A 55937-nucleotide genomic window follows, 5' to 3' on the forward strand; every position below is an offset into this window, starting at 1 on the left:
ATGTCACGACGGACGTTCGACCGACGTTTCCGCTCGCTGACGGGGTCCGCGCCGCTCCAGTGGCTGATCACCCAGCGGGTGCTGCAGGCCCAGCGCCTGCTGGAGACCTCCGACTACTCCGTCGACGAGGTCGCCGGCCGCTGCGGGTTCCGCTCCCCGGTCGCCCTGCGCGGGCACTTCCGGCGCCAGCTGGGCTCGTCCCCGGCGGCGTACCGGGCCGCCTACCGGGCCCGCCGCCCGCAGGGCGAACCGGCCGTGGCCGTGCTCAGCGAGCCGGTCATCCCGCCCCAGGTGTCGTCGATGGCGCGGCGTGCGCCGGCGGGCGCGGGAGCCCCGCTGGAGCTGGGCAAGCCGCACCCGGAGGCGTACGCCTCGGGACGGGCCGGGTTCCCCGGCCAGCGCGGCGCGCCCTAGCGAGCACCGGCACCAGTGATCCGACCGGCGATCGGGGCGACGCCCCCGGTCGCCGGTCGGCCTAAGGTAGGACGCATGAACGATCGCATGGTGTGGATCGACTGCGAGATGACCGGGCTCTCGCTGACGGACGACGCACTCATCGAGGTGGCCGCACTGGTCACCGACTCGGAACTGAACGTGCTCGGCGAAGGGGTGGACATCGTGATCCGCCCGCCCGAGCGAGCCCTGGAGACGATGCCCGACGTGGTGCGCCAGATGCACACCGCCTCCGGGCTCCTCGACGAGCTCGCGAACGGCACCACCCTCGCCGATGCCGAAGCCCAGGTGCTCGCGTACGTACGCGAGCACGTCAAGGAGCCCGGCCGGGCGCCGCTGTGCGGGAACTCGGTCTCCACCGACCGCGGCTTCCTCGCGCGTGACATGTCGGCCCTGGAGATGTACCTCCACTACCGGATCGTCGATGTCTCCTCGGTCAAGGAGCTGGCCCGCCGCTGGTACCCGAGGGCGTATTTCAACAGTCCGGAGAAGAACGGCAACCACCGGGCGCTCGCCGACATCCGCGAGTCCATCGCCGAGCTCCGCTACTACCGGGAGGCGATCTTCGTCCCCCAGCCCGGCCCGGACTCGGACACCGCGAAGGCCATCGCGGCCAAGCACGTCCTGGCCGCGGAGTGACCTCCACATGAGGCCCCGCTCGCGCCCGCGCAGGCCCCGCGCCAATGCGGGCGCGAGCACCCTCTCGGACCCTGTACACTTTTTCTCGGCCGGTCGGGAAAACCTTCGGGGAAACCGCCGGTCGTGGTGGGTATAGCTCAGCTGGTAGAGCACCTGGTTGTGGTCCAGGATGTCGCGGGTTCGAGTCCCGTTACTCACCCTAGATGATCAAGGGCTGACCTGCGGAAACGCGAGTCAGCCCTTGATCTGTTTCTGCTTGGCCAAACCACGGCCACCGGCGACCTGCCCCTCGCGTGGCAGCATTCAGCCATGGCGTGCACCAGCCACAGCCAAGACCCTGACGTTCAACAGCCTGGTCCGTAGGATCGCCGCATGATTCGAGCTGTGGTCTTCGACGTGGGTGAGTGCCTGGTAGACGAGACGCGCGAGTACGGCACCTAGGCCGACTGGCTGGGCGTCCCCCGCCACACCTTCGCCGCCATGTTCGGCGCTGTGATCACCCAGGGCCAGGCCCAGCTCGCGAACCAGGTCGGGCAGCGGGTCGTCCTGGTGGACGGAGACCAGCAGGACGCCGTCGACGCGGTGCGCGGCGAGGTACTGGCCGAACCGGCGGGGCTCCTTCTCCGAGCGGATCAGGGTGAGCAGCAACTGCTTGTCGGCGTCGGCCAGTTCCGCGGCGACGCCGCGGATGATGTCGAGGAAGTACGGCTCCGCGAAGAGCCGGGCCTCGGTCTCGGGGACGGCCAGCGCGATGGCGTCGGTGCGGCTGCCGGCCAGGGCGCGGGCCGCGCGGTCGGGGACGTACCCCAGCTCGGCGACGGCCCGCTCGACCGCGGCCCCGGCCCGCTCGCTCACTCGCGGGGAGCCGTTGACCACCCGCGACACCGTGCCGCGGCCCACGCCCGCCCGGGCCGCGACCTCCTCCCACGTGGGCCTGCCGGTCCGCCGACCGCTCGCCGCCATCCGTCAACGTAGAGGGTTGACACCGCCTTCCACCAACCTCCCGGCGACGTCACGGACATGGGCTGGGCCGTCGACCCGAGCGGGCTGCACGAGCTGCTGCTGCGCCACACCCGGGAGGCGCCGGGCCGGCCGCTGATGATCACCGAGAACGGCGCCGCGTACCCCGACAAGCCGGCCGCGGACGGCACATTCATGTCGACTACCCGACCCAGGCCCGCACCATCAAGTCCAGCGCGGGCTGGTACGCCCGGCTGGCCCGTACGGGGGTGCTGCCCGAGCCGCCCGCGAAGTGATCCGGCGGATCCGATCCCCGTTATTTCTGTAGTGGACGTTAGAGAATCTGGTACCGTCGTTCCGTAACGCCCACTACAGAATCTCGGGGGAATCCATGACCACCGCACCCGCCCTCCTGCTCGCCCACGGCGCGGGCGGCGGCATCGCCGCGAACTACGGACCGGTCCTCGACGCGCTCTCCGCCGGCCGCCGCGTCCTCGGCGTCGACTACCCAGGCGCCGGAGACACACCCCGCTCCGACTCGCCGCTCGAACTGGACGACCTGGCAGACCAGTTGGTCTCCGCCGCGGACGCGGCCGGCCTCGACCGGTTCGCGCTCAGCGGCTACTCCCTCGGCACCGCCGTCGCCGTCCGCGCCGCCACCCGCCACCCCGGACGGGTCACCGCGCTCGTCCTCACCGCGGGCTTCGCCCACGTCGACCACGCCACGCGTCAGAACGCCATCCTGTGGCGGGAGCTGCACGCCACCGGGCAGTACGAGCTCCTGGGCCGCCTGATGCTCCCGCTCTGCCTCAGCCCTGGCGCCCTGAACGCCCTGTCCGACGAGGAGCTGACGGCCGCCGCCCGGGCGACCGGCGAGACCGCGCCGCCCGGCAGCGCCGACCACGCCGACCTGGTGGCCCGGGCCGACATACGCGCGGACCTGGCCGGGCTCGACCTGCCCACGCTCGTGATCACCACGACCGAGGACCGGCTCATCCCGCCGCACCTCCAGCGTGACCTGACCGCCCGGCTCCCCCACGCGCGCGTGGCCGAACTGGCCACCGGCCACCTGCCCTTCGCCGAGACCCCGGACGCCTGGGCCGAGCTCATCACCACCTTCCTCGACGAGGTGGCGGCCTGACCTGGAGCCGACAGGAGCATGCCCCGGCCGGAGAGGGGAAGCCCGGCCGGGGCATGCGGGTGGGGGGCACTGCGGTTCAGGTGCCGGCCTCCTTGCCGGCGGCCCTCCTTGTAGACGGCCCTACTTGTAGGCGGCGAACGCCTTGGTGAAGGCCAGCGGCTGCTGGAGGATGGAACTGCACGTGGGGTCGGCGTGGTTCACCGCGCCCGCGGCGCACTGCTTGTCGCGGGTGGAGGACCACATCGACAGCCAGCCGAGCCCCTTCTGCCGGGCGAACTCCACCAGCTGGGTCGCGTCCTCGACCTTGAAGATCTCGGTCGTGACGTCGTTGACACCGATCATCGGGGTGACGGCCACGGCCTTCCAGGCGGCTGCGTCCGACAGCCCGAGCACGCCCTTGATCTGCGCCTGCGTGGCGGTCGCGGCCTGGATGGCGTACGTCCCCATGTCGCCGCTGTACGCCGGTCCGTAGTCCATCGCCATGATGTTGACGGCGTCGATCCGGACGCCGTTCTTCCTGGCGTCGGCGAGCAGGTCCACGCCCGGCTGGGTCAGGCCCTCGGGCATCACCGGCAGGGTGAAGGAGATGTTCAGCCCCGGGTGGGACTTCTGGAGCTGTGCGATCGCCTGGGCGCGGCGGGTGTTGGCGGCGGTGTCCGGCAGGGCCGCGCCCTCGATGTCGAAGTCCACCTTGGTGAGCTTGTACTCGTCGACGACCTTGCCGTACGCCTTGGCCAGCTCACCGGCGGACGCGCAGTTCAGCGCCAGCTCGTGCCCGGCCGCGCCGCCGAAGGAGACCCGTACGTCCCCGCCCTTGGCCCGCAGGGCGCCGATCTGCGCGGCAACCTTGTCGCTCGCGAGGTCGGTGACCCCGCCCCACAGCGGGGCACAGGCGCCGCCGGAGGTGATGAAGGCGAGGTTGAACTCCTTGACGCCCGTGGCGTCGGCGGTGGCGACCATGTCGTACGCGGGGTACAGCGAGGTGTCGATGTACGGGGCGTACCGCGCGGCGCCGGAGGACGGCGGGGGCGTGGTGGGTGTGACGGTGGCGGTCGGGGTCGGCTTGACCGTCGGCTTGACCGTCGGCGTGCCGGTGGGGGCCGAGGTCGGGGACGGCGACGGCGGCTGCGTGGGACGGCCGCTGGGCTGCGGCGTCGCGCCCGCGTCGGCCGAGCAGGTGGCCTTGTTGATGAGGCAGCCGGTCGGGTCGCCGGCCGCGCCGCTCGCGGAGGTCACGAACCCGACGGTGACCGAGGCGCCGGGCGCCAGTTGCTTGTTCCAGCTCGCGGGCTTGACCGTGACGTGCCGCCCGGAGACGGTGTGCTCGCCGTTCCACAGGGAGCCGATGGTCGTCCCGGCGGGCAGGTCGAACTCCAGCGTCCAGTCCGACTGGGCCTTGTCCGTCTTGTTCGTCACGACGTACTGGCCGGTGTAGCCGCCGGTCCACGAGCTGGTCTTGGTGTAGATGGCGCCGACCGCGGCGGCCTGCGCGGTGCCGCCGAACGCGAACGCCGCGCCGCCGATCACCGCGGCCGCCACGACCGCGCCGACCGCCTTCGTCCTGCCGCTCGCCTTGCGCCGGTGCGCACTGGTGCCCATTCGCGTGCCTGCCTCTGCTGCCTGTGCTGCGTTACGGGGGGTGGGGGTGCGGCAGCACGCTAGCGGGCCCGAAACGGACAAAGACACTGAACGGGGCGGGCGTTGGGAAGCTTAGGGTCCGCTTAAGGAAGCCATCGGGACGGCTAAAGGTTCAGACCTCCGAGGCCTCCGATTCCTCTGATTCCTCCGAGCCGGGGGCCGATCGGGGCCGATCGTCGGGTCCGAAGCCCTCAGCCCCGCTTACGCCGTCCCACCCGGTGCCCACGCCGCCCTTCCCCCATACCGGACCGCCGCCCGTCGAGCCCGATCCAGATCCGGACCTCCGTACCGCCGAGCACCGAGTGCCCGATCCGTACGTCCCCGCCGGTCGACTCCGCGACCCGGCGCACGATGTCCAGGCCGAGCCCCGTGGACCCGTCCCGCGCGCCGCTGTTGCCCCGGGCCAGCGCAGCCGCCGGGTCCGCGATGCCGGGCCCCGCGTCCGAGACGAGGACGATGACGGCGTCGTCGCCGTTGTGCACGTCGACGGAGAAGGCGGTGCCCTCGGGCGTATGGCGGAAGACGTTGCCGAGCAACGCGTCGAGAGCGGCGACCAGTTCGGGCCGGGCGACCGGGATGCGTACGGGCCGGTCGATGCCCGCGACCCGCACCTTCCGGCCCTCGTCCTCGGCCAGCGCCGACCAGAAGTCCATCCGTTCCCGTACGACCTCGGAGGCGTCACAGCCCGCCCCGGGCCCGGCCGCCTGGGTCTGCGGCTTCGCCTCCCGGGCCGTACGGATGATCGTGTCGACCTCGCGCTCCAGCTGCTCGACCGCCGCCCGGGTCTGGTCGGCGGCCGGCCCCTCACCGAGCGAGGCGGCGTTGAGGCGCAGCACGGTCAGCGGGGTGCGCAGCCGGTGCGAGAGGTCGGCGGCGAGCTCCCGCTCGTTGGCGAGGAGCTGGACGACCTGGTCGGCCATCGCGTTGAAGGCGACGGCGGCCGACCGCAGTTCGGGCGGGCCCTCCTCGGGCACCCGTGCGCCGAGCTTGCCCTCGCCCAGGTCATGGGCGGCCCGCGCGAGCCGCTGGGCGGGCCGCACCATCCGTACGCCAAGCCGGTCGGCGACCGCGACCGAGCCGACGATCAGGGCGGCGCCCACGCCGGAGAGGACCAGCCAGGCGGTGGCGACGCCGTTGGAGACCTCGCCCTCCGGTACGAAGACCTCGACGATGGCGATCTGGCCGCTGCTCAGCGCGATCGGCTGGAGCAGCGCGGAGCCGCCCTCGACATCGGTGATGGAGGCGCGGGGGGTGGCCCGTACGGTGTCCAGGTCCTTGGCCGCGGCCCGGCCGTTGCCGATCTCGAGCGCCCGGCCGCCTGCCCCTTCGGCGGCCGGGATGTGGACGGCCATCCGGCCCGCGGCCCCCGCCTGGGTGGAGGCGACGGCCCGGTCCAGCTGGTCGCGGTCGGTGGTGATGGAGAGGCTGGGCCCGATGGCGGCGGCCTGCCGCTCGGCGTTGGAGAACGCCCGGTCGCGGGCCATCTCCTTGATGACGAGGCCCAGCGGCACGGCGAAGGCGACCACGACCATCACGGTGACGGCGAGGGACACCTTCACGAGAGCCCACCTCATCGCGGCGGCTCCAGCTTCACTCCGACACCCCGCAGGGTGTGCAGATAGCGGGGTTTGGCGGCCGTCTCCCCCAATTTCCGGCGCAACCAGGACAGGTGGACGTCGATGGTCTGGTCGTCGCCGTACGCCTGCTGCCAGACCTCGGCGAGCAGCTCCTTGCGGGAGACGACCACACCGGGCCGGCCGGCCAGGAAGGCGAGCAGGTCGAACTCCCGGCGGGTGAGGTCCAGCTGGACGCCGTCCAGCTCGGCCTGGCGCCGCAGCGGGTCGATGGAGAGTCCGCCGACCTGGATGACCCGCGACGGCGGCGCGTCCCCGCTGCTCGCGCGGGAGCGCCGCAGCACGGCCGCCATCCGCGCGGAGAGGTGCTCCACGGAGAACGGCTTGGTGAGGTAGTCGTCGGCGCCGTCGTTGAGGAGCCGCACGATCTCCGTCTCGTCGTCCCGGGCCGTCGCGATGATCACCGGCACGTCGGTGATGCCGCGCAGCATCTTGAGCGCCTCGGACCCGTCCAGATCGGGCAGTCCGAGGTCGAGAATGACCACGTCGAAGCGGAAATGGGCCACTTCGCGCAGCGCCTCGAGGGCCGTGCCGACGCTCCGTACGGTGTGGGAGGCCTCGGTCAGGTGCCGGATGAGGGCGGAGCGCACGAACTGGTCGTCCTCGACCACGAGCACACTTGCCATGGGCGGCACCGTACGCCATTCGGGGGACGGCACGGCCCTGGGAACCCCCTGGGTCACCACTGTGAAGGGTGGTGCAGTATGGCCCGGATGCGTAGAGGACTTGTTCACGTCTTGGCGTGGTCGCTCGCCACGGGCGCGGCGGTCACGCTGTCGTGGTGGGGTGTGCACACGGTGATGTCCGGCACCGCGTACGACCCTCCGCGCGCACTCCCCATCACGGCGGACACCCCGCTCGTCCCGGCCACCGGCGGCTCCTCGTCCGCCACCCCGGACCGACCTCAGGCCCCCGCGTCCTCGGCCCCGGCGTCACCCTCCGGCTCGCCCGAGACCGCTCCGGCCCCCAGCCGCGAGCCGTCACCGTCCCGCACGCCCTCCGCCTCCCGTGGCACCTCGGCGACACCGCCGTCCCACCAGGGCAAGGTCAAGAGCTACTCCGTCGCGGGCGGCCAGGTCGTCTTCGACATCGGCCCCGACTCGGCCGAACTGGTCTCGGCGACGCCCGCCTCCGGCTGGCAGATGCAGCTGTGGAAGCAGCCGACGTGGATCCGGGTGACCTTCACGCAGGGCGGCCGGGAGATCTCGGTGTTCTGCGTCTGGCACGACACCGCGCCACGGGTCGAGATCGACGAGCGCTGACGGCCGGTCCGGCCAGGTCAGCCGAAGGCTGACGGGGGCGGTACGGGCGAGGGCTTGGCGCTCGCGTCGGTGACGACGGCCGCGCCGCCCGTGAAGTCCTTCAGCTCCCGGCCGTCTTCGACCCGGCCCGCGTGCGGGTCGCTCGCGACCCGGCGGGTCAGTTCGGCCACGGGCAGCGGCAGCTCGGAGGCGAGCAGGACCGCGTTGCCGAAGCGCCGGCCGCGCAGCACCGCCGGGTCGGCGGCGAGGGCGAGTTCGGGGAAGACGGTGGCCGCGGTGGCGATCTGGCCCCGCAGATGGGCCAGCGGCGGTCCGTCGGCGAGGTTCGCGGCGTAGTGGCCGCCGGGCGCCAGCACACGGCGGACCTCGGCGAGGAATTCCGTACTGGTCAGGTGGGCCGGGGTACGGGCCCCGCTGAAAACATCCGCGATGATCAGGTCCGCCCAGCCGTCCGGGATCCGGCCGAGGCCGTCCCGGGCGTCGCCCGAGCGGACCCGGACGCGGGCGGCGGAGTCCAGCGGCAGTTCCCGGCGGACCAGCTGGACCAGGGGCGCGTCCACCTCGACGATCTGCTGGGTGGAGCGGGGGCGGGTGGCCGCAATGTAGCGGGCGAGGGTGAAGGCCCCACCGCCGAGGTGCACGACGTGCAGGGGGCGCCCGGCGGGTGCGACGAGGTCGGCGATGTGGCCGAGCCGGCGCTGGTAGGCGAAGTCCAGATGGGCCGGGTCGTCCAGGTCGACGTGGGACTGCGGGGCGCCGTCTATCAGCAGGGTCCAGCCGCGGGCCCGCTCCCGGTCGGGTATGAGCTCCGCGAGCCCGCCGTCCACGGTCTCGACCACCGCCGCCACGGCCGTCGCCCGTGCACGCTGCTTGTTCCTTGCCACCCGCCCATTATCGGTCAGCGCCCATCGGCCGGCGCCGGGCGGCGTCTGCGGGCGTCGGTCAGCGGCAGTTGTCGGCGGCCTCGATCATGCGGGCCGCCTCCCCCAGGGCCTCGCGCAGGACGACCGGGTCGGTGACCGGGCCGGTGTCGTCGGGCGGCAGGAGCCAGCCCGTGCCGGAGACCGGGGGCTCGGGGTGCACCCCGGGGATCCGCAGGCCGCGCCCCGAGGTCTGGGTGCAGGCACTGCCGGGCATGTCCCAGCCCTCGGCCGTGCCGGGCGGCACCAGAAAGCCGAGGGTGTCGCTGGTGCCGTCGTGGAGGACCGGTCCGACGGCGGGGGCGCCGCCGCGGCGGAGGATGTCGACGGCCTCCAGGCCCTGCCGGGCGGGCACGGTCACCAGGTCGCAGGGGACCACGACACCGTCGAGGGCCTCTCCGGGAGGGGCGCTGGCGTCCGGGGTGGGCCAGTGCTGCGCCGTCGTACGCGATCCGCCCTCGGTCCGCGGGCTGGTCTCCATGCCGACCTCCAACAAGGGGTCCCCTCCTCGCCAGTGGAGACACGTTCCGTCTCTCCGCATGGTTCAACGCCCTCGCGCGTCAACGGCTACGGCGGCACGCCGCCGCAAAGGATGGCAGTTCATGGCAGATCGGGGGTGAGATATCCCGTTTGTAGCCAAACACTGCGTGAGCACCTGGTCACAGCAGGTACGTTCATCCCCGCCGGAACGACGGCAGCACACGAGAGGGCTCGGCCATGGCGATGTCACGGGCAGTTCCCAATCACGCCTTCCGCAGGCTGCGCGGGCAGCACTCACCGGGGGAGTTCGCCGCCCTGGTCCGCAGGGCCGCCCGGGAGATCGGTGAGCAGGTGGCCTGTGACGCCCGGTACGTCGGGCGGGTGGAGGCGGGCGAGATCCGCTGCCCCAACTACGCGTACGAGCGGGTGTTCCTGCATATGTTCCCCGGTCTGACCCTCGCGGACCTGGGCTTCTCGGCGCGGGAGACCGTACGCGGACGCAGTGCGCGCACCACGACCGGTGCGCCCGCGCCACCCACTTTGATCCAGAACGATGAGGAGAGCGACGTGCTGCGTCGCGCATTCATGACGAGCGGTGGCGCCACGGTGGCAGCCGTCTCGCTGGGGCTCGGGTCCGTCCCGGCCCAGGCCTTGCCGCAGATCCCGAGCCAGCGGCGGATCGGCGAGGCGGAGGTGAGCGCGGTGGAGGAGGCTGTACGGCAGATCCGGTTGCTCGACGACCGGCATGGCGCGGACGGTCTTTACCGCAGGGCGGCCGAGCCGCTGCGGGCCGCGTACGCGCTGCTGGACGCGGGCACCACGGCGCGCGGCTCGACCGCCGACCGGCTGCACACGGGCGCGGGTGAACTGGCCATCTCCGTGGGCTGGCTGGCTCATGACTCGGGGCGGCTGGACGATGCCCGCTCGCACTACGCGGAGGCACTGGCCACCGCGCGCGTGGCGGGTGATCCGGCCCTTGAGGCGCATGCTTTCTGCAACACGTCGTTCCTGGCCAGGGACGCGGGCCGGTTCCGGGAGGCGGTCCGCGCGGCGCAGGCGGGGCAGCGGGCCGCGCGGCATGTGCCGTCCGCCCGGCTGCGGTCGCTGCTGGCCCTGCGGGAGGCCGGGGCGTGGGCGGGGCTCGGCGACCGCGGCGGCTGCGGGCAGGCGTTGGGGCGGGCGCACAGTCTGTTCGGCCAGGGCCCCTCGGACACGGATCCGGAGTGGATGTCCTTCTTCGGCGAACCGGAGCTGGAGGCGCTGGAGGCGCAGTGCTGGTCGACCCTGGGTGAGTGGGGGCGCGCTGCGCGGCACGCGCACCGGGCGACGGTCCTGCAGAGTCCGCACTTCGCGCGGAACCTCGCGCTGTACCGGGCGCAGCTGGCCGCGGATCTGGCCCGCGGCGGGCGCCCCGAGGAGGCCGCGGAGGCGGCCCTGCAGGTCCTGGACGTCCTCGACGACGTCCAGTCGAACCGCATCCGCCGCCTGCTGGCGCAGACCGCCGAGGTGCTCTCCGCCCGCCGCGACGCCTCGGGCGTGCCGGAGCTGCTGGCCCGCCGGGGCGCGTACGTCTGACCGGCCGCCGGTGATCGCCCAGCGCAAACGTTCCGCTGGGCCCGGCCGGCGCGGCTAGTCCAGGTGGCCGGTGTCGTTCCAGCGCTGGATCGCCGGGGCGCCATAGGCCCAGCCCAGGACCGACAGGCTCGTCGGACTCAGGTAGATCCGGGCCCCGAAGGAGACGTCCTCGCCGAGCCAACGGGCACCGATCGAGCGGAGGATGTGGCCGTGGGCGAAGACGAGGACGTCACGGTCGGCCGAGCGGGCCCATTCGACGACCTCGTCCGCGCGGGCGGACAGCTCGGCGTGGGTCTCGCCCTCGGGCACGCCGTCGCGCCAGATCACCCAGCCGGGGCGGATCGCGTGGATCTCGGCGGGGGTCATGCCTTCGTAGGCGCCGTAGTCCCACTCCATGAGGGTGTCCCACTCCTGGGCGCGGTCGCCGAATCCGGCCAGTTCGCAGGTCTCACGCGCGCGTGAGAGGGGGCTGGTGCGGATCTCGACGTCGGCGAGGCCGTTCCAGGGTGCACGGTGCAGCCGCTCGCCGAGGAGCTTGGCGCCGCGGCGGCCCTCGTCGAGGAGGTGGATGTCGGTCCTGCCGGTGTGCCGGCCGAGGAGCGACCATTCGGTCTGGCCGTGCCGGGCGAGCAGGATGCGCGGTGCCATGGAGGCTCTCCCTGAAGGTTCACAGTCGGTGCCCGCTCATCATCTCGTACGTGAACTCCGGGCGACGACGGGCAACCCACACGGCGATATCCGCGTCCCACTAGGGGCCAGTCATCACCAGCGTCACATGTGGGGGAACGCCCGGATGCCACAGCCTGCTGCCACCGCTCCAGGACCCGGGCGGCCGCGGCCGCGCTGGTGGACTGAGCTCGCCCTGATCGCCGTGGTGTACGTCGCGTACTCCTGCGGCCGGCTGCTGGCCCGTGGCGATGTGTCCACGGCCGTGGACAACGGTCTGGCGATCCTGCGTCTCGAGCAGGGCCTCCACCTCAACGCCGAGCATCCGCTGAATCGTCTCTTCACAAGCACCCCGGCGATCGGCATACCCGCCGACTTCGCCTACGCGTCGCTGCACTACCTCGTCACCCCGGCGATCCTGGTCTGGCTCTTCCGCCGCCGCCCCGTCCGCTACCGGGCCGCCCGCACCTGGCTGATGGTCTCCACGCTCTGCGGGCTGGTCGGCTTCACGCTGCTGCCGACCTGTCCGCCCCGGCTGCTGGACGCCCACCACGGCTTCGTCGACACCATGGCGCAGTTCAGCGCGTACGGATGGTGGGGCGGCGAGGCGAGCGCGCCGCGCGGCATGGGCGGCATGACCAACCAGTACGCGGCGATGCCCAGCCTCCACGTCGGCTGGGCGCTGTGGTGCGGGGTGATGCTGTGGAAGTACGGGCGCTCACCGCTGCTGAAGGCCCTCGGGGTGGCCTACCCGCTGCTGACCGTGATCGTCGTCATGGGCACGGCCAACCACTACTTCCTGGACGCGGTGGCGGGGGTCGCCGTGATGGGGCTCGGACTGGTGCTGACCAGGCCCGCGATGCGGCTGACGGACCGGGTGAGGGAGCTGCTGACCGGAGCGGCCGCGCCGGTGAAGTCCCCGATTGTCAGTGGCGGATGCGAGACTTCCGCGGGTGAGCGAATCCCTGGACAGCGGACCTCTCCCAGCTCCGCAGACGACACTCCGGCAGGGGGCATCCCCGGCTCCGGCGCAGCGGCCGGCGTGGGGAAGCCTCGCTGAGCTGCGCGGCCCCGCCGCGCCGCATCCGCTGGACGCGCGGGCGCTCGCAGCGCTGGCCGCCAACCCCGGCTGCCGGCGGCGGGCGCTCCTCGACGGCGCCGGGGTGGACAAGACGGCGCTGGCCGCCGCGCTCGGTACGCCGGCCGCGTTCGGGCAGTCCCAGTTCGCGTTCATGCGGGGTCACGCCTTCGAGGCCCGGGTCAAGGCGGACGGCGGCCGGGAGCTGCTGCGGCTGCTCGGCCCCGAGGAGCCGCGCGAGGTGTCCGTGCCGGAGCTGGCGGCGGCCGGGCCCGCGGGCCGCGCGGCGCGTACGGCGCTGGCGCTGCGGGAGGCGACCCAAGCCGGCGGGTGGACGCTGCTCGACCATCCGATGCTGGCGCTGGAGGTGGCGGGCTCACCGGCGTATCTGGAGCCGGACGCGGTGGTCGTGCACCCCGACGGGCGGTGGACGGTCGTTGAGATCAAGTCGTTCCCGATGATCGACGGCGCGGCGGACGCCTCGAAGGTGGGGGCGGCGGCGCGCCAGGCCGCCGTGTACGTCCTGGCCCTGGAGCGGGTAGCGGCGGTGATGGAGGGCGCGCGCGTGGCGCACTCGGTGCTGCTGGTGTGCCCCAAGGACTTCTCCAACCTGCCGACGGCCTCGGTCGTCGACGTACGCAAGCAGCTGTCGGTGACCCGGCGTCAGCTGGCGCGGCTGACCCGGGTCGAGGAGATCGCGGCCGCGCTGCCGCAGGGCACGACGTTCGATGTGGAGGCCTGCTCGGCGGACGAGTTGCGGGCAGCGGTGGACGCCGTGCCGCACGCCTACGCCCCGGAGTGCCTGTCCGCCTGCGAGTTGGCCTTCCACTGCCGGGAGCGGGCGCGGGAGGCGGGCGCGGTCGAGGCGCTCGGCCGGTCGGTCCGGGGCGAGCTGGGTGGTCTGACGACGGTCGGCGCGGTGCTCGCGGCGGCGCGCGGCGAGGCGGGCGATCCGGACGACCCGGCCGTGGCGGCGCTGCGGCGGGCCGCGGCGCTGCGCGCGCGGGCCCTGGCCGAGCGGGAGGCGGCCGTATGTCGCTGATCTCCACCCTGGCGCGGCTCGAGGCGGTCGAGTCCGGGCGCGCCCAGCCGCTGGCCACCGTCCGGCACCGGCATCTGTCGGCGCGCCCTCTGGTGTTCGTACCGCTGACGACGGCCGGTGAGGCGGGGGCGCCGCTGGGGGCGCTGGTCGGGACGGACCCCGGGGAGCCCCGGCTGCTGGTCGTGCCGCAGCCCCGCGACCGGGATCTGCGGTTCGCGTTCCTCGCCGATCTGGCCGAGGCGGTGCTGCCGTACGTCGACGGGTTCGGCGAAGAGGTGGAGGCCGCCGAGAAGTCCGAGACGGACCCGGAGACCGGCAAGAAGATCAAGGTCGAGGTCGAACTGTGCGCCGACGCACCGCAGTTGATCGTGCCGAGCCGGGCGGGCATCGAGTACGTACGGCTCCTGGGCCGGTCGATGCGGTTCCGGCGGACCGTCGAGCAGGACCCGCAGACGCCGTACCCGGCTCCGCCGCGGGTGCCGCTGCTGGGGCGGTGGCTGACGCACTTCGGGGAGCGGGCGAGGGTGCCCGGCTCGTCGTTGCTGCTGTCGGCGACGGATCTGCTGAACCGGCACTGGGCGACCGGCCAGTCCTCGCTGGAGGACCAGCACCTGGGCGCGCTGCTGGCCTGGATCGATCCCCCGGAAGGAGAGTCGGGGGCCGAGGCGGCGCTCCGGGCCGAGCTGGGGCGGGACCGGGAGGGGCAGTTGCTGTGCCCGCCGGCCGGTCCTGCGACCGACCCGGCGTTCGACAACCGGGTGCTGGCGCCCGCGATCGAGCGGTACGACCGGGCGCGGCTGGAGCTGGCCGCGGCCGAGGACGGCGAGGCCGCCGACGCCCGGCTGGCCGAGCTGCACGGGGCCGAGCGGGAGATCCGGCGGCTGCTCCTCGCGCAGATGAAGCCCACCTGGGACGCGGTGTGGCGGTCGGTGGAGCTGCTGCGGGGACTGCCCGCCGGGGCGCGGGTGGCCGACCGCTGGACCCGGGACCGCTGGTCGTTCACCGGACACCGGGACCGGGTGCGGGCGGGTGAGCCGCCGCAGCCGCGCCGCGACGACGCGGTGACCGCGGCCCAGAAGCTGGCGGCGCGGGAGACGGCGCAGGCCCAGCTGGAGGCGCAGGAGGCGCTGGACGATCCGCTGGTGCTCGCCGGGCGCCGGCTCTCCGGTGAGGCGTTCGTGGCGGAGGTGGTGGAGGTGACGATGGCGTGGTCGGAGTCGAAGCGCCCCTCGCCGCGTCCGCTGCTGACCGTCCGTACGGACGATCTGCCCCATCTGGCGGAGCGGGGGAAGGTTTTTCGCTCGCTGGACGGCAAGCCGCAGACGGCGGAGTTCGTCCGGTGGGAGGAGGACGGTTCGCTGGTGCTGCGGGTGCTCGACCGGATGGGGCGGGCGAAGGACCCGGCGGAGGGGTCTGTTCCGGAGAAGGGCGAGCGGATCGCCTGGACGCTGTTCGAGCACGATCAGCGGGGTGGCCCGAAGCTGCCCGACCCCGAGGAGACGCCGTGGACGCACGGCGGGCCTCCGCACTCCGACACCGCCGAAACCCCTGATCCCGTCACCCCGGAGGACCTGCTGTGAGCTTCGACCCCGCCGCGGAGGCGGCGCGGGCCACCCGGAACATCCTCGCCGACACCCTGCACGGGCAGGCGCGGGGCGTCGTCGTGGACTCGCCACCGGGCGCCGGCAAGTCGACGCTGGTGGTGCGGGCCGCGATCGAGCTGGCCGGCGCCGGGCGCCCCCTGATGGTGGTCGCCCAGACCAACGCGCAGGTGGACGACCTCGTGCTGCGGCTCGCGGAGAAGGAGCCGGAGCTCCAGGTCGGGCGGCTGCACAGTAACGACTCGGATCCGTACGACAAGGCGCTCGACGAGCTGGAGCAGGTACGGACGTCGTCGAAGGCGGGCGATCTTGCCGGGCTGCCGGTGGTGGTCTCGACGGCCGCGAAGTGGGCGCATGTGAAGAGCGTCGAGCCCTGGGCGCACGCGATCGTGGACGAGGCGTACCAAATGCGCTCGGACGCGCTGCTCGCGGTGGCGGGCCTGTTCGAGCGGGCGCTGTTCGTGGGCGATCCCGGGCAGCTGGACCCGTTCTCGGTGGTGGGCGCCGAGCAGTGGGCGGGGCTGTCCTACGACCCGTCGGCCAGCGCGGTCTCCACGCTGCTCGCGCACAATCCGGAGCTGCCGCAGCACCGGCTGCCGGTGTCCTGGCGGCTGCCGGCGTCGGCGGCGCCGCTGGTCTCCGACGCGTTCTATCCGTACACACCCTTCCGCAGCGGTACGGGCCCCGGCGAGCGGCGGCTCTCCTTCGGAGTGGCGTCGGACGGCTCGGGCCCGGACCGGGTCCTGGACGAGGCGGCGGAGTCGGGCTGGGGCCTCCTGGAGCTGCCCGCCCGGCACACGCCCCGTACGGACCCCGAGGCGGTACGGGCGGTCGCGCTGGTGGTCCGGCGGCTGCTGGACCGGGGCGGGGCCGCGGTGAGCGAGCGGTCGGACGCTCCCGTCCCGCTGACCCCTGACCGGATCGCGGTCGGCACCGCCCACCGCGACCAGGCGGCGGCGGTCCGGGCGGCGCTGACGGAGCTCGCCGTGACGGGCGTGACGGTGGACACGGCGAACCGGCTCCAGGGCCGGGAGTACGACGTGACGGTGGTCCTGCACCCCCTGTCGGGCCGCCCGGACGCGACCGCGTTCCACCTGGAGACGGGCCGCCTGTGCGTCCTGGCGTCCAGGCACCGGCACGCCTGCATCGTGGTCTGCCGCGCGGGCGTCGCGGACCTCCTGGACGAGCACCCCTCGACGGAGCCGGTCCAGCTGGGCGTGACGGTGAAGTTCCCTGACGGATGGGAGGCGAACCACGCGGTGCTCTCGCATCTGGCGGAACACCGCGTGGCCTGGGCGCCCTGAGGAGACGCCCTTGCGGGGCAAGGGAGAATGGAGGGTGGTCCGAAACCGCGGACCACCACGCGCGAGGAGGGGCTGGACATGGCGGAACCCGAGCGGAGCGAGCAGCGACGGCTCAAGCCCGCGCCGCTGATCTTCGAGCCTGCCGAGGCCGCCGCCGACCCCGAGCACTTCTTCGATCTGGAGTCCATCGAGGATCCCCGGGAGCTGCTGGCCAGGGCCACCGAGCTCACGCTGGCCTTCCGGGCGGCGACGGACCGGGCGATCGAGTTCCAGGCGATCGCCGCGGCCCAGCTGGGCGATCCGCGCCGGTTCGACCGGCTGACCCCGGCGGAGATCGCCGAGCGTGCGGAGTGGACCGAGGACTACGCCCGGAAGATGATCGAGTTCGGCGAGGACCTGTTGCGGAACAACGGTCGCGTCTCCGACTTCTGAGCGGGCAGGTCCGAGCCGGGCCGGCGCCGGGCGGGCGCCGGCCCGCCGCTGCCCGCACCGCTCCCCGTACGACCGCGCCACCCATATGGCCGTACGACCACACGACTAGCCGTACGACCGTACGACCGGTCCGTACGACCCCATCCGCCCCACGCGCCCCCCCACATCACCGAGCGCGTCCCTGGCATATGCCGAGGCGCAAGATACTCCCTCCCGGCCCGCCCTGTCCGGATTTCCGGCAACCCTCAGAAACGGAACGGACACGCCCGGTAGATGTAGGCGCCATGAGCGCATGGCTGCGAGACGAATCCCCCCTGAGCCCCGCCCACGGCGACACCGACGAGCGACGGCGGGACATCTTCGCCGTCCTCCGTGACGCGGGCCCGCACCACACCGCGCATGTGACCGCCGAGGGAGCCGACTGGCTCGCCTCCGCCGCGGCCTATCCGCGCTCCATGCTCGCCCTGTGGGAGGCCCGGCCCACCGCGCCCGCCGTGCTGCCCTGCGGGACCGCCTTCGACGTGGTGAACGTGCCGTCGATCTTCGGGCGGCGGATGCTGGACCGGCTCTGGTCGCAGGGCCCCGGCTCCGGGCCGGTCGCCGTCCACCGCGGCAGGATGCTGCTGTTCGCCGCGCCGAGAACGGCCCACCGGTTACCGTCCCTGCTCGACTGGGAGGAGGCGAACGATGCCGTACCACCCCTGCTCTGCCACGGCACCGGCGACGCGGTGACGATCCCGCCCCTGACGCCCCCCGCGGCGGCCACCGGGCCGCGCTGGCTGGTCGCACCGGACACCCGGCACCCCTGGCTGCCGGGCCCCGAGGTGATGCTCTGGGCCTGCGTCCGGGCCGCCCGGTCGGCCCGCACCGCCGACGTGCGGATATCGATTTTTCCTCCGCCGGATCAGGATGCTAATGTCTACGACGTCAGCAGGCGCCGCTAGCTCAGTTGGTTAGAGCAGCTGACTCTTAATCAGCGGGTCCGGGGTTCGAGTCCCTGGCGGCGCACAGACGGAAAAGGCCCCTCGCGCAAGCGGGGGGCCTTTTCGTATGCCTCGTACGCCCTTCACCCCTCGGTCGTCCCCTCCCCCACCGTGATCTTGACCGTCCAGACCCCGGACGGCGACCGGTCCGCCACCTCCACGCGGGTGTCCGCGCCCGGCACCGTGAAGGTCTCCCCCTCTGTGAGGGGCGCGTCGGCGAGCGCCGGGTACACGGACCGGTCCCAGCACGCCTCGGTGCGCGGGTGCGTGTCCACCACCTCGACGGGGCCGTCGCCGGAGGCCGCCCCGTTGCGGACCCGGTAGATCAGCACGCCCTCCCGGCAGGTGTCGTGGTCGTTGCCGGTGGAGCCGCGGGCCTCGATGGCGAGCGCGGTGTCCTGGCCGGTCCGTACGACGGCGAGCCGGGTGCCGAGCGAGCCGCCGGGCGGCGGCGCGGCGGCCAGCGGCTCCAGGCTCAGCAGCGTGGTGCCCGAGGAGACGCACTGCACCTGGCGCCGGTCCAGCCAGCCCAGCTTCCACTTGTGCCAGCCGAAGAGGTCCGGGGCGAGCCCGAACTGGCTGCCCATGACGTCCCAGTCACCGACGTGGGTGTCCCAGTCGCCCTTGCCGTCCGTCGGCCGGTGGTACAGGTCCGGCAGGTCGAAGACGTGCCCGGTCTCATGGGCCAGCACATTGCGGTCCGGGGGGTGGCGCTCGAACACCGTGACGACCCGCCGGATCTGCCGCCCGTCGGCCTCGATCGGCCGGTCCAGGTTGACGACCTTCGTGGCGTCCGAGTCGACGCCCGGGGCGTCCGGGTCGGCGACCAGGTAGACGACGTCATAGCGCGAGAAGTCGACCCGCTCGTCGGCCGCCGCGACGGCGTCCCGCAGATAGGCCGTGCGCCGCTCCAGCGACCAGTCACGCTGTATGCGGTACGCGGTGGAGGCCTTCGGCATCCGGGTCCAGGCCCGCTGAGGATGCGGGCGCAGCACGAACCGCCCGTAGGAGGCGCGCCGGAAGAACTCGCTGGTGGCGGGGAAGTGGTCGGCGGCCAGGTCGGCGGGGCGCAGCAGCGGTGTGGAGTCCGGGAAGGACAGGAAGATCATGACCGCGCCCAGGGTGCGGACGGGTCGCGGGTAGGCGGCGTTCCAGCTGTCCAGGCCGAGGGAGTGGTGCGCCGCCGTACGGGGCAGGGCGCACGGCCCCGCGGTCGGCGCGCCGACGGCGGGACCGGCCACCAGCCCCGTGGCGGCGAGTGCGGCGAGGGAGGTGAACGCGGCCGCCCCGGCGCGCAGACGCGGTCGTTCCACCCCCTCGGGTGTCTGCTGACCCTCCACGTGGACCTCCGGCTAAGGAATGCGGAACACCTCAACCACCTTGTGCCGGTTTGTCACCGTATGCCCTGTTCCAGTGCCCCACATGGGTGAGACGGCGACACGACGAGACACAGCATCGGCTCACGGAAAGTCACAATCGGTCAGGTCGGTGCGGCCGCCGCGCCACACCCGCGCAGAAACGATCGGCCGGGACCGGCGCACGGGGTCTCTCGGACCGCTCACGCCGCTCCCCCACTCCCGCAGAGCTGGAATGGCCGCCGAACCTGCCTCTATGATCGGCACACTTTCCTTGGCCCACCATCCCGACCACATCTGTACGGACCCGACTGACCACGGGAGCGAGCGGTGAGCGGAACCTTCGAAGGACCGGGACCCGCGGCCGTGACGGCCGGAGCACCGCCCTCAACACCGCCCGGAACAGCCCCTTCTTCGGTTACGGAGCGTCACATGCGGGGAACTGCCGGAGGCCGTACGGGCATCGGTCGCAGCGCCGCCGAACTCCGCGACTACCGAGCCGCGTTCCGTGCCGCGCAGCTCGCCATGGCCGTCGTCGACCAGGACGGTGTCGTCGTCGCAGCGAACGACGCCCTCGCCACCCTGCTCGGCACCGATCCGGCCTCCCTGCACGAGCAGGCCGCCGCCGACCTGGTCGATCTGGCCTCGGACGGCCGCACCTGGCACGCGTACCGCGAGGTGCTGCGCGGCCGCCGCTCCCGCTTCCGATGTACGCGGCGCCTGAAACATCCCGACGGGCGGTCGCTGTGGGCGGAGGTCACGGTGGCACCGGTGCCGGAGAGCCAAAGGGTGCTGCTGTCGATCGCGGACATCAGCGACCGGCGCGAGCTCCAGGCCAGGCTGCGCCATCTCCAGATGCACGATCCGGTAACCCGGCTGCCGAACCGGACCCTGTTCTTCGAACGGCTGGCGACGGCGCTGGAGACCGCCTCGCAGGAGGACGCCACCGTCGACGTCCGCCCCCCGCACCCGGCGCACGGACAGGCGTACGAGCCGTACCGGCATGGCGGATCAGGGCGGATCGGACTTCTCTATCTCGACCTGGACGGCTTCAAGGCCGTCAACGACACCCTCGGACACCGCGTCGGCGATCGGCTCCTCGCCGCCGTGGCCGCCCGGCTCACCGAGTGCGCCGACAGCGACGGCTACACCCGCAGCGGCGGACATCTGGTCGCACGGCTCGGCGGCGACGAGTTCGCCATCATGGTCGAGGACTCGACCGGCACCGAACACCTCGCCGATCTCGCCCAGTCCGTCCTCTCCTCGCTCCAGCAGCCGTTCGACCTGGCCGGGCAGCGCCTGTCGGTCTCCGCGTCCATCGGCGTGGTGGAGCGGACGGCGCGGGGGACGACCGCGACGGGCCTGATGCAGGCCGCCGACACCACGCTGTACTGGGCCAAGGCCGACGGCAAAGCCCGCTGGACGCTCTTCGACCCCGAGCGCAACGCCCACCGGATGACCCGGCAGGCGCTCTCCTCGACGCTCCGGCCGGCGGTAGAACGCGGGGAGTTCGCCCTTGAGTACCAACCACTGGTCGGGATGGCGGACGGATCGGTGCGGGGAGTCGAAGCACTTGTTCGGTGGAATCACCCACAGTTCGGGACACTTGCGCCGAATCGGTTCGTCGGGATCGCCGAGGAAGACGGGTCGATCGTCGAACTCGGCCGCTGGGTTCTGCGTACAGCATGCCGCCAGGCCCGTCAGTGGCAGAAGGACCATCCGGGTGACCGCCCGATTTTCGTGAGTGTCAACGTTGCCGTGCGGCAGGTGTGGGACTCCGACCTGGTGGCGGACGTCGCCGGGATCCTCGCGGAGACCGGGCTCGCGCCGCATCTGCTCCAGCTGGAACTGACCGAGTCCGCGGTGATGGGCTCCGCGGGCCGACCGCTCCAGGCCCTTCAGGCGCTGAGCGACATGGGTGTGCGGATCGCGATCGACGACTTCGGCACCGGCTACTCCAACCTCGCCTATCTGAGCCGGCTGCCCGTCTCGGTGCTGAAGCTGGACGGCTCCTTCGTCCGCGGCTTCCAGGACGAGGCCCATGCCAACCCGGCCGACGAGCTGATCGTCGAGGCGCTGGTGCAACTGGCCCACCGGCTGGGCCTGACCGTGACCGCCGAATGCGTCGAGACGGCGGGCCAGGCGACCCGGCTGCGCCGCATCGGCTGCGACACGGGCCAGGGCTGGCTGTACTCGCGGGCGGTGGCCCCCGACCGGATCGGGCAGATGATCGAGACCAGTTCGCTCTCGGTCTGACGGCCCGGCGGGGCGGGACGGAGTCATGGGCGTGGAACTGCCCCCGGCCGGAGGGTGCTTCCGGGCGGGGGCAGTGCTCAGGGGCGGAGGTCAGCAGGCGCCGAGGTCCTGCCAGACCCCCCATTCACCGGTGGTGCCGGGGGCCTCGTTCTGGGTCCACCACTTGGCCTTCCACTTGCGGCCGTTGTGGGAGACCTCGCTGCCCTGGGTGTAGACGGTGCCCGCGACGTACGCCGGGAGCGAGCCGCAGCCCGTGGGCGGCGTGGTCGTCGGCGGGGTGGTGGTGGGCGGGGTGGTCGTCGGAGGCGTGGTGACCGGCGGCTGGGTGGCTCCGCCGAGCGCGTCCGAGATGTGGTTCAGCAGCGTGGTGTTGTTGTCCAGGCCGAGCAGGGAGTACATCATCGCGCCGGCCAGGCCGCGCTGCTTGCCGTAGTCGACCCGGGCCTGGACGGCCCGCTTGTCGAGGCCGGTGAAGAACTCGCCGTCCTTGTAGAAGTAGGCGGCCTTGGCCTGGTCGTCCCAGAAGGTGGTGGCGGCGTTGTCGACGATGCCGCCGAGCTCCTTGTAGTGGGCGATACCGGCCTGCTGGCTGACCGGGCGGGCGCCGGACGCGCCGGACGCGGGCTGGGCGAGACCGTTGGCCGACCCGGCCGGAACGCCCTTCCAGCCGCGGTAGTAGAACTCGTAGCCGAGGGTCAGCTTGTTGGCGGGGAATCCGCCCGCGATGCCGTACGCCGGCTTGCCGTCGATCCAGGCGTCGATGGCGTTGTCGATCGAGTACTTCTCGGCGCCCGGCTTGATCGGGTCCGTCGGGTCGTTGGCGCCCGAGTACAGCGGCGACTGGTGGTACGTCGGCCCGTCGCCGTCCCAGGCGCCGTGCATGTCGTACGTCATGATGTTCGCGTAGTCGAGGTACGCGCCGATCTTGTCGGTCTCGATGTGCTTGATCTTGTCCTGGCCGGCCGGGAGGGCCGCGGTCAGCAGGTACTTCTTGCCGCCGTGCGCCGCGCCGTACGCGTCGAGCTGCTTGCGGAACTCGGCGAGCAGCAGGGTGAAGTTGGCCTTGTCCTCGGGGCCGTAGTGGTTGCCGAGGTGGCCGTCGGGCGAGCCGGGGTACTCCCAGTCGATGTCGATGCCGTCGAAGATGCCGGCCGCGGTGCCCGGGCCGCCGAAGCCGCCCTCGACGGGCAGGTCACCCTGGATGTACTGCTTGATGCAGGAGGCGACGAGCTTCTTGCGGCTGGCGTCCGTCTTCGCCGCGTCGTGGAAGTACTTGGAGTAGGTCCAGCCGCCCAGCGAGATGTTGATCTTCAGGTGGGGGTACCTCGCCTTCAGCTCCTTGAACTGGTTGAAGACGCCCACGATCGGCTGGTCCCACTTGTCGGCGACGCCGTCGACGCTGTCGGCCGCGGAGAAGGACTTCTGGTAGTCGGCGTACGAGTCGCCCGCGCCGTCACCGGCGTTGGGGTTGTTGTCGTCGCCGGCGGCCTTGTTCGCCTCGAAGCAGGTCAGCTCGGTCGGGTGGATGTTGCCGAACGAGTAGTTGATGATGTCGAGCTTGCCAGCGATGCCACGCGTGTCGAGGTGCTTGGGGTAGAAGGCGTTGCCGTACACGCTCCACTGGTCGTAGTACGCGATCTTCACGCCCCCGGACGAGGGCGCCGCGTCGGCCGCCTGGGCGGATCCGATCCCGGCGAAGCCGGCCAGCGCGCCGGCGGCGAGCGTGGCGGTGGCCAGCGCTGCGAGCAAGGGTCTGCGGGGGTGCACGTACGCCTCCGAGGGGGTTCCGCGGTACGGGAGTTGGAGAAGTGATAACCGCCGCGTGAACACCGCGTCAATGGTCTGAACCAAAATGAGGACTAGACCAATCTGAGGGAGAAAGTGCTCGTCAGACGTGCCGCAGCACAAAAGGAGGCCGCCCGCCACCATCGGTGACGAGCGGTTTAAGACTCCCTTAGGGCTCCGGACGCGGGCGATTCAGGAATGAACCACTCCGGGCATCCCATAGGCGTCGGCGATGAGTTCGTAGGAACGTACACGCGCCTCGGCGCCATGCGCGTTGGCCGTGAGCATCAGCTCGTCCGCCCCGGTCCGCTTCCGCAGCTCGTCCAGTCCCGACCGGACCTCCTCGGCCGTCCCGTACACGATGTTCTTCAGCCAGCCGTCCACGAACTCCCGCTCCAGGGGGCTGAAGGAGTACGCCTCCGTCTCCTCCGGGGAGGGCACGAGCCCCGGCCGGCCGGTGCGCAGCCGGATCATCGACAGCGCGCCGGTCATCACCTGCCGGTGGGCCTCCTTCTCGTCGTCACTCGCCAGGGCCGAGACGCCGATCAGGGCGTACGGCGCGTCGAGGACCGCGGACGGGCGGAAGGACTCGCGGTAGAGGTCGAGCGCGGGCACGGTGTTCTGCGCGGAGAAGTGATGGGCGAAGGCGAAGGGCAGACCCAGCAGTCCCGCGAGCCGGGCGCTGAAGCCGGAGGAGCCGAGCAGCCAGATCGGCGGCCGCCCGGACGGGCCCTGCACGGGGCCCGGCACCGCGTGGATCCTGGCGTACGGGTGCCCGTCGGGGAAGTCGTCGTCCAGGAAGCGGGTCAGCTCGGCGAGCTGCTCGGGGAAGTCGTCGGCGCCCTCTCCCCTGGCCTGTGGCATGGGGGACCCCAGTCGGTCGGTGCGGCGCAGGGCGGCGGCGGTGGCGCCGTCGGTGCCGGGGGCGCGGCCCAGGCCCAGGTCGATCCGGCCCGGGGCGAGCGCCTCCAGCGTGCCGAACTGTTCGGCGATGACGAGCGGGGCGTGATTGGGGAGCATCACACCGCCGGAGCCGAGCCGGATGCGCTCGGTGTGGGCGGCGAGATGGGCGAGGATCACGGCCGGGGACGAGGAGGCGACGCCCGGCATGGAGTGGTGTTCGGCCACCCAGTGGCGGTGGTAACCGCGGCGCTCGGCGAGCCGGGCGATCTCGACGCTGGTGGCCAGTGCCTGGGTGGCGGTCCTGCCGGTGCCGACGGTGACCAGGTCCAGTACGGACAGGGGAACGGGCGCGGTCCCGTGTGCCGTGCCGTGAATCGCGTCGTTCACCGGTGATGACCCTCCTGCGCGGGGAATACGTACACCGGGACGAACAGGAGGGTGTCTCCGGTTATTCCCGCGGAACTGTAAGGAATGGCCTGCTCGGCTCCGGGTAGCCGCGCGCCCATGGCTCGAACAGCGCAGACGAGAAGGACAGAACGGATAAAACGCCGCACGGTTCTCCTGGGTACGGCGGCCGCCGCGGCCGGAATGGCCGGATGCAGTCGGGTCGCCTCCGGCGCCGCCCTCGACCGGCTCAGATCCCAGGGCACCGTGCGCCTGGGCATCGCGGGCGAGGTGCCCTACGGATATGTGGACGAGCAGGGCGCGTTCACCGGTGAGGCCCCCGAGCTGGCCAAGGTCGTCTTCCAGCGGCTCGGCATCGGCCGGGTGCAGCCCGTGGCCACCGACTTCGCGTCCCTGATACCGGGCCTCAACTCCCAGCAGTTCGACGTGGTCTCGGCCGGGATGTACATCAACAAACAGCGCTGTGAGCAGGTCATCTTCGCCGACCCCGAATACCAGATGCTCGACTCCTTCATCGTCCGCAAGGGCAACCCGAAGAATCTGCGCTCGTACGCGGACGTGGTGCGGGCCAAGGCCCGCTTCGCCACCGGCAGCGGCTACGCGGAGATCGGCTACGCCGTGGCCGCCGGCTACCCCGAGCGGGACATCGTCGTCCTCCAGGACCAGGTCGCGGGCCTGAACGCGGTCGAGTCCGGCCGCGTCGACGTCTTCGCGGGCACCGCGCTCACCACCCGCGAGGTGGTGAAGAAGAGCAGCCGCGCCGAGGCCACGCCGCCCTTCGCCGCGGTCGTCGACGGCAGGAAGAAGATCGACGGCGGTGGTTTCGCCTTCCGCCCCACCGACACCGCCTTGCGTGACGCGTTCAACACCGAGATCCACCGGATGAAGAAGAGCGGCGAACTCTTCCGGATCCTGCGGCGGTTCGGCTTCACCGAGGCCGAGATGACCACGCTGACCGCCGAGGAGCTGTGCCGATGACCGCCGGACTCTGGCAGAACTGGATCCTGCCCGGCATCTGGATCACGCTCCAGCTGCTCGCGGGCAGCGCCGCGCTCGGCGCGCTCGTCGCCTTCACCGTCGGCATGGCCCGCACCCACCGCTCCCCCACGGTCCGCTTCCTCTCCGGCCTCTACACCGAGGTCTTCCGCGGGGTCTCGGCGCTGATCCTGATGTTCTGGCTGTTCTTCGTGCTACCCCCGCTGATCGGCTGGCAGCTCGTCCCGATGTGGGCGGCGATCCTCGCGCTCGGCCTGTCGTACGGAGCGTACGGCGCCGAGATCGTGCGCGGCGGCCTGAACGCCGTGCCGGTGGCGCAGCGCGAGGCGGGCGTGGCGCTGAGCCTCACACCCTGGCAGCGGATGCGGCACGTACTCCTGCCACAGGCCGTGCCCGAGATGATCCCGAGCTTCTGCAACCTGCTGATCGAGCTGCTCAAGGGCACGGCGCTGGTGTCGCTGCTGGGGGTGGGCGACGTCTCCTTCGCCGCCTATCTCGTACGGCTGGCCACCCAGCAGAGCGCCGGGATCTACACCGTGACGCTGGTGATCTACGCCCTGCTTGCGCTGGTGGTCACCCGCTCGATGAAGGCCTGGGAGAAGAAGGCCAAGGCCGGACTGGGGGTGGAGGTCAAGTGAACTGGGACTGGTCCGCGGTGGCGGACTTCATGCCGCGTTTCTGGGACGGCCTGCTGGTCACCCTTCAGGTGCTGGTCCTCGGCTCGCTGATCGCGTTCACGCTGGGGCTCGTCTGGGCGGCCGGTTTCCGGGCCGGGTCGCGGCTCGTGCGGTGGCCGGTTCATGTCGTCACCGAGTTCATCCGCACCACCCCACTGCTGGTGCAGCTCTTCTTCCTCTTCTTCGTACTGCCGGAGTGGGGGGTGCAGTTCTCCGCCCTGACCACCGGCACGCTCGCGATCGGGCTGCACTACTCGACGTACACGGCACAGGTCTACCGGGCCGGCATCGACGCCGTACCGGTCGGGCAGTGGGAGGCGGCGACCGCGCTCAGCCTGCCCGCCCACCGCACCTGGCTGACCGTGATCCTGCCGCAGGCGCTGCGCCGGATCGCGCCCGCGCTCGGCAACTACGTGATCGCCATGCTCAAGGACACCCCGCTGCTCGCCGGGATCAGCGTGCTGGAAATGCTCCAGCAGTCCCGGCTGGAGTCGGCGGAGACCTTCCAATACACGGAGCCGCTCACGGTCGTCGGTGTCGCCTTCGTCCTGATCGCCTACCCGGCTTCCCTGCTCGTACGAACCCTGGAGCGCCGCCTTGCCCACTGAAGCGACCCAACCGACCGAGACCCACGACCTGATCCGTTTCGAGAACGTCACCAAGCGCTTCGGGGACACCACCGTCCTCGACGATCTCTGCTTCTCGGTCCGGCCGGGCCGGCACGTCACCCTGATCGGACCTTCCGGTTCCGGCAAGACGACGATCCTGCGGCTGCTGATGACCTTGGAGCGGCCCGACGCGGGCACGATCCGGGTGAACGGCGGCAAGCTGCATCCGGCCGACGAGAAGCACCGCCGCGAGGTCCGCAAGAAGATCGGGATGGTCTTCCAGCACTTCAACCTCTTCCCTCATATGTCCGTTCTGCGCAATCTCACCGAGGCGCCGGTACGGGTCCTCGGCCTGGACCGGGACGAGGCCGAGCAGCGCGGCCGGGATCTGCTGGAGCTGGTCGGGCTCTCCGACAAGGCGCAGGCCAGACCGGCGCAGCTGTCCGGCGGGCAGCAGCAGCGGGTGGCCATCGCCCGGGCACTCGCGATGCGGCCGAAAGTGCTCCTTCTCGACGAGGTCACCTCGGCGCTCGATCCCGAGCTGGTGGCCGGTGTGCTCGATCTCCTCCGGGACATCGCGCGGACGACGGACGTCACCATGCTCTGCGTCACGCACGAGATGGGATTCGCCCGCGACATCTCGGACGAAGTGCTGATGTTCGACTCCGGGAAGGTGATCGAGTCCGGTTCGCCGGAAAAAATCTTTGGCGATCCGGGGCACGAACGCACGCGCGAGTTCCTCGGCGCGGTGCTCTGACCTGAGGGTCTATGACCCAAGTTTGCCTATGGCATATGCCATGGTGGTGCGCCCCAGCGTATGGCGCCGGGGCGCCGCATCAATCTCGCCAACAGCCGCCCCCGAAACGGTTCTTGGCGGCTATCGTGGTAACGAAGCTTGCGGTCACAACCTGCTAGGGGGAAACCGTGGCGCTGAAGCCCGAGCCCACCGCGCCGTTCCACTCGGTGCAATACGCCCTGCGCGTCCTCGAGACGGTCTCACGGCACGGTGGTGGGGTGACCGACGTCCAGATCGCTCGCGAAACCGGTCTACCCGTCGGCCATCTGTCGTCGCTCCTGCTGATGCTGCGCCGGGAAGGGTACGTGGAGCAGGTCGCCGACGGCGCCTATGTCATCGGCGACTCGCTCGTCCTGCTCGGTTCGGGCAGCACCCGTCGTGAGGCTCTGGAGAGCAAGCTCCAGGAGACCCTCAGGGAGCTGCGCGACTCGGTCGGGGCGGCGGTCTACATCAGCCGGTACATCGACGGCGAGGTCAAGATCACCCAGGTCGCGGACGGCCCCCGCACCCCCAAGGTCAACGAGTGGGTGGACTTCCGCTCGGCCGCGCACGCCAGCGCGGTGGGCAAGTGCCTGCTGACCCAGCTGGACCAGAACGGCCGACGGGACCACCTCTCGCGCCACAAGATCGCCCGCCTCACGTCCCGGACGATCACCAACGAGAAGGTGCTCTTCTCCAAGCTGGACAGCCAGCCGCCGACGGTCCCGGTGCTGGACCTGCAGGAGTACGCGGTGGGCACGGTCTGCGCCGCGGTGCCGCTGACGGCCGGAGCGGCGGTCGGCTGCCTGGCCCTGTCGCTCCCGATCGAGCACGCCCACCGGCTGCGCCAGGCGGCGGACGCGCTGAACCGCAGGGCGGCGCCGGTGGTGCTCTCGCTGGCGATCTGAGCCCTGGGATCAGGGTGGTCGGAACCACCCCTGGGGACCAGGTAGTATTAACTCTGTCAGCAGGCGCCGCTAGCTCAGTTGGTTAGAGCAGCTGACTCTTAATCAGCGGGTCCGGGGTTCGAGTCCCTGGCGGCGCACAGACGGAAGAAGCCCCTCGCGGAAGCGGGGGGCTTCTTCGTGTGCCCGCGCGGAGGGGCCCCTCATGCGCGGAGGAAGGCGAGGACGGCCAGGACCCGGCGGTGGGTGTCCTCGGCGGGCGGCAGGTCGAGCTTGGCGAGGATGTTGCCGATGTGCTTGCCGACGGCGGCCTCGGTGACGACGAGCCGGCGGGCGATCTCGCTGTTCGAATGGCCCTCGGCGACCAGGCCGAGGACCTCCCGTTCGCGTGGGGTGAGCGCGGCGAGCGGGTCGCGTCGGCGGCGCAGCAGCTGCCGTACGACCTCGGGGTCGACGACGGTGCCGCCGGCCGCGACCCGGTCCACCGCCTCGACGAATTCCTCGATCTGGCCGACCCGGTCCTTGAGGAGGTAGCCGACCCCGGTGCCGTCGCCCGCGTCGAGGAGTTCGGTGGCGTAGCTGCGCTGGACGTACTGGCTCAGGACGAGGACCGGAAGCCCGGGCCTGCGTCCGCGCAGGGCGACGGCGGCGCGCAGGCCCTCGTCCTGGAAGCCGGGCGGCATCCGGACGTCGGTGACGACGATGTCCGGGTCGTGCGTGTCGACGGCGCCGGCCAGGGTGTCCGCGTCGCCGACCGCCGCGACGACCTGGTGGCCGAAGCGGCCGAGCAGCCCGACCAGGCCTTCGCGCAGCAGCACGCTGTCCTCGGCCAGGACTATGCGCAGGGGGCGGCGGACAGGGCTCGGCACGGGATCTCCACTCGGACGAGGGTCGGCCCGCCGGGCGGGCTGGTGATCGTCAGTGTGCCATCGAGGACGGCGATGCGGTCGGCGAGGCCGGTGAGACCGGTGCCGAGGGCGGCGTCGGCGCCGCCGCGCCCGTCGTCGTGGACGTCGATGCGGAGCAGGTCGCCGGTGTGGTGGGCGGTGAGGCGGGCGGTGCGGGCGCCGCTGTGTTTGCCGATGTTGGCGAGGGCCTCACCGGCCGCGAAATAGGCGGCGGTCTCCACGGGCCGCTCCAGGCGCGGGATGTCGATGTCCGTCTCGACGGGGACGGCGGAGCGGTCGGCGGCGTCGGCGAGGGCGGCAGCGAGACCGTAGTCGGTGAGGACCTGGGGGTGGATGCCGTGGATGAGTTCGCGGAGCTCGGTGAGGGCGTGGCCCGCCTGGTCGTGGGCCTTGGCGAGCTGCGCGGCGAGGGGTCCGCCGGGTGGGGCGTCGAGCCGGGCGAGGCCGAGGGTCATGGTGAGGGCGACCAGGCGCTGCTGGGCGCCGTCGTGGAGATCGCGTTCGATGCGGCGCCGTTCGGCCTCGAAGGCGGCGACCAGACGGGCCCGGGAGCGGGTGACTTCGCCGATCAGGTCACGGAGTTCGGCCTCGCGCGGGGCGAGGAGGGCACGGCTGAGGGCAGCCCGGGCGCCGGCGAGCGCGGCGAGGGGGTGGAGGAGCACGACGAGCAGGACGAGTCCGGCGAGGGAGGCGCCGAAGGCCTGCGGATAGGAGGTGACGAGGACGGTCTTGGCCACGCGGGCCTCGTGTCCGTCGAGGGCGAGCTGGACGGGGGCGGCGGTCACGGCGAGGGGCAGCCCGATCCCGGCCGCGAGGGCGACCAGGTCGAGCGGCCACAGGACGGTGGCGTGCAGAACGGCGTAGGCCAGCTCCCGCCAGGTGGCTTGTTCCCGTACGCGCGTTTTCAGCCAGGCGCCGAGACCGGGCGCGTCCGGGACGCGGTGCGGGTCGGCGGCGGGTTCGCGGTCGACGAGACGGAGCCGTAGGCGTTCGAGGCCGCCGAGGGCGACGCCGATGAGGAGCAGGAGGGGCAGCCCGACGAGGACGATGGAGAAGCCGAGGAGCACGAGCAGGACGAGGAGCAGGGGGACGCCGGTGAGCCCCCCGCTCGCCAGATACGCGGCGGAGCGCCAGGGCCAGCTGGTGCGGAGGTAGTCGCTCCTGGTCAGGGCCTGCCAGGGGGTACGGGCTTCCATGGCCGACACGGTAGGCGGGCGGGGCCGGGGGTGGCCATGGGTCCAGGGGGTGCGGGGAGGGTGGGGCGGGCCATACCCCGGTTCCGAGCTCTGGGGTTCAGGCCTCCGGGACGGGGGAGCGGCCGTGGCGGGCGTACTGCTCCATGAGCGAGTCGAGGGAGGCGGGGGTCAGGAGCTCGTACGGGGATCCGGGCGCCGGGGTCCACCAGACCGGGTCCGGGGTGTGGAAGGCCGCCCGGCGCAGCGCCACGCGGTGGATCTTGTTCGTGGCCGTGGTGGGCATCGCGGGGACCACCCGGACGAAGCTCGGCGCCATTTTCGTGCCCAGGTCCGGCTGGGCAGAGAGGAAGTCCGCAAACGCCGCGGGGTCGAAGTCCGCGCCTTTTCGGAGAGCTAGCGCTGCCATGACCTGGTCGCCCGCGACCGGGTCGGGGACCGCGTAGACCGCGACGGCCGCCGCCGCGTCCCACCGGGCGAGGATGTTCTCGATCATCGCGGCGCCGAGGTTCTCGCTGTCCACGCGCAGCCGGTCGTCGGTGCGTCCCGCGAAGTAGAGGAAGCCTTCCGCGTCGCGGTAGAAGAGGTCCCCGGTCCAGTACCAGCCGTCCCGCAGCCGCTCGGCGTCCGCCTCGGGGTTGCGCCAGTAGCCCTCGAAGGGGTTGCGGCCGCGGTTGACCAGCTCCCCGATCGCCGCCGAGGCGTTGCGCAGGCCGCCGGACGCGGAGAAGTCGGCGGGCGGGCACTCCCGGCCCGTCGCCCGGTCCACGACCGCGAGGTCATCCCCCGGTGCGGCCCGCCCGATCGCGCCCGCCGGGGTGTCCGGTGTCCTTCGGATCGCCGCGCCGCCCTCGGAGGAGCCGTACCCCTCCACCAGCCGCACCCCGAAGCGCGCCTCGAAGCGGGCCGCGTCCACCGCGCCCGCCTCCGTGCCGAAGCCGAGCCGCAGCGTGTGCGACCGGTCGTCGGGGGATTCCGGGGTGGCCAGCAGATACTGCACGGCCCGGCCGACGTAGGTGAAATACGTCGCCCCGAACTCCCGTACGTCCGGCAGGAACCCGGAGGCGGAGAAGCGGTGGCGCAGCGCGACGGAGGCTCCGGCCACCAGCGCGGGCGCCCAGTTGGCGATGACCGCGTTGCCATGGAACATCGGCATGCAGATGTAGTGCGTGCCCTCCGGGCGTAGACGGAAGTGCGCGACGAGCGAGGCCCCGGCGGCGGCGAGCCGCCCCTGGCTGCAGAGTGCGGCCTTGGGCGCGCCCGTCGACCCGGAGGTGAAGTAGAGGAGCAGCCGGGTGCCGGGCGTGACCGGGCGCACCACCGCCTCGCCCGGCTTCGCGGCGGCGTACGGCGCGAGCAGCTGCTCGTACGTCTCGGTGTCGGTGACCAGGACCCGTACGCCGGGCAGGTCGAGCCCGTCGAGCAGGCGAAGGTGGGCCCGCTGGGTGACCAGGACCCGGCAGTCGGTGTGGAGGATGTCGCGGGCCAGTTCGGCGCCGCGCCGGGTGGGGTTGAGGCCGGCGACGGCGGCCCCGGCGAGGGCCGCCGCGCTCAGCCACAGCGGGTATTCCGGTGCGTTGTCGAGCAGTACCCCGAGGTGCGGCTCCGCTCCCCGGGGCAGCAGGTCGGCGAGGAGCGCGGCGCGGGCGGCGGCGCCCGCGGCGACCTGGTGCCGGCTCAGGACGAGGCCGCTCTCGCGCAACCCCGTCCGGTGGTCGCCCCATTGACGCTGTACGAGCTCCGCCACGGTGTCCACGCCGCGGACCATAGCTGACGGCCTGTCAGAATTGAACGTCCGAGCAGGCGTAGAACGCGTTCGCCGTGTCCGCGATCGTCCAGACGGCCAGAATCAGATGCCGGCCGCTCTTGCCCGCCGGGATGGTCCCGGAGTGCGAGAGCGTGGCAGGCGGCTGCTGGCTGTTGTACGGGACGGTCAGGAACGGCTGCGGGTCGAGCGCCGCCCGGGTGAGCTTCTGGCTGGGGTTCCAGCCGTTCTTGGTGATGTAGTACTTGAAGTCGGTGGTGCGGTGCCGGGCGGTGAACTGCCAGCGGAAGGTGTAGCTCTGGCCGCTGGTCACCCTGGTCGTGGGCCAGGCGCCGCCGCGCGGGTCGTCGAGCTGCGCGAACTGGGTGAGCCCGGCGGAGCAGATCTTCCCGTCGGCAGGCCCCCCGGAGGGGAAGCCCTTGGGGCCCTCGACCGACTGGGGCTCCCACTGGATCGGCCCGCAGTTGGTCACCGTGCCGTTGGCACAGAGTTTCTGACGGCTGATCGGGGAGTCGGTGTACCCGTGACTTCCGGCACTACCGGTGGCGAGCAGTGAGGCCCCGGCGACGCCGAGGGCCACCACCGCCGTACCTATCTTGTGTCGCATGCTGTCCGCTCCAGAGAACGTGGGGGAGTTCTGACGGCTGTGCTGCACGCGTGCGTGGGGATGGGTGGTGCGGGTGTGATCGCTGCGATCTGTGGTGCGGTGGTACTGGTTCCGGTCTAGACCAAGTTCCAATGTATAAACGGTGGTTGGGCATGTCCAGACCAATCACGGGGTCTCCGCCGGGATGCCGCGACCGGTGTAGAAGGCCACGGTCAGGTCCTTCACCAGCGCCTTGCGCTCGTAGTCGTCGAGTTCGACCAGACCACGGGTGGTCAGACGGTGGACCATGTCGTCGACCGCGTCCACGACGGAGGTCAGCACGCTGTCCCGGTGCTTGGCGTCGATCGCGGCGATCCGGCGGCGCTGCATCGCGGCCGCGATCTCAGGGGCGTACTCGATCCGCGTCGGCTGCGCCGAGAACACCTCGATCCCGACCGGCACGCACTCCGCCGAGAGCATCCGGGTCAGCGCCTCGCCGACGGCCTCCGCGTCGCGGAGGGTGGGCGCGTCCTCGTGGAACGCGTCGGCGGGCAGCTGGGAGAGGACGCGCGCCATCGCCGCCTCGACCTGCTCGCGCAGGTACTCCTCGTGCGCCTCGACGCCGAGGGCGGCGCGGACGGTGTCGCGGACGCGCCACACGACGAGCACGACCACGCGCAGGGCCGTGCCCTTCGCGTCGACCGCGGGCAGCGCCTCGCTGCGCCAGTGCCGCAGCCGTACGTCGACCCGGCGGCGCAGGAGGAGCGGGCTGATCCAGAGCAGACCTGTGCGGCGGACGCTGCCGCGGTACTCACCGAAGAGCGTGAGCACCAGGGCGTATCCGACCCGGCCGCGGCCCAGGCCGCCGAGCGCGAACAACGCGACGATCGCCGCGAGGGCGAGGAGCGCCCACTGCCCGAGGTGGATGCCGTGGTACGCCCGGGCCGGCAGCCCAAGCATCCCGGTCACCGCGTCCGGAACGGCCCCGGCCCACCAGAGCACGGCGGCACACGCCACGAGCGCGACGCCCCCGATGATCGCGGCGCTCCACCCCGGCAGCACGGGCCCGGGCCGCTCGGCCAACCCCGGATCAGCACTGGGCGCGGGCCGCGCCCCCGCGGCGACGGCGGGCAGCCGCCGGGCCCCGGGATGCGTCCTCGGAATCCCCGAGAGCCGGGTCGCCCCGACGGGCCGCTGGGCGGTGGGGGTGCCGTTCGGCGGGGTGGGGGTGGAGGAGCTGGGGGAACTGGGTACGCGCTTCACGTGGCTGGGGGGCGCGGCGGGGCCGTCCCATCGGGGGGAGGGGGATCCGTTGGAGCGGTTGGGGGCGGGGGCCGGGGCGGAGGCTGACCCGGGGTTCGCGCCGGAGGCGGGACCGGCGGACCCGTTGGAGCGGTTCACGTGGGCAGCTGGGCCGGCCGATCCGTTCGCACGGTTCGCGTCGCCTGCCGGATCGGCGGCCGCCGGCCGGGAAGCGAGCCCCAGCTCCGCACCGGACGCCACCGGACTCACGCCCGGGTCGGCGAAGCCGACCGCATCGGGCGCGGCGCCGGAGCCGGGGGCCCCGACCGGGGCCCCCTGCGGGCCACGCGGCGAGCAGCCGTTTACAACGGCGGCTGGGCCGGCCGATCCGTTCGCACGGTTCGCGCCGCCTGCCGGACCGGTGGCCGCAGGCGAGGGAGCGAAGCCCGACCCCGTACCCGCCTCCGCCAGGCCCACGCCCGGGTCGCCGGAACCAATGGCATCGGGCGCGGCGCCGGAATCGGTCGCCCGCGCCGCAGGGGCGGAGCCGCCCGCCCCCGCCGAGCGACCGGAGGTCGCCTGATCCGCAACCGGCCCTGACGAACCGACGGCCGCCCGGGCAGAGCCCGACTGATCCGCCGGATCGGCCGCGCTCTCCCGCCGGGCCAAGCCGCCCGCGCCGCCTGCCGGATCGACGCTCTCCGGCCAGGGGGCGAAGCCCGACCCCGCACCGGATGCCGCCACCCCGCCGGCCGAGCCAGCTGCCGGACCGGCCAACGACCCGTCACCGGTACCGCCCTGGCCTGCCAGGCCCGCCGAGTCGCCGGAGGCGGACTCCGCACCAACCCCGGCCTGTCCCGGCGACACCTGCACCTGACCGGCGGAACCCGTCGCAGCCAACGGACGAGGGGCGAAGCCCGACCCCGGAGCCGCCTCCACCAGGCCCGCGCCCGGGTCAACTGCACCCGGCGCAGCGCCAGAGTCCGTCGCCCGCGCCGTAGGGGCGGAGCCGACCGCCCCCGACGCGCGACCGGAGGTCGCCGGATCCGCAACCGGCCCAGCCGAGCCGACGACCGCCCGGGTGGAGCCCGGCTCAGAAGCCGCCGCCGGACCGGTGACCCCTGACCGGTCGGCGACTCCGCCCTGGCCTGCCAGGGCCGCCGGGTGACCGCCGGACGCGGACTCCGCCTGACCGGCGGAACCGGCCGCAGGCGACGGACGGGGGGCGAAGCCCCACCCCGCACCGGAATCCACCAGGCCCACACCCGGGTCGGCGAAGCCGGTCGAGCCACCTGCCACGCCACCCCGATCCGCCAGGCCCGCCGGGTAGCCGCCAGAGGCGGGCCCCGCGTCGGCCGGACCCGGCCCCGAGTCCGGGCGAGTCGCGCCTTCCCGCCACCCCTCCCCGCCGAAGGGACCCGACGTCGACCGGCGGCCGGCCCGGGCCTCCCCCTCCGGGCGGAGGGGAGGCATCGCCTCCGTCGGAGGGCCCTCGTCCAGTGAGGTCGGTAGGGAAGAGTGGCCGGGTGGGTCGCCCGGTTCAGCGCGGAAGAGGAGGTGGACCGGGATCGTGCCGGTGGTTTCGGAGCCGATCACCGGGGTGCGTCGGGTGGGCGGGGCGGGGTCGTCCGTGGGGGGCGGGGGGGTCTCGGGGTTCATGTGAGTGGACCTCTCTCAGCGGAACAGGCGGCGCCAGGTCTCCGGGCCGGGATAGCCGTCGGCCGCGCCGCCCCGCCATCCCTGCGCCCGCTGGAACGCCTCGACATTGCGCCGGTCCGCCTCGCTCCACCGCGGGCCGGGGCCGGATGTGTAGTGCTTTCCGAAGCCCCGCTTCACCAGCTGGCGGCCGAGCTTCTCGACATGCGTGTTGGACTGGCCGGGGCGGAAGTGACCCCGCCCCGGGAAGGAAGCCGCGGCGGCCGCGGGGATGTCGCGGCCCTGGTGGAGCGTGAGCAGCCGCCACGTCGCCGGTCCCGGCAGCCCGTCCGCGTCCCGGCCCGTCCAGCCCTGCGCCTTCTGGAACGCCCGGGTCGCCCCGCGGTCCGCCTCGCTCCACCGCGGGCCGGGCTCCGACGCGTAGAAACGGCTCCCGCCCCGCTCGACGAGCATCCGGCCCAGCTGGGTGACGTACGCGTTGTTCGCGCCGGGGCCGAAGTACGCACGGCCGGGGAACCGGCTCACGGCGGACGCGCCGCCCCCGGCGCCGGGCACCGCGCCGGTCAGGCCGTTGTAGCGGTAGGCGACATAGCGGGCGGAGTTGTTCCAGTACGCCATCGGTGTCGCCTGCTTGCGCGTCCGCGGCTTCGCCTGCTCGTAGGCGACGTACGCGGTGTGCGTGTAGTCCGTCCAGCCGCCGAAGATCGTCACATGCGACCCCTTGGCCGGATCGGCGGGGTTGTGGAAGAGCAGGATGTCGCCCGGCTGAAGCGCCGTGCGGCTCGTCCGGGTGGCGTACCGCGCGAGGGTTCCCGTCCATTCGTTGCTCGGCAGCCCCCACGCCATGGAGACGAAGCCCGAGCAGTCCTGGCGGTAGCCGTCGGTCCAGTACTTCTCCATCGAGTACGGCACCTGCGCGCTCACCCACCGCTTGGCCCGGTTGATGATGTCGGCGCGAGTGGTCCTGCGCAGCGACTGGGACGCGGGGCCCGAGGCTCCCTGCGGGCCGCGGGTGGGGCGGCCGTGCAGGGGGCCGCTGCCACCCTGCGGGGTGTCCGGCTGCGGGTCGGTGCGGTCCGGGCGGTCAAGGCGGTCGGCACGGTCGGGGCCCGCCGGGGCGAGGGGTCCCGCGGGCGTGGCCGCCGCCCCCGCTCCCCCGCTGCCCAGCACCACTCCCGCCGCCGTGACCAGCACCAGCGCCCGGCGGGCGCCGTGCGCCGACGGGTGTCCGCCCGCGCGCAGGGGCAGACCGAGGGCCAGGTCGCGTCGCTGCTGGGCGCAGCCGGGGCAGCCGCAGTCGGTCTCGGGTTCGTACTCCTCGAATACCGGCACGCTCATGCGATCGATCCCCTCCGCAGTCATCAAGATCTTTTGCTCTGCTGATGGGCGTCAGTGTCTCAACTGTCCGGATATATCGCATTTTGACGCAACGAAGGGAAGAAACGACCATCCGACAGGCCGGAGACGACCATCGCTGGTCGGGACCACCCCCGAACGTCGGGTAAAGTTATCCACGTCAGCACGCGCCGCTAGCTCAGTTGGTTAGAGCAGCTGACTCTTAATCAGCGGGTCCGGGGTTCGAGTCCCTGGCGGCGCACGCACAGTCAAAGCCCCCTCACTTCACGTGAGGGGGCTTTGATCGTCCGTACGGACACGACGCAGAGCGACGAGATCGCGACATGGCGTCAATTGGCCTCTAGGCCAGGACCGTTGACCGTCCTAAAGTGAACTCGCGGCTCTTGCCCCTGGCTCAGTCATGAGGCATGCACGCGCGCGCGAGGCTTCCGGTCCACTGTGACCTCCCGCGGCGGCCGCCGGGCTACTCCCGCAGCCCGGGGCTCCCGCGGTCGAGGACCGGCTCGGCCGGCGGCTCCAGGGGGAGGCAGGCCGTCGGCCGAGTCAGGAGGTGGGGCCGAACGGCGGCGCCCCGGCGGCGACCTTCGGCTTCGACGCGCCGGTGAGGTACGCGGAGACGACCACGTTCGCGGTGTAGGCACCGGTGGCCCGGTCGAACGTGCCGCCGCAGGTGATCAGCCGCAGCTCGGCCCGGTCGGGCGAGCGCTGCCCGTACACCTTCCGTGCGTCGAACCGCTCGCGGGGGAAGACCTGCACGTCGTCGATGGTGAACTCGGCGACCGATCCGTCCTTCCTGGTCACCCGGACCTTCGCGCCGGGGCGGACCGCGCTGAGCCCGTAGAAGACGGCCGGCTTGGTCTGCGTGTCCACGTGTCCGACGAGGAGCGCGGCGCCCAGGACGCCTGGTTCCGCCCCGCCGTCGAACCAGCCGACCACGTCCGCGGCGGCGTACGGCGGTGGCTCCACGGCGCCGGTCACGTCGAGGCCGCGCGGGACGACCGTGGCGGTGACGCCTATGGAGGGGATCTCCACCCGCTGGGGCGCGGCCGGGCCCAGCGGCTCGTGGGCGGGCGGCAGGGCCACCCCGAGGGGCCTGCCGACCGCCGCCACGTCTCCGGTGGTCGGCGCCGAGCTGCCGCCCGAGCCGCCGGTCGCCTCGCGGCCCCACAGCCACAGGCCGAGCAGCAGTACCGCCCAGGCCACGCCGGTGAGGAGCCGGCCGGTCCCGGCCGGGCGTTCGGCGGAGGACATCTCAGTGGGTGTCCGCGCCACGGCGGCGGCGGACGCTGCGCAGGGCCACCAGGATCGCCGCGACGGCCGCGAGGACCAGCCCGATCACGGTGTGCCGGGTGCCGGGCCCCTGCTCCTCGACCGTGGCGGGGTCCGCGGACTCGGGGGCCGCGGCGGCCATCGGCGCCGCTCCCCCGCCCCCGGCCCGTACCGGCGCCACAGGACTGTGGTGCGGCAGCGGCCGGTGATGCTGCTGATGCGTCGGCTCGTACGTCGGCCGATGGGTCGGCCGGTGCGGGGGCTCGGCATGATGCGTGGGCCGGTGCGAGGGCCGGTGCTTGCGGCCGACCTCGAAGGATCCGGCGTTCGGGTGAGCGCGGCCGTCGCAGACGACGGTGACACGGTACGTACCGGCGGACAGGTGCGACTTGACCGTGGTGTCGCCGAAGAGCGGGTACGAACCCCCGTCGCGTCCGGAGAGCTCCACGTCGGCGACGAACGCCTTGGATCTCGCCGTACCGGTCCCGCCCTTGCAGCCCTTGACCCGGATGTCCACGTCGGCGCCGGGCGCCGCGGTGGAGGGGGTGACGGTGACGTGCACGCCGCCTTCGGCGTGGGCGGGGGCGACGGGGGCCAGGGCCGCCACGGCGACGGCCGCCCCTGCGGCACGGAGAGCAATCGGCCTTGAACGCATCGTGAACCTCCTGGTACTGGCAGGTTCACCCCGTCCCGGGCATTTCGCATCCGCAGCGGGGCGGCCGGTCCTCCGTATGGCCCCCTCCGGCCCCCCGGTCCGGATCAGACCCGGTCGACGAGATCGGCGATCGAGTCGACGATGGTGGACGGCCGGAAGGGATAGCGGTCCACGTCGGCGGGGGTGGTGAGGCCGGTCAGGACGAGGAAGGTCTCCATTCCTGCCTCAAGACCGGCCAGCACGTCGGTGTCCATCCGGTCGCCGATCATCGCGCTGGTCTCGGAGTGGGCACCGATGGCGTTCAGGCCGGTGCGCATCATCAGCGGGTTCGGCTTGCCGGCGAAGTACGGCTCCTTGCCGGTGGCCTTGGTGATCAGCGCGGCGACGGAGCCGGTGGCCGGCAGCGGGCCCTCCGGGCTCGGGCCGGTCTCGTCCGGGTTGGTGCCGATGAACCGGGCGCCTTCGTTGATCAGCCGGATCGCCTTGGTGAGGGCCTCGAAGCTGTACGTACGGGTCTCGCCGAGGACCACGTAGTCCGGGTCGTGGTCGGTGAGGACGTAGCCGATGTCGTGCAGGGCGGTGGTCAGGCCCGCCTCGCCGATGACGTACGCCGTGCCGCCGGGACGCTGGTCGTCGAGGAACTGCGCGGTGGCGAGCGCCGAGGTCCAGATGTTCTCGACCGGGACGTCCAGGCCCATCCGGGCGAGGCGGGCGTGCAGGTCGCGCGCGGTGTAGATGGAGTTGTTGGTGAGGACCAGGAAGGGCTTCCCGGTCTCGCGCAGCTTCTTGATGAAGGCATCGGCGCCGGGGATCGGGACGCCCTCGTGGATGAGGACTCCGTCCATGTCGGTGAGCCAGGATTCGATCGGCTTGCGCTCTGCCATGGGGCGGGACTCCTGCCGTACAAGGTGCGCTACACGGGTGCTCTACACGGGTGCGCGATGCTGGGGACGCCGCGACGACGCTGTGGCGACGCCCCCAGCCTAATCAGGAAGCGCTGACCTTGACCCCGTCGATCACCCAGTACCAGTTGTTGGAACCGGTGTAGCGGAACCGGAAGCTCACGCTGGACGCGCCGGTCGGGACGTTCACCGTGAGGGACTGCGGCTGGGAGATCACGTCGGAGGTGTAGCTCTTGACGAGGGTGGGCGTGCCGCCGTTGAAGGAGGCGAACACCTCGGCGCTCTGGCTGCCTTCCTGGCGGTAGAAGGTGGTGAAGCCGAGCGTCACCCTCGTCTTGCCGCTGACGCTGTACGCGGGGCTGACCAGGGTCGAGTCGTACGTACCGGAGAAGGTCTTGTCGGACCACTCGTCGGAGTCGGCGACCGCGAAGACACCGCGGGCACGGACGTTGAGCTCGCGGGACTGGTCGCGCTGGGTGCGGGACCAGAACTCGTCGGTGGCGAAGGACCAGCCGCGCCACTCGGTCATACCACCGGTGCCCATGGCGTTGTTGATGACGGACCAGCCGCTGGGGGCGGTGTGGGTGAAGCCGAGGACACCGGCCGGGATGCCGGTCTCGTCCAGCCGGCCGGTGAGGGAGGAGTGCAGGGCGTCGAAGGGGTCGGTGGAGCGCTGCTGGATCGGCTTGCCGTCCAGGCCCCAGGCCGGGTCGGGCGCGATGCCCAACTGGTGGAAGACGGTGGCGGCGACGTCGACGAGGCGGGTGTCGATGGGGCGCAGCCCGGCGGCTATGCCGGGGCCGGTGGCGAGGACGAAGGTGCGGCGCTCCTCGATGGCGGAGCCGCCGTGGCCGCCGGCGTCGACGTGGCCGTGGTCGGTGCAGACGATGACGGTCCAGCGCTCGGTGGCGTAGCTGGGGCGGGCCTTGATGGCGTTGAGCAGCCGGCCGAGCTGGGCGTCCTGGACGGCGATGGCGTCGAGGTATTTCTGGCCGGTGCCGTTGGCGTGCGCAACGACGTCGGTGTTGCCGAAGTAGACGAAGAGCACGTCCGGGTTCTGGTCGCGCAGGATCGTCTCGGTGTCGGCGGCGATGGTGGCGTCGTGGCCGACGTAGCCGTCGCGGTCGCCGTCGAGCACGATCTTGGCGTCGGCGCCGGCGGTGACCGTGCCGTAGGTGTCCAGGGGCTTCCAGTCGACGGCGGCGAAGAGCGAGAGCTCGGGCCGGATCTGGGTGAGGCCGACCAGGTCCTGCCAGCCGAGGGCGGCGAGGATCGCGTCCTGGGTGACGCGGGCGAAACCGGTGGTGAGGACGACCGTGCGGCCCTGCTCCTGGAGGGCGGCGACGGCCTCGGCGGCGCCGGCGACAGGCGCGATGGCGCCGCCGTCGACCAGCTCGCCGTACGCCTCCTCGAACGCAACGTTCGCCTGCTGGGTGCGGGCCTCGTCACCGCCGAAGAGATGGCGGAAGACGGAGATCTTGGACTCGCCCATGGTGGCGCGGACGTAGTCGATCATCGTGGCCGGGTCCTCGCCGAGGCGGGCCGCCGCCGCGGCGAAGGCCTGCTCGACGAGGCCGTCGTCGGCGACGGTCGTCCCGGCCATGTCCAGCACGACGAGGTTGTACGTGACCGAAGGACGGCGCGTGGCCGAAGGGTTGTGCGGGGTCGAAGGGTTGTACGCGGCCGAAGGGTTGTACGTGGTCAACTCGCTCACCAGCTCAGTTCGTTCGCGGTCTGCTCGGCGATGGCGGGCGAGCAGGTCATGCCGCGTCCGCCGGGTCCGGTCACCAGCCACACGCCGTCGCGGACCTGCTGCCGGTGCACTGCGCGTACACCCCGGCCCAGCGGCGGCGGATCCGCGGCAGCGGCCGGCCGAGGAAGGACTCGGCCACGGCGGCGACATGGTCGTAGGGGTCTTCGAGGGTGTCGAAGGCGAAGGGGTGCTCGTACTCATGGGTGTCGCCGATGGTCAGCCCGCCGTCGAGGCGCTGCACCATCAGCAGCTGCATCTTGTGCGCGGCGGCGGTCGGCTCCTGGGCCTGCCCGGCGTTGAGGGCGTCCAGGGCGTCGGACGCGTACGCCGGGTAGTAGCGGAAGGAGTCGGCGTCGGCGACGGAGGTGGTCAGGGGTTCGCCGAGCGGGTCGGTCTGCATCATCTGGAGGCGGACGCGGCGTACGGGGATCTCCCCCGCGACCTCGCGGACGAGGCCGCCGAGCCAGGCGCCGGTGCACAGGACGACGGAATCGCCGAAGTGCAGGTCACCGTGGTCGTCGCGGACACCGCAGCGGCCGTGGCTGTTGGCGTCGCCGACCTCGCGGACCTCCCGGCCGGGCAGGAAGGTGTAGCGGCCGGAGGCGAGCAGCGCGGCCCGCAGCGCCAGCTGGGCGGTGCGCGGCTCGACGGCCGCGTCCCGCTCGCACCACAGCGCACCGGTGAAGTCGCCGCGCAGGGCGGGGTTGACGGTCCGGGCCTCGGCCGCGGTCAGCAGCTTGTAGCCGCGGGCGGCGGCGTCGTCGCGGGCGACGGCGGCCTCGGCGACGGCCGTCTCCAGCTCCCCGCGGACCGGGGTGAGCGAGCCGATGGCCCGGAAGCCGAGGCCCGGGACGCGGGCGCCGATCCCCTCCCACAGCTCCCGGGCGCGCAGGGCGACCTGGAGCTCGTCACCGCCCGCGCGGCCGCTGACCCATATCTGGCCGAAGTTACGGAGGGAGGCCCCGCGGGCCTCTGCCTCGCGCTCGATGTGTACGACCTGGTGGCCGCGTTCCACTGCGTGCCAGGCGTGCATGGTTCCCACCACGCCGGCTCCTACGACGATGACTCTCACGTCGGCCACGGTCGTGGGGGGCGGTGACCCGGACGGATCGGGTGGGCAACGAGAGGGTGAACGGGCCATCAAGCTTGGCCTAGACCCGTTACCTTTCTGTGATGAACACCTTCGGCAGAAGTGTTCCGGGGCCTCAGCCTCCGAGGTGGGTGGTGAAGGAGAACCGGTCCCCTCGGTACAGCGTGCGCACCCGCTCCAGCGGCCGACCGGCCGTGTCCCGCGAGATCCGGTGCATCAGCAGCATGGGCAGCGCGGGCGGGGTGCCGATGAGCAGCGCCTCGCGGGGCGTGGCGAGCACGGTCTCGATCCGCTCGTCCGCGTCGCCGAAGTCGATCCCGAGCCGCTCGCGCAGATAGGCGTAGAAGGAGGAGTCGGGGTCGAAGTCGGTGTCCAGGTGCGGGACGCGGCCTTCGGCGACGTACGTGGACTCCAGGCCGACCCGTTCGTCGTCGGCGAGCAGGACCCGCTCCATGTGCCAGACGGGCTCGCCGCGCTGGATCCCGATCTCGGCGGCCAGGGCGTCCGGGCAGGGGAAGCGGTCGAGCGAGATGAGCGTACGGCCGGGCCTGCGGCCCTGGCGGCGGACGCCCTCGGTGTAGCTGGCGAGGGAGAGTAGCTGCTCCAGCTTGGGACCGGCGACGACGGTGCCGCGGCCCTGGCGGCGCAGCCGTCCTTCGAGCAGCAGCTCCCGCAGCGCCTGCCGGACGGTCTCCCGGGAGACTTCGTACCGCAGGGCGAGATCGCGCTCGGTGGGCAGCAGCCCTCCCTCGCCCAGTTCCTCTATGAGGGCGGCGACCTGTGCCTTCACGGCGTAGTACTTGGGGATGCGGCCGTGCTCGGGGATGCCGGAGCGGACGGGGGCGCCGGGCGCCTGGCTGTTCGGGTAGTTCGGGTAGTTCGGGAAGTCCACGGGGGGATCGTCGCAGACCAGGATGAACGGACGGTGCCGGCGCGGATCCGAGGAGCCCGGCGGATTCAGCCCGTGACGGGCCGCCGGATCGGCCCTGACCCGTCGCCGGATTCAGCCCGTGACCGGCCCCGGATTCAGCGCAGCCGGCGACGGGTGGCCGCGACCAGAGTGGTGCCCGCACCGGCCAGGAGCGCCGCCGTGCCGGTGGCGGGGCCGACCGCGTCGGGCGCCGGCGCGCCCGTACGGGCCAGCTCGGGCGGGAGCGGGGCGGGCGGGAGCGGGGCGGGCGGGAGCGGGGCGGGCGGCGTCTCGGGGTCGGGGGCCTTCGCCGGCGTGATCGTGAGGCGGTATGCGTCGGACTCACCGACCCAATCGCCGTCGTCGCCCCGGCGCTGCACGATGGCGGCGTTGGCCGTCACTTCGTTGGGCGCGGTGCCGGGCGTGAACGCGAGCCGGACCGGGACGGTGAGGGTGCCGCCTGCGGGCAGCGCGAAGCCGGGGAAGCCGTCGTCGAAGACGCCGACGTTCTCGTCCTCCTCGGTCGCTTCGAAGGTGACCGGCCGCCAGCGCCGGGCACCGGCGTCGTAGAACTCGAACCGGATCTGGCCCGGCTTCAGGGTCCGGTCGCGGTCGGCGAGGGCGAGGACGGGGTGGATGCCCCGGCAGGGCTCACCGGTGGTGTTGGTGAGGCCGACGCTCCAGGTGTGGAAGGTGCCGCCGGGGGTGTAGTCGACGGGCCCGTCATGTATACGGGTGTCGATCGGGAAGCGGGGGTCGGCGGCCTTCCCGCAGGTGGGCGGTTTGGCGACGGTCCCGGTGGCCGTGGCGCGCGGCGCCGTGGACATCATCATCGCCGTCCCCACGGTCGCCGCGGCGACACCGACGGCAAGGGCGTTGCGCAGTCGCATGATCGGCCTCTGCTCCTCACGTGTCCTGCTCGCGGGTCGGGCGGGTCGGACTGGCGGGGCGTGCGTGTCACCGGTCGAGGTCACCGCTTCCGGTGCGCTGCGCTTCCGGTCCGCTTCCTGTCCGGCTTCCGGTCGATGCCGAGGGTTCGGATCGCTGCCGAGGGGGTCGGATCGCTGCTGCGACCGGGGTCTCCGGTCGCATAGCGAGACCTTGCCACGCCCCGGCCGAGGGCGCCCGGAGCGAGGTCCATCCGGGCGGCCCTACCCCCCGATCAGCCTATTCTCGGCCCGCCGGGACCGACCCCCCGCACTCCATCGAACAGCCGACCGAGGATCAGCTCGGCCGCCCCCTCCGCGACCTGGTCGGCGCCGCCGGAGGCCAGGGCGACCGGGACCGGCTCGGGGTCACCGGTCCGCCGGGCGCGGTCCGCGAGGACGGCGCCCACGCCCCGTACGAACGCGTCCGGCGCCGCGGCCACCGCACGGCCGCCGAGCAGGACCCGGTCGATGTCGAGGAGCCCGACGAGGTTCGCGGCGCCGGTGCCGAGGACCCGGGCCGCCTCGTCGTGATCGCCGCGGGAGAGGGCGGCGAGACAGAGCGCCTCCAGGCAGCCGCGCGCGCCGCAGCCGCACGGGACCCCGTCGAGCTGGACCGTCTGATGACCGAACTCCCCCGCGCCGGTCCGCACGCCCCGGTACAGCGCACCGCCGAGGACGAGCCCGGCGCCCAGGCCCGTACCGAGGTGGAGATACGCGAAGGACTCCGCGCCGCCGCCCCGGCACAGGCCGAGCGCGGCGGCGTTGGTGTCCTTGTCGAGGATGACGGGCAGCCCGAGCCGCCCGGCGAGCGTGTCGCGGAGCGGGAAGCCGTCCCAGTCGGGGAAGCCGGTGACGCGGTGCGGGACGCCGGTGGTGTGGTCGAGGGGACCGGGCATGGCGACGCCGACGCCGAGCACGTTCGGTCCGGCGGCCAGCAGTGGCGCCACCTCCCCGAGGGCGCTCTCCACGACGGCCGCCGTACCGGCGCCCAGGTCGAGCGGCCGGGTCCGGGAGGCGACGGGGGCGCCCGCGAGATCGACGAGGACGGCGGTGGCCCGGTCCCGGTCCAGATGCAGGCCGACGGCGTGGGCGGCGCCGGGGACCAGACGCAGGACGGTGGCCGGTTTGCCGCCGGTGGAGGCGCGGCGGCCCGCCTCGGCGAGCAGGCCCTCGGTCCGCAGCCGCGCGGTGATCTTGCTGATGGCCTGCGGGGTGAGGGCCGTACGGACGGCCAGCTCGCGCCGGCTGATGCCGTCGACGCCGGCGGCGCGCACGATACCGAGCAGGAGCGCGGCGTTGTGGCTGCGCAGGGCGGCGAGGTTGACGCCATGGAGGGCGGCGGGCCCCGCGGCCGGGCCCACGCGTCCTGCGGAGGCGCCGGCGGCGCGGGCGGCGGGCCCGGCGGCGGCAGCCAAGCCTTGGCGGGAGCCGGTGTCGGTCCTGTTCACGCCGCCATTCTCCACCGCGCTTGCACTTTGGCAACAGCGTTGTTTAAGTGGGCGTATGACTGGCACCGGCTCCCCCCTCCGCGTCGGACTCGTCGGCTACGGCCTCGCGGGCTCCGTCTTCCACGCCCCGCTGATCGCCGCCACCGACGGTCTGACGCTGGACACGGTCACCACGTCCCAGCCGGAGCGGCGGGCCCAGGCGCGCGCGGAGTTCCCGGACGTACGGGTCGCCGCGTCGGCGGACGAGCTGTGGGAGCGGGCCGACGCGCTCGACCTGGTCGTGGTCGCCTCGCCGAACAAGACCCATGTGCCCATGGCGACGGCCGCCCTCGAAGCCGGGCTGCCGGTCGTCGTGGACAAGCCGGTCGCGGGCACCGCCGCCGAGGCGCGGGCGCTGGCCGCCCTCGCCGACGAGCGCGGGCTGCTGCTCTCCGTGTTCCAGAACCGCCGCTGGGACAACGACTTCCTGACCCTGCGCCGCCTCCTCGCCTCGGGCGAACTCGGTGACGTACAGCGCTTCGAGTCCCGGTTCGAGCGGTGGCGCCCGCAGCTGAAGGGCGGCTGGCGCGAGTCGGGCGCCCCGGAGGAGATCGGCGGGCTGCTGTACGACCTCGGCAGCCATGTCGTCGACCAGGCACTGGTGCTGTTCGGCCCGGCGGTACGGGTGTACGCGGAGGCCGACGTCCGGCGGCCGGGCGCCGAGACGGACGACGACACCTTCATCGCCGTCACCCACGCGAACGGCGTCCGCTCCCACCTCTACATGAGCGCCACCGCGGCCCAGCTCGGCCCGCGCTTCCGCGTCCTCGGTTCGAGCGCGGGCTTCGTGAAGTACGGCCTCGACCCGCAGGAGGCCGCCCTGCGCGAGGGCCGGCGCCCGGTGCCGGGCGTGCCGTGGGGCGTGGAGACGGAGTCGGTGTGGGGCCGGGTCGGCGCGGGCGAGTCCCCCCTGACGGGCGGCGGCGCACCGATCCCGACGGTCCCGGGCGACTACCCCGCCTACTACGCGGCGATCGCGGCGGCCCTGCGGGGCACGGGCGAGAACCCGGTCACGGCGCTGGAGGCCGCGGCGGCCCTGGAGGTCCTTGAGGCGGCGCGGCGCTCGGCGCGCGAGGGTGCGGTGGTGGAGCTCGGCTGAGGGTCTGACAGAAGGTCAGGCCAGCTCGGTGGTGTCCAGCGCGAACCCGAACGGCTCGGGCAGTTCGAGCTTCGCGCCGAAGGCCGCACGGCACTCGTGGAGATAACGACCGCCCTCGGGGCCCCAGTGGACAACCGCCTCACCGCGATGCCGGTCGATCAGCAGATAGACCGGCAACGCGGCCTGGGCGTAGGCGTCGCGCTTCTCGACACGATCGACGTCGGCGTCGGCTTCACGACCGGAGGTCACCTCGATGACCAGGAGCACCCCGGAGGGGTCCGCCCAGGAGGGCTGTCCGCGGAAGTACCCCACTGGTGCTACGGCACCGCCGACACGCGCCCGGCCCGCTCGATATGAGGGCACGGCGAGACCGCGCTCCTGATAGACGCGCAGCTGCGGTTCGCGAGCCCGCAACTGGTCGGCGACGGACATGACGTTCTCGTCGTGGTCGCCGTCCGGAGCCGGAGTCACGAGCAGCCTCCCGTTGATCAACTCGACGTGAAGGCTTTCCGGCGCGGCGGCCTCCAGCGCTTCGAACTCGTCGAGCGTCACTTCGGTCTGCGCAACAGTCATGGTGCCCTCCTTCGGGCGCCAGCCTACGCGTCCTTGAGCTCCTGCCGCTGGCGTCCCAGCCCCTCGATCTCCAGCTCCACCACGTCCCCCGCCCGCAGGTACGGCTTCGGCTCCGGCTGCCCCATCGCCACGCCCGCCGGGGTCCCGGTGTTGATGATGTCGCCCGGGTACAGCGTCATGAACTGGCTGACGTAGCGGACGACCTCCGCCACCGGGAAGATCTGGTCCGCCGTCGAGCCGTTCTGCTTCAGCTCGCCGTTGACCCAGAGCTTGAGGGAGAGCGCCTGCGGGTCGGGGACCTCGTCGGCCGTCACCAGCCAGGGGCCGAGCGGGTTGAAGGTCTCGCAGTTCTTGCCCTTGTCCCAGGTCCCGCCGCGCTCGATCTGCCACTCGCGCTCGGAGACGTCGTGCGACAGCGCGTACCCGGCCACATGAGCCATCGCCTGCTCGTGGCTCTCCACGTAGCGGGCCGTGCGGCCGATGACGATCGCGAGCTCGACCTCCCAGTCGGTCTTCACACTGCGGCGCGGTACGAGCACGGTGTCGTGCGGGCCGACCACCGTGTCCGCGGCTTTGAAGAAGACGACCGGCTCGGCCGGGATCGCCGCGCCGTTCTCGGCCGCATGGTCGTGGTAGTTCAGCCCGATGCACACGACTTTGCCGATGCGGCCGACCGGCGGGCCGACACGCAGCCCGGTGGCGTCCAGCGCGGGCAGCACCCCGGCGCCGAGCGCGGCCCGGATCCGGTCCAGCGCGGACTCGTCGGCGAGGAGTCCTCCGTCGATGTCGTCCACCAGCGCGGACAGGTCCCGAAGGGTCCCGTCCTCGTCGAGCAGCGCCGGACGTTCCGCGCCCGCCGTACCGACTCGCAGCAGCTTCATGGTCTTCTCCCTGTGGTCGAGGTGAGCCCCGGCCGATGGAGTGCGGCCATCGGAGGATCGTTCGATCCTCCAAGAGAAGCGAACACCCTGCAAGACCCCGTTCACAACCTGGACCCTTACGCGGGAGTAGCCAGAACCCCCGCGGAGGGCATGTCCCGGTAGAGGAACGTCCGCTCGGCCGCCGTCCACAGCGTGCTGGTGACCACGTAGAGCGCGGCCGCGAGCGGCACGACGGCGACGGTGACGAGCGTCGCGAAGGAGAGCAGCGGCAGCACCTTCGTCATCGCGCCCACGCCGGGCTCGTCGGCGGGCGCGTCCGCCATCTGCCGCTTCGTACGCCGGTACGTGTACGTGGCCACGGCCGCGACGATCGCGAACAGCGCCAGGTACACGAGCCCGGCCGGGCCGAGGAGGCCGCCGTGGGCGAGGGCGTCGGTCCAGTTGTCGCCGAGGGGCGCGACGAAGAGGGTGTGGCCGGCCATCCGGCCGCTGGAGAAAAGGTGGTACATCAGGAAGAAGGCGGGAGCCTGGAGCAGGCTCGGCAGACAGCCGGCGAAAGGCGAGACCTTCTCCTCGGCGTGCAGGTCCAGCATCGCCTTCTGCAGGCGCTCGGGGTTCTTGGCGTGCTTCTTGCGGAGCTCGGCCATCTGCGGCGCGAGCCGGGCGCGGGCCTTCTGGCCACGGGCTGCGGCGCGCGAGAGGGGGTGGATCGCGAGCCGTACGAGCGCGGTGAAGAGCACGATCGCGGCGGCGGTGGCGGTGGTGGCGAACAGGGGCTGGAGCAGGTCGGCGAGCCGCTCGACCAGGGATGCGAAAACGGACATGGGAGCCCTCCGGGGGTCTCGTCGTGCCGGGACGGATGCTTTTCGGCAGGACGGAACCGCGAGGGGTCCATGATTCGGGTGGGTGGAACCCCTACGCGGCCGTCGGAAGGAGACGGCCGGGGGCCCGGGGCCGACGGCGGCCCGAGGCGTCGGGGTCGCGCTGCGGCAGGAACGCGGTGCGTTGTTCGCGGTCGCGGATGGCGGTACGTACGCGCGTGGGCGGTACGGAGGGCGCGCTGCGGCCGCCGATCAGGGCGCAGGCGGCGAACGCGCTGCCCGCGGCGGCGGTCGCGGCCGTCGCGGCGGCGGCGACGGCGGTGGAGAGGTCGCCGCTCTGGAAGAGGAGCAGATCGACGAGGGTGAGGAGCACGAACAGCGTGGCGAACGCGCGCCCGAGGCTGTTCCTGATCATCTCCGCCCCCTCTCGACTGCCCATATCCCTCCAGCCGTTATACACGATCGTCACACCGGATCGCCCTGGCTGCGGGGCACCGTCTCCTTCAGCAGCGCCCACACGATGAGCCGGTAGGTGGAGGAGAACTCGGGCGTGCAGGTCGTCAGGGTCAGATAGCGGCCGGGCGCGCTGTATCCGTGACCCGGCTTGACCAGCGAGCGGGGAATGGGGGCGATGACGCCCGTGTCGCGGGGCGAGGTCGTGGGCAGCGCGCTGTCGACGACGTACGTGTAGGTCGCCTCGCGGGTCTCGACATGGAGGGTGTCGCCCTTGCGGAGCCGGTCGATACGGCGGAACGGCTCGCCGTGGGTGTTGCGGTGCCCGGCGAGCGCGAAGTTGCCGGGGCGTCCGGGCAGGGCGGTGCCGGGGTAGTGGCCGGCGTAGCCCTTGTCGAGGACACTGCGCTTGTCGACCCCTCGGGCCACGGGCACGGCGAGACCGAGGGAGGGGATCTTGAGGACGGCGTAGGCGCGGCGGGGGGCGGGGGCGGTCGTGGAGCCGTTCGCCAGTGGCGGCGTGGGAGCGGCCGGATCCGGGGCAGGCGGAGGGGGCGTGGGCGGGTCCTCGGACGGGTCCGCGGGCGCGTCCTGGGCGGGACTCGGGGGCGGACCCCACTCCTCCTCCAGGGCCCGTACGGTCCGGTCGGCGTCGGCGCGTGCCTGCTGGTTCGTCCACCAGAGCTGGTGGACGACGAGGAGGAGGACGACGACCCCGACGGTCACGGCGATCTCGGCGCAGGTCCACAGCGCGCGGCCGACCGCCGTGCGCCGCTGTGACGCCCGTCTCTGCACCACCACCGGTACACGCACGCGCGCACGATAGGCGCTCGTACGCCAACTCACCAGAGCGGCGGGCCAGAACACCTCTGCGCCTCGGGAGGGGACGGCAGTACGGTGTCATCCATGCGCCCCGACACCCCTGCCGATCACACGACCGAAGCCGAGCGCCTCCTGCGCACCGCGGCGCAGTACCCCGAGGACCGCGAGCAGCTGCTCCTCCGGGCCGCGGCGCACCTGGAGCTGGCCGGCGAACGCCCCCGCGCCGCCACCCTCTACGACGACCTGCTCGCGGACTCCCCGGACGACCCCCAGCTGGTGAAGGCGCTCAAGGCGGCCAACCTGTGGGAGTACGGCCACGAGGCCGAGGCCCGGGCGATCATCGAGGGCATCCGTGCGTCGGCCCCGGCGGACGCGGCGCCGTGGGACATCGTGACGGAGACGCTGGAGGCCCACGACGAACTGGAGCAGGCGGAGGCCACGGCGACGACGGCGCTGACGGCCCTGCTCCCGGAGTCCTCACGGGACATCCCGTACGCCACCCAGTCCCTGGTCATCACCCGCCACCGGGTCCGCCGCCTGCTGGCGCTCCCCCACGACACCTGGGACACCCTGGCGGACGAGCTCCACACCGGGGAGGTCCCCCTCGACGAACTCCACGACCCCAAACGCCTCTGGTCCCTGGGCTCCTCGGACCCGGCCGAACTCCAGGCGGAGATCACCCGCCTCCGCTCCGAACTGGGCTCCTACCGCACGGCCCTCTCCCGCCCCTTCCCGGTCGCGGTCCTCCACTGGCCGCGCCCCGAACTCGACGAACTCCTGGCGGCCTACCCCGAGCTCGAGTCGGAGTACCCCACGTACGAGGCCCACCTGACGGACCTGGAAGCCTCCCTCCGCGAACTGGCCCAGGCGGGCACCCCCAACCTCGGCATCGTCCCGGGCACAGTCCCCTCGTACGAGGCCTTCGCCGCCTCCGAATCCTCCTCCCCCGCCAACGCGGACCTCCTCCCCCAATACGCCACCACCCTCGCCGCCCGCGGCCTGGCCACCCCCTGGCCCCCGCCACGCACGGCCAGCTGCTGGTGCGGCTCGGGCGAGGCGTACGGGGAGTGCCACGGTGGTTGACGAGACCTGACCCAGCAGGTTTCGGGCACCCCACATCAACTCGCGCTGAGGCAGAACTGAGCGTCCTCCTCCCCCGAGTGATGGAACGCCGACTTACGAGGACGGACGGAGAATCCAGATGGCACGGCTCACTCTCTCGCCCCCGGGCACGATGTGTTCGAGGACCGTTGAGGGGTTGGGACACCTGCTTGAGGCGCCGGCAGATGACCTAGAGCTCCAGAAAGTCCTCAGATGGCTCGGAGAGAGGCCTGTAGCCGATCTGTATACCGAAGCAATCGGCAATGCAATCGATTACGTACTCGACGGCGGACGCACTGGGCGGTTCGACCTGCTCTCGCCGGAGGTGCACCCTGGAGAACGCGCCTCTGTCGGGGCCAAGCTCGAGTATGAGGTACTGCGGGTTTTCGGGTTGAAGAAGGCCAGACCGCTCGACACCCTGATAAGCAGCGTCCCCGTTGACATCAAAGCCACAGTGGGCGCCAACTGGGCGATACCTACCGAAGCCCAGTGCCAGCTTTGTATCTGCACACAGATACAGCTGAAGAAGAATCGGCACCGTTCCTGGCTCGTCCGTGCACATCAGTCCTGGTTGTACCGAGGAAAGGGAAACAAGGACGGCAAACGCGGGCTCGCAGTGGATGCCCGAGACCAGTGGAGCGAACCCCTCTACGACTGGACTGCCCTGCCTGTTAACCCCCTACGCTATCTGACCCCAGATCAGACAGAACTTGTGCTGGCCAAGCATCCCGGGCTGATGCGGCGACTCGTTATGATGTTCGGCTTCCTCGAAGGTCACATCATTCCCCGGAGTGCGATCCTCACTGTCGGAGCTGGCAAGGACGATCCACTGCGCCGAGCCCGTGGCGAGGCCCGGGCCCTCGCAGCGACTCAAGGGCTGACTCTCCTCTGCGGTGACTGGCTGGAGTCCCGCCAGATCGCTGCTGCGCGCAACATCGCTCTCGGCGAGGGCGAGTGGCTCGCCCTCCGCCTTGGGGATACTGCTCCTGGAGGCTCCAGCGGATCGAAGGAGCCCGTACTGTTCTAGGTGGGAATCACACCGAGGAGCAGATCAGTGACTGACACAGGCGCCTGGGATCCTCCGGCTGGGTCCTGGGCTTCGTCAGCAGCGCGGCGGCGCAACATGCAGGCCATCCGCAGCCGGGACACGAAGCCCGAGCAACTGATTCGTCGCCTGGTGCACGCACAGGGACTCCGCTATCGGGTAGCCGCAAGGCCCCTGCCAGACCTCCGCCGGACAGCAGACTTGGTCTTCCGCCCGGCGAAGGTGGCCGTATTCATCGACGGCTGCTATTGGCATGGCTGCCCAGAGCATTACGTCCCGCCGAAAACGAACCCCGGTTACTGGTCTGAGAAGGTCGCCCGAAACATGGCCCGGGACCGCGATACCGATCAGCGACTCGCAAATGAGGGCTGGCTCGTGCTCCGCTTTTGGGAGCACGAAGCATCAGACGCCTGCGCTCTGAAGATCGCGGCTACGGTCCGTTCGCGCAGAAGGAGCGGGAATCCCGACACCCGATCCGTCACTTGATTCGAGGCTTGCGGCGCGGTCACGCTCACGCGCAGCGTAGAGCACTTTGGCGATTTCCTTACCAACGGCCTCAGCAACTGGCGGCGGGAAGGCGTTGCCTACCTGCCGGTACTGCGCTGTCTTTCCGCCAGCGAAGAACCACTTATCGGGAAATCCTTGGATGATCGCAGCCTGCTGGACTGTGAGCATGGGGCCGTGAGCACCGAATAGATCACGGTTCTCACTCTGCTTCTTCAAGGCCGTCTCGTGATCATTTGCAACACCCAGGCCGCAGACGCCAAGGGCCTTCCAGGCGTTTTTCGCTCTGCTGGGACCAAGATCTGCCCCGCCGTGCTTTTTGGACCCGCCAACGAGGGTGGGGGCGATTCCGCCACTACCATCGGGCTTCACCTTGGCGCGCTCGCGGGCGTGCTGATACCAGCGGCGGTACGAGGAAACTGCGTCTCGGGCGCGCTCGCCGGCCAGATGCTTTCCGTACCGCTCCCGCATGGTCGGCCTAAGGGCGTCCATCACGGTAAAGTACTTGTCCTGCTCCGCCTGAGGCATGATGAATTTTAGATCTCCGAGAACATCCCTGCGGAACGCCACGAGAATGGCCCTTGGCCGAAGCTGAGGAACTCCAAAGTCGCTGGCCTCAAGGACGTTCCATGCGACTACCTCATAGCCCGGCCCATCACCATCCTCCCCCTTGCCAGCCTTGGACAACTCGTCTTCGATCCACTGCCGATAGTCATCGAATTTCGCATCCATGATGCCACGGACGTTCTCGATCATCACGGCTTCCGGCCAGAGATCGTTCACCAGCTTCAACATCGCGGGGAATAGATCGCGCTCGTCGTCCTTACCAAGCTGCTTTCCAGCATGAGAGAAGGGAGGGCAGGGAACGCCACCAGCAAGAAGATGAAGATCTCCACGCGCAAAAGGCCGGTCACGGAGTTCGCGCGCTTTCCTGAGGTCCTCAAACGGCTTGAATTTCTTAACATCACCTTCAATGACGTCACAGAATTGCCGCTCCCACTCCCAACCGTCACGCTCACGGACATTGACCTTAAGGGTCTCCACCGCGTGCGTGTCGATCTCGACCAGCCCGATGTGCTTGAAGCCCGCACCGTGAAGGCCGATCGCCTGGCCTCCCGCCCCAGCGCAGATCTCGATCGAGATCAAGGGCTCCTCACTCGGACTCATCGACGCCTCCTGTGTGACTGACTGCAGACACGCCAGTGTCGCATCTGTCAGTGACAACAGGCGGCACTCGGGACCGGCTCATGCCAGTCAGCCGCGCAACAGCTTCACAGGGCCAGCACCCTCGACCAGCTGATCTCCTTGGCTACGCAGCAGAGTGGAAGCTTCTGTAACCCTTCGACTAGGGGTACCGCCGCTCCGGCCCCGGATGGTGCTCGCTACGCTGCCTTCCAGGCATTACAGGTGGCCTGAGCCCACGAGTAGCCGCCGCACCCCTCCGGCGCTGAGGGCATCGGCCAACGGGAAGTCTGCCGCAGATCGGGCATCGGCCGGGCTTAAGACGTCCATGTACCGACAGGCGGGAGAGGCGGCCGACGGCATCCTCCGACCCACCCCAGTCGGCGATCAGCCCGTTGCCCGTACCCCCATGTGACTCAGCAGCGCCTCCATGTCGCTCGGCGCAAGCCCAGCAGCCACCGAGGGCTCTTCCTCAAGGTCCGCAAGCTGCTGCACAGATGGGTCGTCGAGGATCTTGCCCATGAACTCGAGCTTCTGCTCCATCCTCGCCATGACCACCTCATCGATGGTGTTACGAGCCACCAGGACCGTGGCATTGGTGTCCGCATCAGGCGCCAGGCCAAGGCGGTGAATGCGGTCCATACTCTGAAGGAAGCGCCCAGCCATGAAGTCCCGGTCCACATAGACGGCGTCGTGGCACACCTGATGCAGGCTGATACCCTCACCCAGAGTGGCAGGATTGGAAATCAGGACCATACAGTCCGGATCCTCTCGAAAACGGCGCAGCTGCTCCTCCCGGTCTGGAGTACCGCCGTACACCACAGCAGGACCAAACTTGGCCAATAGCTTTTCCAATGTGGCAAGACTTCTGACAAATGTGGTCCAGACGAGTGTCTTGCGGCCCCTCTCCGCATTCTCGGCAACGATGAACGCGGCTTCCTGGTACTTCGGGGACATCTCGTGGTCCGGCAGGTTCTGCATCAGCGAGTAGAGCGAGCTTCCCTGCGGTACGTCCAGCGGAGGCAGCTGGTAAGCGAGCGGGTCGTAGCGGTTCGCGCCTTCCGTCAGAAGAGCTGGGCACACGGCAGCCATCAGCAAGCGCAGGGCGGTCTTGCCCAGAGAACTGAGGTCGTCTCGGGCGGCTCCACTGCCCTCGCCCCCGACCAGCGAGGTGTAGATCTCCTCGTGCAGGGGCGGCATGTCAACGTAACGCATCTGGAGCGACATCGGCGGGAGGCCGAGTTCTTGCTTAGTCGTGCGCGTAAACAACGGACGCAGGATC

49 protein-coding genes, 4 tRNA genes and 5 pseudogenes (2 of these 58 running past the window's edge) are annotated in these 55937 nt (G+C 71.8%); 27 read left to right on the forward strand and 31 right to left on the reverse strand.

Going from position 1 to position 55937, the window contains the following annotated elements:
• The 4 genes and pseudogenes from ACZ7LT_RS05280 to ACZ7LT_RS05295 all read left to right on the forward strand — a co-directional run.
• Positions 1 to 414, forward strand: the final stretch of a protein-coding gene (locus ACZ7LT_RS05280) for a helix-turn-helix domain-containing protein (RefSeq protein WP_471234536.1). It extends 771 nt beyond the left edge of the window; the window shows 414 of its 1185 coding nt (coding positions 772-1185); its start codon lies off the left edge, out of view; its stop codon occupies positions 412 to 414.
• A gap of 75 nt (positions 415 to 489) precedes the next feature.
• On the forward strand, positions 490 to 1092 hold the full coding sequence (orn, locus tag ACZ7LT_RS05285; protein WP_471234539.1) for an oligoribonuclease: 603 nt from the start codon (positions 490 to 492) through the stop codon (positions 1090 to 1092).
• 126 nt (positions 1093 to 1218) lie between these two features.
• Positions 1219 to 1291 (forward strand) — tRNA-His (locus tag ACZ7LT_RS05290).
• 173 nt (positions 1292 to 1464) lie between these two features.
• A pseudogene (locus tag ACZ7LT_RS05295) lies at positions 1465 to 1602 on the forward strand (haloacid dehalogenase); the annotation flags it as partial.
• Here ACZ7LT_RS05295 and ACZ7LT_RS05300 read toward each other — a convergent pair.
• A pseudogene (locus ACZ7LT_RS05300) lies at positions 1600 to 2055 on the reverse strand (LacI family DNA-binding transcriptional regulator); the annotation flags it as partial. The pseudogenes ACZ7LT_RS05295 and ACZ7LT_RS05300 sit on opposite strands and share 3 nt — an antisense overlap.
• Positions 2056 to 2073: 18 nt before the next feature.
• Between ACZ7LT_RS05300 and ACZ7LT_RS05305 the strand changes: the two are divergent.
• Both ACZ7LT_RS05305 and ACZ7LT_RS05310 read left to right on the forward strand, forming a co-directional pair.
• Positions 2074 to 2348, forward strand: a pseudogene (locus ACZ7LT_RS05305) (beta-glucosidase); the annotation flags it as partial.
• Positions 2349 to 2443: 95 nt separating this feature from the next.
• A complete protein-coding gene (locus ACZ7LT_RS05310) occupies positions 2444 to 3193 on the forward strand; it encodes an alpha/beta fold hydrolase (RefSeq protein WP_471234542.1) in 750 nt (249 codons plus the stop codon).
• Between the two features lie 120 nt (positions 3194 to 3313).
• Here ACZ7LT_RS05310 and ACZ7LT_RS05315 read toward each other — a convergent pair whose 3' ends face one another.
• The 3 genes from ACZ7LT_RS05315 to ACZ7LT_RS05325 all read right to left on the reverse strand — a co-directional run bounded on the left by ACZ7LT_RS05315 (position 3314) and on the right by ACZ7LT_RS05325 (position 7091).
• Complete coding sequence (locus ACZ7LT_RS05315) at positions 3314 to 4792, reverse strand: glycoside hydrolase family 18 protein (RefSeq protein ID WP_471234544.1); 1479 nt, start codon at positions 4790 to 4792, stop codon at positions 3314 to 3316.
• A 230-nt stretch (positions 4793 to 5022) separates the two neighbouring features.
• Positions 5023 to 6405 carry a sensor histidine kinase gene (locus tag ACZ7LT_RS05320; RefSeq protein WP_471234547.1) on the reverse strand — a complete coding sequence of 461 codons (1383 nt, stop codon included), beginning with the start codon at positions 6403 to 6405 and terminating at the stop codon, positions 5023 to 5025.
• A complete protein-coding gene (locus tag ACZ7LT_RS05325) occupies positions 6402 to 7091 on the reverse strand; it encodes a response regulator transcription factor (protein ID WP_471234552.1) in 690 nt (229 codons plus the stop codon). The genes ACZ7LT_RS05320 and ACZ7LT_RS05325 overlap by 4 nt, the downstream gene beginning before the upstream one ends.
• Positions 7092 to 7169: 78 nt before the next feature.
• Here ACZ7LT_RS05325 and ACZ7LT_RS05330 point away from each other — a divergent pair, with 78 nt between their 5' ends.
• Positions 7170 to 7727 carry a hypothetical protein gene (locus ACZ7LT_RS05330; protein ID WP_471234555.1) on the forward strand — a complete coding sequence of 186 codons (558 nt, stop codon included), beginning with the start codon at positions 7170 to 7172 and terminating at the stop codon, positions 7725 to 7727.
• 17 nt (positions 7728 to 7744) lie between these two features.
• Here ACZ7LT_RS05330 and ACZ7LT_RS05335 read toward each other — a convergent pair whose 3' ends face one another.
• Positions 7745 to 8611 carry a spermidine synthase gene (locus ACZ7LT_RS05335; RefSeq protein WP_471234559.1) on the reverse strand — a complete coding sequence of 289 codons (867 nt, stop codon included), beginning with the start codon at positions 8609 to 8611 and terminating at the stop codon, positions 7745 to 7747.
• A 58-nt stretch (positions 8612 to 8669) separates the two neighbouring features.
• Positions 8670 to 9128: a hypothetical protein gene (locus tag ACZ7LT_RS05340; protein ID WP_471234562.1), complete on the reverse strand. Its 459-nt coding sequence runs from the start codon at positions 9126 to 9128 to the stop codon at positions 8670 to 8672.
• A 236-nt stretch (positions 9129 to 9364) separates the two neighbouring features.
• On the opposite strand from ACZ7LT_RS05340, the gene ACZ7LT_RS05345 reads away from it, so the two are divergent.
• Positions 9365 to 10702, forward strand: a complete 1338-nt coding sequence (locus ACZ7LT_RS05345; protein WP_471234567.1) for a tetratricopeptide repeat protein — start codon at positions 9365 to 9367, stop codon at positions 10700 to 10702.
• 54 nt (positions 10703 to 10756) lie between these two features.
• On the opposite strand, the gene ACZ7LT_RS05350 is transcribed toward ACZ7LT_RS05345, so the two are convergent.
• Positions 10757 to 11350, reverse strand: a complete 594-nt coding sequence (locus ACZ7LT_RS05350; protein WP_471234571.1) for a histidine phosphatase family protein — start codon at positions 11348 to 11350, stop codon at positions 10757 to 10759.
• A 145-nt stretch (positions 11351 to 11495) separates the two neighbouring features.
• On the opposite strand from ACZ7LT_RS05350, the gene ACZ7LT_RS05355 reads away from it, so the two are divergent.
• From ACZ7LT_RS05355 to ACZ7LT_RS05385, 7 genes are all read left to right on the forward strand, one after another.
• A complete protein-coding gene (locus ACZ7LT_RS05355; protein ID WP_471234575.1) occupies positions 11496 to 12428 on the forward strand; it encodes a phosphatase PAP2 family protein in 933 nt (310 codons plus the stop codon).
• Complete coding sequence (locus ACZ7LT_RS05360) at positions 12322 to 13488, forward strand: hypothetical protein (protein WP_471234579.1); 1167 nt, start codon at positions 12322 to 12324, stop codon at positions 13486 to 13488. The genes ACZ7LT_RS05355 and ACZ7LT_RS05360 overlap by 107 nt, the downstream gene beginning before the upstream one ends.
• Positions 13479 to 15068, forward strand: coding sequence for a hypothetical protein (locus tag ACZ7LT_RS05365; RefSeq protein ID WP_471234581.1), 1590 nt, complete (start codon positions 13479 to 13481; stop codon positions 15066 to 15068). Before ACZ7LT_RS05360 ends, ACZ7LT_RS05365 begins: the two co-directional genes overlap by 10 nt.
• A complete protein-coding gene (locus ACZ7LT_RS05370) occupies positions 15065 to 16393 on the forward strand; it encodes an AAA domain-containing protein (RefSeq protein ID WP_471234584.1) in 1329 nt (442 codons plus the stop codon). The genes ACZ7LT_RS05365 and ACZ7LT_RS05370 overlap by 4 nt, the downstream gene beginning before the upstream one ends.
• Before the next feature lie 78 nt (positions 16394 to 16471).
• On the forward strand, positions 16472 to 16825 hold the full coding sequence (locus ACZ7LT_RS05375) for a hypothetical protein (RefSeq protein ID WP_471234586.1): 354 nt from the start codon (positions 16472 to 16474) through the stop codon (positions 16823 to 16825).
• A 284-nt stretch (positions 16826 to 17109) separates the two neighbouring features.
• A complete protein-coding gene (locus tag ACZ7LT_RS05380; RefSeq protein ID WP_471234588.1) occupies positions 17110 to 17769 on the forward strand; it encodes a bifunctional DNA primase/polymerase in 660 nt (219 codons plus the stop codon).
• A tRNA-Lys gene (locus tag ACZ7LT_RS05385) sits at positions 17760 to 17833 on the forward strand. The genes ACZ7LT_RS05380 and ACZ7LT_RS05385 overlap by 10 nt, the downstream gene beginning before the upstream one ends.
• 58 nt (positions 17834 to 17891) lie before the next feature.
• On the opposite strand, the gene ACZ7LT_RS05390 is transcribed toward ACZ7LT_RS05385, so the two are convergent.
• Entirely contained in the window at positions 17892 to 19148 is a 1257-nt protein-coding gene (locus tag ACZ7LT_RS05390; protein ID WP_471234590.1) for a M6 family metalloprotease domain-containing protein, read from the reverse strand.
• Between the two features lie 345 nt (positions 19149 to 19493).
• Here ACZ7LT_RS05390 and ACZ7LT_RS05395 point away from each other — a divergent pair, with 345 nt between their 5' ends.
• Positions 19494 to 21419, forward strand: a complete 1926-nt coding sequence (locus ACZ7LT_RS05395; protein ID WP_471234593.1) for a putative bifunctional diguanylate cyclase/phosphodiesterase — start codon at positions 19494 to 19496, stop codon at positions 21417 to 21419.
• A 90-nt stretch (positions 21420 to 21509) separates the two neighbouring features.
• Here the strand turns inward: ACZ7LT_RS05395 and ACZ7LT_RS05400 are convergent, their stop codons facing one another.
• Together ACZ7LT_RS05400 and ACZ7LT_RS05405 are read right to left on the reverse strand one after the other, a co-directional pair.
• Positions 21510 to 23186 carry a glycosyl hydrolase family 18 protein gene (locus ACZ7LT_RS05400; RefSeq protein ID WP_471234595.1) on the reverse strand — a complete coding sequence of 559 codons (1677 nt, stop codon included), beginning with the start codon at positions 23184 to 23186 and terminating at the stop codon, positions 21510 to 21512.
• Positions 23187 to 23396: 210 nt separating this feature from the next.
• The gene (locus tag ACZ7LT_RS05405; RefSeq protein ID WP_471234597.1) at positions 23397 to 24494 is read right to left on the reverse strand and encodes an LLM class flavin-dependent oxidoreductase; all 1098 of its coding nucleotides are present in this window, start codon (positions 24492 to 24494) and stop codon (positions 23397 to 23399) included.
• Between the two features lie 117 nt (positions 24495 to 24611).
• Here ACZ7LT_RS05405 and ehuB point away from each other — a divergent pair, with 117 nt between their 5' ends.
• The 6 genes from ehuB (at position 24612) to ACZ7LT_RS05435 (ending at position 28613) form a co-directional block, all read left to right on the forward strand.
• Positions 24612 to 25490: an ectoine/hydroxyectoine ABC transporter substrate-binding protein EhuB gene (ehuB, locus tag ACZ7LT_RS05410; RefSeq protein WP_471234601.1), complete on the forward strand. Its 879-nt coding sequence runs from the start codon at positions 24612 to 24614 to the stop codon at positions 25488 to 25490.
• Entirely contained in the window at positions 25487 to 26146 is a 660-nt protein-coding gene (gene ehuC, locus ACZ7LT_RS05415; protein WP_471234603.1) for an ectoine/hydroxyectoine ABC transporter permease subunit EhuC, read from the forward strand. Before ehuB ends, ehuC begins: the two co-directional genes overlap by 4 nt.
• Positions 26143 to 26793 (forward strand): ectoine/hydroxyectoine ABC transporter permease subunit EhuD, encoded by a 651-nt coding sequence (ehuD, locus tag ACZ7LT_RS05420; RefSeq protein WP_471234607.1) that lies wholly within the window; start codon positions 26143 to 26145, stop codon positions 26791 to 26793. The genes ehuC and ehuD overlap by 4 nt, the downstream gene beginning before the upstream one ends.
• Positions 26783 to 27550, forward strand: a complete 768-nt coding sequence (gene ehuA / locus ACZ7LT_RS05425) for an ectoine/hydroxyectoine ABC transporter ATP-binding protein EhuA (protein WP_471234610.1) — start codon at positions 26783 to 26785, stop codon at positions 27548 to 27550. The genes ehuD and ehuA overlap by 11 nt, the downstream gene beginning before the upstream one ends.
• 167 nt (positions 27551 to 27717) lie before the next feature.
• Positions 27718 to 28476 carry an IclR family transcriptional regulator gene (locus ACZ7LT_RS05430; protein WP_471234612.1) on the forward strand — a complete coding sequence of 253 codons (759 nt, stop codon included), beginning with the start codon at positions 27718 to 27720 and terminating at the stop codon, positions 28474 to 28476.
• 63 nt (positions 28477 to 28539) lie between these two features.
• Positions 28540 to 28613: transfer RNA gene (locus ACZ7LT_RS05435), tRNA-Lys, on the forward strand.
• Positions 28614 to 28676: 63 nt separating this feature from the next.
• Here the strand turns inward: ACZ7LT_RS05435 and ACZ7LT_RS05440 are convergent.
• From ACZ7LT_RS05440 to ACZ7LT_RS05465, 6 genes and pseudogenes are all read right to left on the reverse strand, one after another.
• Positions 28677 to 29342, reverse strand: coding sequence for a response regulator (locus ACZ7LT_RS05440; RefSeq protein ID WP_471234614.1), 666 nt, complete (start codon positions 29340 to 29342; stop codon positions 28677 to 28679).
• The gene (locus ACZ7LT_RS05445) at positions 29309 to 30577 is read right to left on the reverse strand and encodes a sensor histidine kinase (RefSeq protein ID WP_471234616.1); all 1269 of its coding nucleotides are present in this window, start codon (positions 30575 to 30577) and stop codon (positions 29309 to 29311) included. The genes ACZ7LT_RS05440 and ACZ7LT_RS05445 overlap by 34 nt, the downstream gene beginning before the upstream one ends.
• Positions 30578 to 30674: 97 nt before the next feature.
• Complete coding sequence (locus ACZ7LT_RS05450) at positions 30675 to 32342, reverse strand: AMP-binding protein (RefSeq protein ID WP_471234619.1); 1668 nt, start codon at positions 32340 to 32342, stop codon at positions 30675 to 30677.
• 13 nt (positions 32343 to 32355) lie between these two features.
• Positions 32356 to 32946 (reverse strand): lytic polysaccharide monooxygenase auxiliary activity family 9 protein, encoded by a 591-nt coding sequence (locus tag ACZ7LT_RS05455; RefSeq protein ID WP_471234622.1) that lies wholly within the window; start codon positions 32944 to 32946, stop codon positions 32356 to 32358.
• Between the two features lie 165 nt (positions 32947 to 33111).
• Positions 33112 to 34041, reverse strand: a pseudogene (locus tag ACZ7LT_RS05460) (SPFH domain-containing protein); the annotation flags it as partial.
• Between the two features lie 1800 nt (positions 34042 to 35841).
• A complete protein-coding gene (locus tag ACZ7LT_RS05465) occupies positions 35842 to 37161 on the reverse strand; it encodes a peptidoglycan-binding protein (RefSeq protein WP_471234625.1) in 1320 nt (439 codons plus the stop codon).
• A gap of 185 nt (positions 37162 to 37346) precedes the next feature.
• Between ACZ7LT_RS05465 and ACZ7LT_RS05470 the strand changes: the two genes are divergently transcribed.
• Positions 37347 to 37420: transfer RNA gene (locus ACZ7LT_RS05470), tRNA-Lys, on the forward strand.
• A 302-nt stretch (positions 37421 to 37722) separates the two neighbouring features.
• Here ACZ7LT_RS05470 and ACZ7LT_RS05475 read toward each other — a convergent pair.
• From ACZ7LT_RS05475 to ACZ7LT_RS05510, 8 genes and pseudogenes are all read right to left on the reverse strand, one after another.
• Positions 37723 to 38430 (reverse strand): class F sortase, encoded by a 708-nt coding sequence (locus ACZ7LT_RS05475; RefSeq protein ID WP_471234626.1) that lies wholly within the window; start codon positions 38428 to 38430, stop codon positions 37723 to 37725.
• A gap of 1 nt (position 38431) precedes the next feature.
• Complete coding sequence (locus ACZ7LT_RS05480; protein WP_471234627.1) at positions 38432 to 39103, reverse strand: hypothetical protein; 672 nt, start codon at positions 39101 to 39103, stop codon at positions 38432 to 38434.
• 104 nt (positions 39104 to 39207) lie between these two features.
• Positions 39208 to 39987 (reverse strand): HAD-IIA family hydrolase, encoded by a 780-nt coding sequence (locus tag ACZ7LT_RS05485; RefSeq protein WP_471234628.1) that lies wholly within the window; start codon positions 39985 to 39987, stop codon positions 39208 to 39210.
• Positions 39988 to 40090: 103 nt separating this feature from the next.
• Positions 40091 to 41719 carry an HAD family hydrolase gene (locus ACZ7LT_RS05490; protein WP_471234629.1) on the reverse strand — a complete coding sequence of 543 codons (1629 nt, stop codon included), beginning with the start codon at positions 41717 to 41719 and terminating at the stop codon, positions 40091 to 40093.
• Positions 41716 to 42830: pseudogene (locus ACZ7LT_RS05495) on the reverse strand (TIGR03364 family FAD-dependent oxidoreductase). Before ACZ7LT_RS05495 ends, ACZ7LT_RS05490 begins: the two are co-directional and overlap by 4 nt.
• A 133-nt stretch (positions 42831 to 42963) precedes the next feature.
• The gene (locus ACZ7LT_RS05500; protein ID WP_471234630.1) at positions 42964 to 43740 is read right to left on the reverse strand and encodes a GntR family transcriptional regulator; all 777 of its coding nucleotides are present in this window, start codon (positions 43738 to 43740) and stop codon (positions 42964 to 42966) included.
• 134 nt (positions 43741 to 43874) lie between these two features.
• The gene (locus tag ACZ7LT_RS05505; protein ID WP_471234631.1) at positions 43875 to 44648 is read right to left on the reverse strand and encodes a hypothetical protein; all 774 of its coding nucleotides are present in this window, start codon (positions 44646 to 44648) and stop codon (positions 43875 to 43877) included.
• A gap of 272 nt (positions 44649 to 44920) precedes the next feature.
• Positions 44921 to 46135, reverse strand: a complete 1215-nt coding sequence (locus ACZ7LT_RS05510; RefSeq protein WP_471234632.1) for an ROK family transcriptional regulator — start codon at positions 46133 to 46135, stop codon at positions 44921 to 44923.
• A 55-nt stretch (positions 46136 to 46190) separates the two neighbouring features.
• Between ACZ7LT_RS05510 and ACZ7LT_RS05515 the strand changes: the two genes are divergently transcribed.
• A complete protein-coding gene (locus ACZ7LT_RS05515; RefSeq protein WP_471234633.1) occupies positions 46191 to 47273 on the forward strand; it encodes a Gfo/Idh/MocA family protein in 1083 nt (360 codons plus the stop codon).
• Between the two features lie 15 nt (positions 47274 to 47288).
• On the opposite strand, the gene ACZ7LT_RS05520 is transcribed toward ACZ7LT_RS05515, so the two are convergent.
• From ACZ7LT_RS05520 to ACZ7LT_RS05540, 5 genes are all read right to left on the reverse strand, one after another.
• The gene (locus ACZ7LT_RS05520; protein WP_471234634.1) at positions 47289 to 47846 is read right to left on the reverse strand and encodes a Uma2 family endonuclease; all 558 of its coding nucleotides are present in this window, start codon (positions 47844 to 47846) and stop codon (positions 47289 to 47291) included.
• A 23-nt stretch (positions 47847 to 47869) separates the two neighbouring features.
• Positions 47870 to 48727, reverse strand: coding sequence for a fumarylacetoacetate hydrolase family protein (locus ACZ7LT_RS05525; RefSeq protein WP_471234635.1), 858 nt, complete (start codon positions 48725 to 48727; stop codon positions 47870 to 47872).
• Positions 48728 to 48843: 116 nt separating this feature from the next.
• Entirely contained in the window at positions 48844 to 49551 is a 708-nt protein-coding gene (locus ACZ7LT_RS05530; protein WP_471234636.1) for a YidC/Oxa1 family membrane protein insertase, read from the reverse strand.
• Between the two features lie 91 nt (positions 49552 to 49642).
• Entirely contained in the window at positions 49643 to 49963 is a 321-nt protein-coding gene (locus ACZ7LT_RS05535) for a DUF6412 domain-containing protein (RefSeq protein WP_471234637.1), read from the reverse strand.
• Between the two features lie 50 nt (positions 49964 to 50013).
• Positions 50014 to 50814, reverse strand: a complete 801-nt coding sequence (locus tag ACZ7LT_RS05540; RefSeq protein ID WP_471234638.1) for a class E sortase — start codon at positions 50812 to 50814, stop codon at positions 50014 to 50016.
• A gap of 93 nt (positions 50815 to 50907) precedes the next feature.
• Between ACZ7LT_RS05540 and ACZ7LT_RS05545 the strand changes: the two genes are divergently transcribed.
• The 3 genes from ACZ7LT_RS05545 to ACZ7LT_RS05555 all read left to right on the forward strand — a co-directional run bounded on the left by ACZ7LT_RS05545 (position 50908) and on the right by ACZ7LT_RS05555 (position 53455).
• Positions 50908 to 51906 (forward strand): SEC-C metal-binding domain-containing protein, encoded by a 999-nt coding sequence (locus ACZ7LT_RS05545; protein ID WP_471234639.1) that lies wholly within the window; start codon positions 50908 to 50910, stop codon positions 51904 to 51906.
• Positions 51907 to 52024: 118 nt separating this feature from the next.
• Positions 52025 to 52951, forward strand: coding sequence for a NaeI family type II restriction endonuclease (locus ACZ7LT_RS05550; protein ID WP_471234640.1), 927 nt, complete (start codon positions 52025 to 52027; stop codon positions 52949 to 52951).
• 27 nt (positions 52952 to 52978) lie between these two features.
• Positions 52979 to 53455 (forward strand): very short patch repair endonuclease, encoded by a 477-nt coding sequence (locus ACZ7LT_RS05555; protein ID WP_471234641.1) that lies wholly within the window; start codon positions 52979 to 52981, stop codon positions 53453 to 53455.
• Here ACZ7LT_RS05555 and ACZ7LT_RS05560 read toward each other — a convergent pair.
• Positions 53372 to 54640 carry a DNA cytosine methyltransferase gene (locus ACZ7LT_RS05560; protein WP_471234642.1) on the reverse strand — a complete coding sequence of 423 codons (1269 nt, stop codon included), beginning with the start codon at positions 54638 to 54640 and terminating at the stop codon, positions 53372 to 53374. The genes ACZ7LT_RS05555 and ACZ7LT_RS05560 overlap by 84 nt on opposite strands.
• 402 nt (positions 54641 to 55042) lie before the next feature.
• Positions 55043 to 55937, reverse strand: the final stretch of a protein-coding gene (locus ACZ7LT_RS05565) for a DEAD/DEAH box helicase (protein ID WP_471234643.1). Its footprint extends 932 nt past the window's final position; only the last 895 of its 1827 coding nucleotides appear in the window; the start codon falls outside the window, past its right edge; it ends in the stop codon at positions 55043 to 55045.

Source organism: Streptomyces sp. NPDC039465 (assembly GCF_055639315.1).

Excerpts from the sequence above, each read along its gene's own strand:
- orn (WP_471234539.1), top strand. The coding sequence starts at position 490 with ATGAACGATCGCATGGTGTGGATCGACTGCGAGATGACCGGGCTCTCG.
- ACZ7LT_RS05310 (WP_471234542.1), top strand. The coding sequence starts at position 2,444 with ATGACCACCGCACCCGCCCTCCTGCTCGCCCACGGCGCGGGCGGCGGC.
- ACZ7LT_RS05315 (WP_471234544.1), bottom strand. The coding sequence starts at position 4,792 with ATGGGCACCAGTGCGCACCGGCGCAAGGCGAGCGGCAGGACGAAGGCG.
- ACZ7LT_RS05320 (WP_471234547.1), bottom strand. The coding sequence starts at position 6,405 with ATGAGGTGGGCTCTCGTGAAGGTGTCCCTCGCCGTCACCGTGATGGTC.
- ACZ7LT_RS05325 (WP_471234552.1), bottom strand. The coding sequence starts at position 7,091 with ATGGCAAGTGTGCTCGTGGTCGAGGACGACCAGTTCGTGCGCTCCGCC.
- ACZ7LT_RS05330 (WP_471234555.1), top strand. The coding sequence starts at position 7,170 with ATGGCCCGGATGCGTAGAGGACTTGTTCACGTCTTGGCGTGGTCGCTC.
- ACZ7LT_RS05340 (WP_471234562.1), bottom strand. The coding sequence starts at position 9,128 with ATGGAGACCAGCCCGCGGACCGAGGGCGGATCGCGTACGACGGCGCAG.
- ACZ7LT_RS05345 (WP_471234567.1), top strand. The coding sequence starts at position 9,365 with ATGGCGATGTCACGGGCAGTTCCCAATCACGCCTTCCGCAGGCTGCGC.
- ACZ7LT_RS05350 (WP_471234571.1), bottom strand. The coding sequence starts at position 11,350 with ATGGCACCGCGCATCCTGCTCGCCCGGCACGGCCAGACCGAATGGTCG.
- ACZ7LT_RS05355 (WP_471234575.1), top strand. The coding sequence starts at position 11,496 with ATGCCACAGCCTGCTGCCACCGCTCCAGGACCCGGGCGGCCGCGGCCG.
- ACZ7LT_RS05365 (WP_471234581.1), top strand. The coding sequence starts at position 13,479 with ATGTCGCTGATCTCCACCCTGGCGCGGCTCGAGGCGGTCGAGTCCGGG.
- ACZ7LT_RS05375 (WP_471234586.1), top strand. The coding sequence starts at position 16,472 with ATGGCGGAACCCGAGCGGAGCGAGCAGCGACGGCTCAAGCCCGCGCCG.
- ACZ7LT_RS05380 (WP_471234588.1), top strand. The coding sequence starts at position 17,110 with ATGAGCGCATGGCTGCGAGACGAATCCCCCCTGAGCCCCGCCCACGGC.
- ehuB (WP_471234601.1), top strand. The coding sequence starts at position 24,612 with ATGGCTCGAACAGCGCAGACGAGAAGGACAGAACGGATAAAACGCCGC.
- ehuC (WP_471234603.1), top strand. The coding sequence starts at position 25,487 with ATGACCGCCGGACTCTGGCAGAACTGGATCCTGCCCGGCATCTGGATC.
- ACZ7LT_RS05445 (WP_471234616.1), bottom strand. The coding sequence starts at position 30,577 with ATGGAAGCCCGTACCCCCTGGCAGGCCCTGACCAGGAGCGACTACCTC.
- ACZ7LT_RS05450 (WP_471234619.1), bottom strand. The coding sequence starts at position 32,342 with ATGGTCCGCGGCGTGGACACCGTGGCGGAGCTCGTACAGCGTCAATGG.
- ACZ7LT_RS05455 (WP_471234622.1), bottom strand. The coding sequence starts at position 32,946 with ATGCGACACAAGATAGGTACGGCGGTGGTGGCCCTCGGCGTCGCCGGG.
- ACZ7LT_RS05465 (WP_471234625.1), bottom strand. The coding sequence starts at position 37,161 with ATGAGCGTGCCGGTATTCGAGGAGTACGAACCCGAGACCGACTGCGGC.
- ACZ7LT_RS05475 (WP_471234626.1), bottom strand. The coding sequence starts at position 38,430 with ATGTCCTCCGCCGAACGCCCGGCCGGGACCGGCCGGCTCCTCACCGGC.
- ACZ7LT_RS05480 (WP_471234627.1), bottom strand. The coding sequence starts at position 39,103 with ATGCGTTCAAGGCCGATTGCTCTCCGTGCCGCAGGGGCGGCCGTCGCC.
- ACZ7LT_RS05485 (WP_471234628.1), bottom strand. The coding sequence starts at position 39,987 with ATGGCAGAGCGCAAGCCGATCGAATCCTGGCTCACCGACATGGACGGA.
- ACZ7LT_RS05505 (WP_471234631.1), bottom strand. The coding sequence starts at position 44,648 with ATGCGACTGCGCAACGCCCTTGCCGTCGGTGTCGCCGCGGCGACCGTG.
- ACZ7LT_RS05515 (WP_471234633.1), top strand. The coding sequence starts at position 46,191 with ATGACTGGCACCGGCTCCCCCCTCCGCGTCGGACTCGTCGGCTACGGC.
- ACZ7LT_RS05520 (WP_471234634.1), bottom strand. The coding sequence starts at position 47,846 with ATGACTGTTGCGCAGACCGAAGTGACGCTCGACGAGTTCGAAGCGCTG.
- ACZ7LT_RS05525 (WP_471234635.1), bottom strand. The coding sequence starts at position 48,727 with ATGAAGCTGCTGCGAGTCGGTACGGCGGGCGCGGAACGTCCGGCGCTG.
- ACZ7LT_RS05530 (WP_471234636.1), bottom strand. The coding sequence starts at position 49,551 with ATGTCCGTTTTCGCATCCCTGGTCGAGCGGCTCGCCGACCTGCTCCAG.
- ACZ7LT_RS05535 (WP_471234637.1), bottom strand. The coding sequence starts at position 49,963 with ATGATCAGGAACAGCCTCGGGCGCGCGTTCGCCACGCTGTTCGTGCTC.
- ACZ7LT_RS05545 (WP_471234639.1), top strand. The coding sequence starts at position 50,908 with ATGCGCCCCGACACCCCTGCCGATCACACGACCGAAGCCGAGCGCCTC.
- ACZ7LT_RS05550 (WP_471234640.1), top strand. The coding sequence starts at position 52,025 with ATGGCACGGCTCACTCTCTCGCCCCCGGGCACGATGTGTTCGAGGACC.
- ACZ7LT_RS05560 (WP_471234642.1), bottom strand. The coding sequence starts at position 54,640 with ATGAGTCCGAGTGAGGAGCCCTTGATCTCGATCGAGATCTGCGCTGGG.